Annotated in this window: 54 protein-coding genes, 1 tRNA gene and 1 pseudogene (2 of these 56 cut by a window edge); 29 read left to right on the top strand and 27 right to left on the bottom strand. The window is 60.1% G+C overall.

The genetic code is table 11. The features are described from left to right. The 3 genes in view from ACP7BX_RS10520 to cobA are tightly spaced (at most 26 nt apart) and all read left to right on the top strand, a layout consistent with a single transcriptional unit that may run on beyond the window. Window positions 1–38, top strand: partial view of a nitrate/nitrite transporter gene (locus tag ACP7BX_RS10520; protein WP_016979267.1) — the end only. The gene continues 1,174 nt to the left of window position 1, outside the view; 38 of the gene's 1,212 nt are visible here — the last part of the coding sequence; its start codon lies off the left edge, out of view; its stop codon occupies window positions 36–38. After that, window positions 38–1,708 (top strand): protein kinase domain-containing protein, encoded by a 1,671-nt coding sequence (locus ACP7BX_RS10515; protein ID WP_426126339.1) that lies wholly within the window; start codon window positions 38–40, stop codon window positions 1,706–1,708. The genes ACP7BX_RS10520 and ACP7BX_RS10515 overlap by 1 nt, the downstream gene beginning before the upstream one ends. Before the next feature lie 26 nt (window positions 1,709–1,734). Next, the gene (gene cobA / locus ACP7BX_RS10510) at window positions 1,735–2,478 is read left to right on the top strand and encodes a uroporphyrinogen-III C-methyltransferase (RefSeq protein WP_426126337.1); all 744 of its coding nucleotides are present in this window, start codon (window positions 1,735–1,737) and stop codon (window positions 2,476–2,478) included. A gap of 60 nt (window positions 2,479–2,538) precedes the next feature. Here cobA and ACP7BX_RS10505 read toward each other — a convergent pair whose 3' ends face one another. The 8 genes from ACP7BX_RS10505 to ppsA form a co-directional block, all read right to left on the bottom strand. After that, window positions 2,539–3,519, bottom strand: coding sequence for an OmpA family protein (locus ACP7BX_RS10505; protein ID WP_015885346.1), 981 nt, complete (start codon window positions 3,517–3,519; stop codon window positions 2,539–2,541). Between the two features lie 107 nt (window positions 3,520–3,626). Then, a complete protein-coding gene (gene sigX / locus ACP7BX_RS10500; RefSeq protein WP_003175518.1) occupies window positions 3,627–4,217 on the bottom strand; it encodes an RNA polymerase sigma factor SigX in 591 nt (196 codons plus the stop codon). A gap of 87 nt (window positions 4,218–4,304) precedes the next feature. After that, on the bottom strand, window positions 4,305–5,129 hold the full coding sequence (locus ACP7BX_RS10495) for a mechanosensitive ion channel family protein (RefSeq protein ID WP_003175519.1): 825 nt from the start codon (window positions 5,127–5,129) through the stop codon (window positions 4,305–4,307). 2 nt (window positions 5,130–5,131) lie between these two features. Further along, window positions 5,132–5,377: a hypothetical protein gene (locus ACP7BX_RS10490; protein WP_005790375.1), complete on the bottom strand. Its 246-nt coding sequence runs from the start codon at window positions 5,375–5,377 to the stop codon at window positions 5,132–5,134. Window positions 5,378–5,463: 86 nt separating this feature from the next. Then, on the bottom strand, window positions 5,464–6,459 hold the full coding sequence (locus ACP7BX_RS10485; RefSeq protein ID WP_177113809.1) for a zinc transporter ZntB: 996 nt from the start codon (window positions 6,457–6,459) through the stop codon (window positions 5,464–5,466). A 13-nt stretch (window positions 6,460–6,472) separates the two neighbouring features. After that, window positions 6,473–6,964 (bottom strand): ribonuclease E activity regulator RraA, encoded by a 492-nt coding sequence (gene rraA / locus ACP7BX_RS10480; protein WP_016979262.1) that lies wholly within the window; start codon window positions 6,962–6,964, stop codon window positions 6,473–6,475. Between the two features lie 188 nt (window positions 6,965–7,152). Then, window positions 7,153–8,142, bottom strand: coding sequence for an alpha/beta fold hydrolase (locus ACP7BX_RS10475; RefSeq protein WP_033901207.1), 990 nt, complete (start codon window positions 8,140–8,142; stop codon window positions 7,153–7,155). A 106-nt stretch (window positions 8,143–8,248) separates the two neighbouring features. Continuing rightward, window positions 8,249–10,624 (bottom strand): phosphoenolpyruvate synthase, encoded by a 2,376-nt coding sequence (ppsA, locus tag ACP7BX_RS10470; RefSeq protein ID WP_028617515.1) that lies wholly within the window; start codon window positions 10,622–10,624, stop codon window positions 8,249–8,251. A gap of 178 nt (window positions 10,625–10,802) precedes the next feature. Between ppsA and ppsR the strand changes: the two genes are divergently transcribed. After that, the gene (ppsR, locus tag ACP7BX_RS10465; protein ID WP_003193298.1) at window positions 10,803–11,621 is read left to right on the top strand and encodes a posphoenolpyruvate synthetase regulatory kinase/phosphorylase PpsR; all 819 of its coding nucleotides are present in this window, start codon (window positions 10,803–10,805) and stop codon (window positions 11,619–11,621) included. Between the two features lie 126 nt (window positions 11,622–11,747). On the opposite strand, the gene ACP7BX_RS10460 is transcribed toward ppsR, so the two are convergent. Then, entirely contained in the window at window positions 11,748–13,172 is a 1,425-nt protein-coding gene (locus ACP7BX_RS10460) for a PLP-dependent aminotransferase family protein (RefSeq protein ID WP_033901208.1), read from the bottom strand. Window positions 13,173–13,332: 160 nt separating this feature from the next. On the opposite strand from ACP7BX_RS10460, the gene ACP7BX_RS10455 reads away from it, so the two are divergent. The 5 genes from ACP7BX_RS10455 to ACP7BX_RS10435 are packed head-to-tail and all read left to right on the top strand — an operon-like array spanning window position 13,333 to window position 18,821. Beyond that, window positions 13,333–14,226: a DMT family transporter gene (locus tag ACP7BX_RS10455; RefSeq protein WP_162240124.1), complete on the top strand. Its 894-nt coding sequence runs from the start codon at window positions 13,333–13,335 to the stop codon at window positions 14,224–14,226. 41 nt (window positions 14,227–14,267) lie between these two features. Further along, the gene (gene moeB, locus ACP7BX_RS10450; RefSeq protein WP_426126333.1) at window positions 14,268–16,130 is read left to right on the top strand and encodes a molybdopterin-synthase adenylyltransferase MoeB; all 1,863 of its coding nucleotides are present in this window, start codon (window positions 14,268–14,270) and stop codon (window positions 16,128–16,130) included. A gap of 15 nt (window positions 16,131–16,145) precedes the next feature. Beyond that, complete coding sequence (locus tag ACP7BX_RS10445) at window positions 16,146–17,060, top strand: PLP-dependent cysteine synthase family protein (RefSeq protein WP_038851179.1); 915 nt, start codon at window positions 16,146–16,148, stop codon at window positions 17,058–17,060. A gap of 37 nt (window positions 17,061–17,097) precedes the next feature. Then, a complete protein-coding gene (locus ACP7BX_RS10440) occupies window positions 17,098–18,090 on the top strand; it encodes a serine O-acetyltransferase (protein WP_426126331.1) in 993 nt (330 codons plus the stop codon). 2 nt (window positions 18,091–18,092) lie between these two features. Next, on the top strand, window positions 18,093–18,821 hold the full coding sequence (locus tag ACP7BX_RS10435; RefSeq protein WP_426126329.1) for an alanyl-tRNA editing protein: 729 nt from the start codon (window positions 18,093–18,095) through the stop codon (window positions 18,819–18,821). Between the two features lie 47 nt (window positions 18,822–18,868). On the opposite strand, the gene prpD is transcribed toward ACP7BX_RS10435, so the two are convergent. The 6 genes from prpD to ACP7BX_RS10405 form a co-directional block, all read right to left on the bottom strand. After that, a complete protein-coding gene (prpD, locus tag ACP7BX_RS10430) occupies window positions 18,869–20,353 on the bottom strand; it encodes a 2-methylcitrate dehydratase (protein ID WP_426126327.1) in 1,485 nt (494 codons plus the stop codon). Window positions 20,354–20,428: 75 nt separating this feature from the next. Beyond that, a complete protein-coding gene (gene prpF / locus ACP7BX_RS10425) occupies window positions 20,429–21,619 on the bottom strand; it encodes a 2-methylaconitate cis-trans isomerase PrpF (protein ID WP_426126325.1) in 1,191 nt (396 codons plus the stop codon). Window positions 21,620–21,628: 9 nt separating this feature from the next. Continuing rightward, the gene (gene acnD, locus ACP7BX_RS10420; RefSeq protein ID WP_061449263.1) at window positions 21,629–24,223 is read right to left on the bottom strand and encodes a Fe/S-dependent 2-methylisocitrate dehydratase AcnD; all 2,595 of its coding nucleotides are present in this window, start codon (window positions 24,221–24,223) and stop codon (window positions 21,629–21,631) included. Between the two features lie 207 nt (window positions 24,224–24,430). Then, the gene (prpC, locus tag ACP7BX_RS10415; RefSeq protein ID WP_033901216.1) at window positions 24,431–25,558 is read right to left on the bottom strand and encodes a bifunctional 2-methylcitrate synthase/citrate synthase; all 1,128 of its coding nucleotides are present in this window, start codon (window positions 25,556–25,558) and stop codon (window positions 24,431–24,433) included. 40 nt (window positions 25,559–25,598) lie between these two features. Beyond that, window positions 25,599–26,492 (bottom strand): methylisocitrate lyase, encoded by an 894-nt coding sequence (gene prpB / locus ACP7BX_RS10410; RefSeq protein ID WP_016979248.1) that lies wholly within the window; start codon window positions 26,490–26,492, stop codon window positions 25,599–25,601. Continuing rightward, window positions 26,492–27,202: a GntR family transcriptional regulator gene (locus tag ACP7BX_RS10405; RefSeq protein WP_016979247.1), complete on the bottom strand. Its 711-nt coding sequence runs from the start codon at window positions 27,200–27,202 to the stop codon at window positions 26,492–26,494. The genes prpB and ACP7BX_RS10405 overlap by 1 nt, the downstream gene beginning before the upstream one ends. 272 nt (window positions 27,203–27,474) lie before the next feature. On the opposite strand from ACP7BX_RS10405, the gene ACP7BX_RS10400 reads away from it, so the two are divergent. From ACP7BX_RS10400 to pabB, 4 genes are all read left to right on the top strand, one after another. Continuing rightward, entirely contained in the window at window positions 27,475–28,011 is a 537-nt protein-coding gene (locus tag ACP7BX_RS10400; protein ID WP_016979246.1) for an ATP-dependent zinc protease family protein, read from the top strand. A gap of 5 nt (window positions 28,012–28,016) precedes the next feature. Then, window positions 28,017–29,552, top strand: coding sequence for an inactive transglutaminase family protein (locus ACP7BX_RS10395; protein WP_033901219.1), 1,536 nt, complete (start codon window positions 28,017–28,019; stop codon window positions 29,550–29,552). Further along, window positions 29,552–30,538, top strand: a complete 987-nt coding sequence (locus ACP7BX_RS10390) for an alpha-L-glutamate ligase-like protein (protein ID WP_033901220.1) — start codon at window positions 29,552–29,554, stop codon at window positions 30,536–30,538. Before ACP7BX_RS10395 ends, ACP7BX_RS10390 begins: the two co-directional genes overlap by 1 nt. A 99-nt stretch (window positions 30,539–30,637) precedes the next feature. After that, entirely contained in the window at window positions 30,638–31,981 is a 1,344-nt protein-coding gene (gene pabB / locus ACP7BX_RS10385) for an aminodeoxychorismate synthase component I (protein WP_426126321.1), read from the top strand. Window positions 31,982–32,096: 115 nt separating this feature from the next. Here the strand turns inward: pabB and thrH are convergent, their stop codons facing one another. Further along, window positions 32,097–32,714, bottom strand: a complete 618-nt coding sequence (gene thrH / locus ACP7BX_RS10380) for a bifunctional phosphoserine phosphatase/homoserine phosphotransferase ThrH (RefSeq protein WP_426126319.1) — start codon at window positions 32,712–32,714, stop codon at window positions 32,097–32,099. A 153-nt stretch (window positions 32,715–32,867) separates the two neighbouring features. Between thrH and ACP7BX_RS10375 the strand changes: the two genes are divergently transcribed. From ACP7BX_RS10375 to ACP7BX_RS10365, 3 genes are all read left to right on the top strand, one after another. Further along, the gene (locus ACP7BX_RS10375; protein ID WP_426126317.1) at window positions 32,868–33,602 is read left to right on the top strand and encodes a phosphoadenylyl-sulfate reductase; all 735 of its coding nucleotides are present in this window, start codon (window positions 32,868–32,870) and stop codon (window positions 33,600–33,602) included. A gap of 344 nt (window positions 33,603–33,946) precedes the next feature. After that, window positions 33,947–35,473, top strand: a complete 1,527-nt coding sequence (locus tag ACP7BX_RS10370; RefSeq protein WP_038847340.1) for an NCS1 family nucleobase:cation symporter-1 — start codon at window positions 33,947–33,949, stop codon at window positions 35,471–35,473. 14 nt (window positions 35,474–35,487) lie between these two features. Next, complete coding sequence (locus tag ACP7BX_RS10365; protein ID WP_314529383.1) at window positions 35,488–36,204, top strand: aspartate/glutamate racemase family protein; 717 nt, start codon at window positions 35,488–35,490, stop codon at window positions 36,202–36,204. Here ACP7BX_RS10365 and ACP7BX_RS10360 read toward each other — a convergent pair. Next, window positions 36,185–37,114 (bottom strand): LysR substrate-binding domain-containing protein, encoded by a 930-nt coding sequence (locus tag ACP7BX_RS10360; protein WP_426126314.1) that lies wholly within the window; start codon window positions 37,112–37,114, stop codon window positions 36,185–36,187. The genes ACP7BX_RS10365 and ACP7BX_RS10360 overlap by 20 nt on opposite strands. Before the next feature lie 126 nt (window positions 37,115–37,240). On the opposite strand from ACP7BX_RS10360, the gene ACP7BX_RS10355 reads away from it, so the two are divergent. Continuing rightward, on the top strand, window positions 37,241–37,987 hold the full coding sequence (locus ACP7BX_RS10355; protein WP_033901224.1) for a 3-oxoacyl-ACP reductase family protein: 747 nt from the start codon (window positions 37,241–37,243) through the stop codon (window positions 37,985–37,987). A 90-nt stretch (window positions 37,988–38,077) separates the two neighbouring features. Here ACP7BX_RS10355 and ACP7BX_RS10350 read toward each other — a convergent pair whose 3' ends face one another. Beyond that, window positions 38,078–38,764 carry an HAD-IA family hydrolase gene (locus ACP7BX_RS10350; RefSeq protein WP_038841925.1) on the bottom strand — a complete coding sequence of 229 codons (687 nt, stop codon included), beginning with the start codon at window positions 38,762–38,764 and terminating at the stop codon, window positions 38,078–38,080. Window positions 38,765–38,918: 154 nt separating this feature from the next. Between ACP7BX_RS10350 and ACP7BX_RS10345 the strand changes: the two genes are divergently transcribed. The 5 genes and pseudogenes from ACP7BX_RS10345 to ACP7BX_RS10325 form a co-directional block, all read left to right on the top strand. Then, a complete protein-coding gene (locus ACP7BX_RS10345; RefSeq protein ID WP_033901225.1) occupies window positions 38,919–39,446 on the top strand; it encodes a sigma-70 family RNA polymerase sigma factor in 528 nt (175 codons plus the stop codon). Further along, on the top strand, window positions 39,439–40,380 hold the full coding sequence (locus tag ACP7BX_RS10340) for a FecR family protein (protein ID WP_426126311.1): 942 nt from the start codon (window positions 39,439–39,441) through the stop codon (window positions 40,378–40,380). Before ACP7BX_RS10345 ends, ACP7BX_RS10340 begins: the two co-directional genes overlap by 8 nt. Before the next feature lie 94 nt (window positions 40,381–40,474). Further along, entirely contained in the window at window positions 40,475–43,213 is a 2,739-nt protein-coding gene (locus tag ACP7BX_RS10335) for a TonB-dependent receptor domain-containing protein (protein WP_426126309.1), read from the top strand. A 74-nt stretch (window positions 43,214–43,287) separates the two neighbouring features. After that, the gene (locus ACP7BX_RS10330) at window positions 43,288–44,082 is read left to right on the top strand and encodes an energy transducer TonB family protein (RefSeq protein WP_177113321.1); all 795 of its coding nucleotides are present in this window, start codon (window positions 43,288–43,290) and stop codon (window positions 44,080–44,082) included. A gap of 17 nt (window positions 44,083–44,099) precedes the next feature. Continuing rightward, window positions 44,100–44,192, top strand: a pseudogene (locus ACP7BX_RS10325) (helix-turn-helix domain-containing protein); the annotation flags it as partial. Between the two features lie 25 nt (window positions 44,193–44,217). Here the strand turns inward: ACP7BX_RS10325 and ACP7BX_RS10320 are convergent. Continuing rightward, complete coding sequence (locus ACP7BX_RS10320) at window positions 44,218–45,066, bottom strand: oxidoreductase (protein ID WP_033901228.1); 849 nt, start codon at window positions 45,064–45,066, stop codon at window positions 44,218–44,220. A 184-nt stretch (window positions 45,067–45,250) separates the two neighbouring features. On the opposite strand from ACP7BX_RS10320, the gene ACP7BX_RS10315 reads away from it, so the two are divergent. After that, complete coding sequence (locus tag ACP7BX_RS10315; RefSeq protein ID WP_426126306.1) at window positions 45,251–45,829, top strand: DUF4337 domain-containing protein; 579 nt, start codon at window positions 45,251–45,253, stop codon at window positions 45,827–45,829. Window positions 45,830–45,892: 63 nt separating this feature from the next. On the opposite strand, the gene ACP7BX_RS10310 is transcribed toward ACP7BX_RS10315, so the two are convergent. Continuing rightward, window positions 45,893–46,261, bottom strand: a complete 369-nt coding sequence (locus tag ACP7BX_RS10310) for a hypothetical protein (RefSeq protein WP_426126304.1) — start codon at window positions 46,259–46,261, stop codon at window positions 45,893–45,895. A 149-nt stretch (window positions 46,262–46,410) separates the two neighbouring features. Between ACP7BX_RS10310 and ACP7BX_RS10305 the strand changes: the two genes are divergently transcribed. Next, window positions 46,411–47,070, top strand: coding sequence for a M24 family metallopeptidase (locus tag ACP7BX_RS10305; protein WP_426126302.1), 660 nt, complete (start codon window positions 46,411–46,413; stop codon window positions 47,068–47,070). Window positions 47,071–47,079: 9 nt separating this feature from the next. Next, the gene (locus tag ACP7BX_RS10300; protein WP_269131690.1) at window positions 47,080–47,433 is read left to right on the top strand and encodes a gamma-glutamylcyclotransferase family protein; all 354 of its coding nucleotides are present in this window, start codon (window positions 47,080–47,082) and stop codon (window positions 47,431–47,433) included. A gap of 38 nt (window positions 47,434–47,471) precedes the next feature. On the opposite strand, the gene ACP7BX_RS10295 is transcribed toward ACP7BX_RS10300, so the two are convergent. The 4 genes from ACP7BX_RS10295 to ACP7BX_RS10280 all read right to left on the bottom strand — a co-directional run bounded on the left by ACP7BX_RS10295 (window position 47,472) and on the right by ACP7BX_RS10280 (window position 49,880). Next, entirely contained in the window at window positions 47,472–47,840 is a 369-nt protein-coding gene (locus ACP7BX_RS10295; RefSeq protein ID WP_426126300.1) for a hypothetical protein, read from the bottom strand. After that, window positions 47,841–48,815, bottom strand: a complete 975-nt coding sequence (locus tag ACP7BX_RS10290; RefSeq protein ID WP_426126298.1) for a hypothetical protein — start codon at window positions 48,813–48,815, stop codon at window positions 47,841–47,843. A gap of 165 nt (window positions 48,816–48,980) precedes the next feature. Next, complete coding sequence (locus ACP7BX_RS10285; RefSeq protein WP_061449274.1) at window positions 48,981–49,454, bottom strand: hypothetical protein; 474 nt, start codon at window positions 49,452–49,454, stop codon at window positions 48,981–48,983. 102 nt (window positions 49,455–49,556) lie between these two features. Further along, window positions 49,557–49,880 (bottom strand): DUF2442 domain-containing protein, encoded by a 324-nt coding sequence (locus ACP7BX_RS10280; RefSeq protein WP_061449275.1) that lies wholly within the window; start codon window positions 49,878–49,880, stop codon window positions 49,557–49,559. 208 nt (window positions 49,881–50,088) lie between these two features. On the opposite strand from ACP7BX_RS10280, the gene ACP7BX_RS10275 reads away from it, so the two are divergent. Further along, window positions 50,089–50,358, top strand: coding sequence for a hypothetical protein (locus ACP7BX_RS10275; RefSeq protein WP_061449276.1), 270 nt, complete (start codon window positions 50,089–50,091; stop codon window positions 50,356–50,358). 85 nt (window positions 50,359–50,443) lie between these two features. Here the strand turns inward: ACP7BX_RS10275 and ACP7BX_RS10270 are convergent. Continuing rightward, window positions 50,444–50,533: transfer RNA gene (locus ACP7BX_RS10270), tRNA-Ser, on the bottom strand. A 336-nt stretch (window positions 50,534–50,869) separates the two neighbouring features. Here ACP7BX_RS10270 and ACP7BX_RS10265 point away from each other — a divergent pair. From ACP7BX_RS10265 to ACP7BX_RS10255, 3 genes are all read left to right on the top strand, one after another. Further along, window positions 50,870–51,562, top strand: coding sequence for a crotonase/enoyl-CoA hydratase family protein (locus tag ACP7BX_RS10265; RefSeq protein WP_015885385.1), 693 nt, complete (start codon window positions 50,870–50,872; stop codon window positions 51,560–51,562). Window positions 51,563–51,774: 212 nt separating this feature from the next. Next, complete coding sequence (locus ACP7BX_RS10260) at window positions 51,775–52,497, top strand: 1-acylglycerol-3-phosphate O-acyltransferase (protein WP_426126828.1); 723 nt, start codon at window positions 51,775–51,777, stop codon at window positions 52,495–52,497. Window positions 52,498–52,630: 133 nt separating this feature from the next. Next, window positions 52,631–53,602, top strand: a complete 972-nt coding sequence (locus tag ACP7BX_RS10255; protein WP_016979227.1) for a magnesium and cobalt transport protein CorA — start codon at window positions 52,631–52,633, stop codon at window positions 53,600–53,602. Here ACP7BX_RS10255 and ACP7BX_RS10250 read toward each other — a convergent pair. Then, window positions 53,599–54,324, bottom strand: coding sequence for an amidotransferase (locus ACP7BX_RS10250; RefSeq protein ID WP_177112202.1), 726 nt, complete (start codon window positions 54,322–54,324; stop codon window positions 53,599–53,601). The two genes, ACP7BX_RS10255 and ACP7BX_RS10250, sit on opposite strands and share 4 nt — an antisense overlap. 83 nt (window positions 54,325–54,407) lie before the next feature. Continuing rightward, a protein-coding gene (locus ACP7BX_RS10245; RefSeq protein WP_426126294.1) for a 3-hydroxyacyl-CoA dehydrogenase NAD-binding domain-containing protein crosses the window boundary here: on the bottom strand, window positions 54,408–56,271 show its 3' portion. Its footprint extends 284 nt past the window's final position; the window shows 1,864 of its 2,148 coding nt (coding positions 285–2,148); the start codon falls outside the window, past its right edge; it ends in the stop codon at window positions 54,408–54,410.

Below are 56,271 nucleotides of genomic sequence, written 5' to 3'. Positions count from 1 at the left end.
CCTGGGGCTCGGCGGCCGTGACGGCTGCGCGGGTCTGATGAGCCTGCAACTGAGCATCGCCCAGGCCAGTGCCATCGGCCCACGGGCGGAAAACCAGGACGCGCTACGGGTGGTCACGCCCGTGGCCGAACTGGCGGCGAGCAAGGGCTACCTGTGCGCCATCGCCGACGGCGTGAGCCAGTGCGCCGACGGCGGCCTGGCCGCGCGTTCGACCTTGCAGGCGCTGGCCCTGGATTACTACGCCACGCCGCAAACCTGGGGCGTGGCCCAGGCTCTGGAGCGTTTGCTGCTGGCACAGAATCGCTGGCTGCAAGCCAATGGCGGTGGTCTACCGCTGCTGACCACCCTGAGCGCGCTGGTGTTCCGCGGCCAGCGCTTTACCCTGGCGCATGTCGGCGATTGCCGCGCGTATCGTTGGCTTGACGGCCAATTGCAGCGCATCACCGAGGATCACGTGTGGGAGCAACCGGGCATGCAGCATGTGCTCAAGCGCGCCCTTGGCCTGGATCAACACCTGGTGGTGGATTTTCTCGACGGTCAGTTGCGTGAAGGCGAATGTTTCCTGCTGCTCAGTGATGGTGTGTGGGCCACCCTGGGCGATCAGAGTATCCAGGCAATTCTGCGCGAACAGACGGACATGCAATTGGCCGTCAACACCCTGGTGACTGCCGCGCACCTGGCTGGCAGCCAGGACAATGCCAGCGCGTTGCTTATCCGGATCGACACCCTCGGCGCCGCCACCCTCGGCGACGCGCTGGTGCAGTTGCAGCAATGGCCACTGCCGCCCTTGTTGAAAGCCGGGCAACACTTTGAAGGCTGGCAGGTTGAAAGCGTGTTGGCACAAAGCCGGCAGTCACTGCTTTACCGGGTGCGCGATGCCCAGCAGCAACCCTGGCTGCTGAAAACCCTGCCGCTGAGCCGCGACGATGATCATGATGCCGGCCAGGCCTTGCTGTCGGAGGAATGGTTTCTGCGCCGGGTTGCGGGGCGGGCGTTTCCTGAAGTGCATGCCGGCAACGGGCGCCAGCATTTGTACTACGTGATGCGTGAGTATTCCGGCCAAACCCTGGCAGAACTATTCCAGCAGCAAGGCCCCTTGCCCTTGGCGCAATGGCAGTCGATTGCCGAGCGTTTGCTGCGCGCTGTGGGCATGCTGCATCGACGGCAGATCCTGCATCGTGATATCAAGCCGGAAAACCTGCTGCTGGGAGACGACGGCGAATTGCGGGTGTTGGATTTCGGCCTGGCGTATTGCCCTGGCCTGTCGGAAGACAGCGACCATGCGTTGCCGGGCACACCTAGCTTTATTGCACCTGAAGCCTTCAATGGCGACCGTCCTACGGCCCAACAGGATTTATACAGCGTTGGCGTAACCTTGTATTACCTGCTGACCGGACATTACCCCTACGGCGAAATCGAGGCTTTCCAACGGCCCCGGTTCACTCAACCTGTCAGCGCCAGCCGCTACCGCCCGGACCTGCCGGATTGGCTGCCCCTCAGCCTGGAGCGGGCCGTGGCGGCCCAACCCGCCCATCGCTATGAAACCGCCGAAGAGTGGTTGCGCGTGCTGGAGCAGGCTGACCGCCAGGAACTGAGCATCCGCCCCAAGCCATTACTGGAGCGTGAACCCTTGAAGGTCTGGCGCACCCTGGCGCTGCTCTCGCTGCTGATCAATCTGGTGCTGTTGTACTCACTCTTTCACCGCTGACGTCATCCCTGGACGAGGAACACCTTATGAATGCAAAAGTCTGGCTGGTAGGCGCGGGTCCGGGTGACCCGGAGCTGTTGACCCTCAAGGCGGTACGCGCCCTGCGTGAGGCCGATGTGGTGCTGATCGATGACTTGGTCAACCCGGCCGTGCTGGAACATTGCGTTGAAGCGCGGGTGATTACCGTGGGTAAACGCGGTGGCTGCCGGTCGACCCCGCAGGATTTCATCCACCGCCTGATGCTGCGTTATGCGCGCCAAGGCAAGTGTGTGGTGCGCCTCAAAGGCGGAGACCCGTGCATTTTCGGACGCGGCGGTGAAGAGGCGATGTGGCTGTGTGAACGGGGCGTTGAGGTGGAGTTGGTCAACGGCATTACCGCAGGCCTGGCAGGCGCGACGAATTGCGCGGTGCCACTGACCTTGCGCGGGGTGAGTCGCGGCGTGACGCTGGTCACGGCGCATACCCAGGACGACAGCAGCTTGAATTGGCGGGCCCTGGCAGAAAGCGGGACCACCCTGGTGGTGTACATGGGCGTGGCGAAGCTGGAGGAAATCCGCCAGCAACTGCTGGACGGTGGAATGGCGGCGGATATGCCGGTGGCGATGATCGAGAATGCATCGCTGCCCCTGCAAAGGGAATGTCGCAGCGAGCTGTGGCGTCTGTACGAAGATGCGCAGGCATTTGCCTTGAAGAGCCCGGCTATCCTGGTGATCGGCCGTGTTGCAGCCCCAGGCCAGGTCGCTAGACTCGCCCAAGCCGCCAGCGCCTGAGGCAAATTGCAGGCGAAAAAAAGCCCGGCCTAAGCCGGGCTTTTTTCTACCACTCAGTCATTACTGAGCTTGAGCTTCAACCGACGCTTCTACGCGACGGTTAACAGCACGACCAGCTTCAGTTGCGTTGTCAGCAACTGGGCGGGATTCGCCGTAACCTACTGCGGTGATACGGCTAGGAGCAACGCCGTCTTTAACCAGGACTTGCTTAACAGCGTCAGCACGACGCTGGGACAGCTTCTGGTTGTAAGCGTCTGGACCTACGGAGTCAGTGTGACCAGCAACTTCTACGTTGGTAGCTGGGTACTGAGCCATGAAGTCGGCCAGGTTTTTCACGTCGCCGTAGCTGTTAGGCTTAACAACCGACTTGTCGAAGTCGAACTTAACGTCCAGCTCAACACGTACAACCTGAGCAACTGGAGCTTCTGGCTCTGGAGTTGGCTCTGGAGCTGGTGCTGGGGTAGGAGCTGGAGCAGCTGCGCCAGCGTTACCGCCGAAGTTCACGCCCAGGCCGACCAGTGCGGAGTAGTCCCACTTGCCGTTGTCCAGACCGTAGTCAGCTTCAACACCGGCACGAGCGTACAGGTTGTTGGTGAAGTAGTACTTCACGCCAGTACCAACGGTAGCGAAGGTAGTCTGGTCGCGACCGCTGTGGCCGTCAGCTTGAACGTTGGTACGGCTCTGGTGGCCGAAACCGCCTTCTACGTACGGACGCAGGCTGTCTACGCCAGCTTGACCGAAGTGATACTGGGCAACCAGGCTGCCGGTATCGCCTTTGATCTTCTGGTTACCAGTACCGTCGTTCGAACGGGTGTGGTTGGTTTTGTCGTAGGACAGGTTCAAGGACAGGTCGTCGGTCAGGAAGTAACCGATGCGAGCGCCAGGATTGAAGCCGTCTTCGATGTGCTTGACGCTATCGTTGTACTGCTTCTTGTAGAACAGCTCGCCTTCAACTGCGCCTTGGCCTTGTGCCAGAACGCCGAAAGAAGTAGCGGCAATAAGAGAACCAATGGCCAAGCCCAAGGTGTTTTTCAGTTTCATCCGTTAAATCCCCATCTGGTGATTGTAAAGCAGTCCCACAAACCGGGGGACAACTCGGCGACAAGTCTAACAGAACTTGCCTACACGTAAGAGATATTTGCCACGCACTAAGTTTCAGTCTCGCCCGCAAATTTCTCACGTAATTTATCAAGAGCACGTTTGTAACGCATTTTTGTAGCACTCAAACCCATGTGCATGATGTCAGCGATTTCCTGAAATTCCAGCTCTGCGACAAATCGTAGCACCAGAATTTCCCGGTCAATCGGGTTCACATACACCAACCAGCGATCAAGTCCGCCCTTCTCCTCGGGTGCCGGCGCCTTCTCTTCAGACGCCTCCTCGAGGGGGTCCAGACTCAACGCGTCCATCAAGCGACGCTTTCGCCGTTCCTTACGATACTGCGTGATGCACTCGTTGTACGTGATGCTGTATAGCCATGTCTTGAACTTCGATTTGCCCTCGAAGTTCTTCAGGCCGTACAGCACCTTGAGCATCACTTCCTGACAGACATCATCCGCATCTCTATCGTTCCCTAAATACCTTGAACAAACGTTGAACAGAGTGCGTTGATATCTGCGCATCAATTCTTCGTACGCGCGAGTTACGTGAAACAGCTCCGTGTGCGCGCGCGCGACCAACTCCTCATCAGAGAGCTCACGGGGGTCATAGCGCGTGGACAGCGTTTGGGCTTTATTCAAAACAAGTCGTGCCGACAGTCAGGTCAATGTCCGCTACAGCCCGGTCAGCCGGGTTTGCGGCGGCGTACATTAGCAGGGTTTGCCGGATTAGCGGCTACTGACCTGCTGCTCAAGAAGAATCCGATTGGACAACGACACCAGGTCGCCGTCATCGGTCAGCACCGTCGTCTTGACTGTGCCGATCTCCTCGATTTGCCCTTCGACCTCGCCCACACGCACCTGTTGCCCAACCTGATACAACTCACGCACATAGATTCCCGCAAGAATCTGACCGGCAATTTCCCGGCTTCCCAAGCCCATGGCCAGCGCAACGGCCAGACCAACGGTAATCAAAACGATCACAATCACGTGGTTGAGCAGGTCAGTCTTGACCTCCAACTGGCTGATCGCGACCGAAATACTGATGATAATGACCAAGCCCTGGGCGATCCGCCCCAGGCCCGCAGCATAGTCCAGCCCCACGCCTTCGGCGGCACCGCGCACCAGCCCATTGGCCAGTTGCGCCAGCAAAACGCCTACCAGCAGCACCAGCGCGCCGCCGAAAACCTTCGGCAAATACAGCGCCAGCATGTCGAGCGTAGCTGAAACTCGCTCAAGTCCAAGGGATTGAGCCGCAGAAACCAGGAAAATCAGCAAAACGAACCAATAAACGATCTTGCCGATCAAGGTGGAGATCGGCACTTGCAGCCCGGCGCGACCCAGCAGCTTGGTCAGGCCGGTGCCGGCCATCAGGCGATCGAGGCCCAGTTTTGCGAGCAATTTGGACAACAGGGTGTCGAGCAGCTTGGCCACGACAAAGCCCAGCAGTACCAGCACCAAGGCACCAAACAGGTTGGGAATGAAATTCGCCACCTTGGTCCACAATGCGGTCATCGCGGTGACCAGGCTCTGGGTCCAGAGATCAAGTTCCATATTCAATCAGCCTTATCAGCAGTGCGAGCAAGAGGTTTACGACGGGAAACCGGCGATACGTGGGCCGAACCGTTGTTCAGGGCCATCATCAACGCCGGCAGCCAGCGGCCGAGCAGACCGAACAGGTCACCCGCACCCACCTGGCGGTTGGCAGTTTTCAACACGCGGCCCAGGCAGGCATCGTCGTCGCGGTTGGACGGCGAGGCATTGAGCATGTCACGCAAAGACTGTTCGAACGGATCGTGCATAAAGACCTCTCGCAAGTGATTTAAAAGACGAGGGTAAAATTCTTGGGGTCACATAGGACCCTTCCTACGTTCAGGTCATATTCAGCTCAAACCCAGCGCAATCGTCGAAAAAGCCACCATTGTCCGAGTGCCACCGAGACCATCAACAGGCATGCCACCATGAATCCATAGGGGCTGGCGGAGAACGGAATCCCGCCCACATTGATCCCCAGCAGACCGGTGAGAAAACTCATCGGCAGGAAGATTCCGGTGATGATCCCGAAGCGGTACATGGTGCGGTTCATGCGCACGCTCAAACGTCGGTCTTCGGCCTCCAGCACAAGCCCCACGCGCTCCCGGGTCAATTCGAGTTCTTCCAGGTAGCGGGTCAGGCTGTTGTTCAATTCGTTCCAGTAGTCGGCATCGTCATCGCAGAACCACGGCAATTTGATCCGCGTGAGCTGGGCAAAAATATCCCGCTGTGGGGCGAGGAATCGCTTCAGCCCGGCCGCTCGTCGGCGGATCTGCAGAATGCTGCCGTGTTCCGGGGTATACCGTTCGTCGGTATCGAGTTTTTCTTCTTCGACGTCGACGATTTCAGACAGATCGGAGACCAGATCCTGCACTTTATGGGTCAGGTACTGCGCCATATAAAGGATGAGTTCCGACGCGGTTTTCGGCCCTTTGCCGTCTGCCAACTGCACCAACAGCTCGTCAGTGGCGCGCAAGGGGCGCAGGCGCAAGGAAATCACACGGCTGGCAGCCGCGAAGATGCGCACCGAAACCATGTCTTCCGGCTCCGCACCGGGGTTGAGATTGACCCCGCGCAGGAACAGCAGCAATTCCGAGTCCGGCAGCGGCAACAGGCGCGGACGGGTGTTTTCTTCCAGCAACAGGTCACAGGCAAACTCGCTTAAGCCGCTGGATTTGCGCAGCCAGGTCTGGGTTTGCGGGTGGCTGCGATCCCAATGCAGCCACAGGCTCTCCTGGGGCTGCAGTTGCAAGTCGTCGAGTTCAGTCCGGGCAATCGAACGCGCACCGCCTTTACCGTCCAGCACCAGGGCATGCACCAGGCCCCATTGCGCGTTTTCTTCCTCGAACATCCTTACTCCTGTTTTATTCGGGCATTTTCAGCGGGCTGGGGGAAACGATCACGCCATTGTTATCGGCGTAGATGTATTCACCCGGACGAAAGGTCACACCCGCGAAAGTAACGACCACGTTCAGGTCGCCAATACCGCGCTTGTCAGTCTTCATCGGATGGCTGGCCAAGGCCTGTACACCCAGATCGGTCTGGGCAATGACGTCAACATCACGGATGCATCCGTAGATCACCAGCCCTTCCCAACCGTTTTTTGCCGCTTTCTCGGCGATCATGTCGCCCAGCAGCGCGCGACGCAGGGAGCCGCCACCGTCGACCACCAGCACCTTGCCGGCACCCGGCTGATCGGCTTGATCCTTGACCAGGGAGTTATCTTCGAAGCATTTGACGGTGACGATCTCGCCGCCGAAGGAGTCCCGGCCGCCGAAGTTGCTGAACATCGGTTCGAGCACCTGCACCAGGTCCGGGTAGGCGTCGCACAGATCGGGGGTCACGTAATGGTTCATTGAAAAATTCCTTTCCGTCAAAGAGGTGTCTTTCGAAAGAAGCGCCAGCCAGAGCAGGTGCGAAACATCCCATTCGCCTCGCCGCAACGCAATAGCCACTGCGCGACTGAATATGACCAGAAGCGTTTAACGCGTCATATCTTAGCCGCAACCACACATGAGCGAAACGCCCTTGGCAGAGCGTTGCCTCAAACCGTGGCCAACACCTCGGCCTGCGCGCCTGGCAAGGGTGTGAGCGGATCTTTCAGCCACTGCACCACCAACGGCCACACTTCGGCCTGGGCGGCTTTGCTCACCAGCATTTCCACATGCCCGAAATCCCCGGTAAAGCCTTGCTGACGGCCCAGGCACAGGTACTGACGGTGCTCCGAGCCGATTTGCTCGAACAGCTTGCGGCAGGCCCAGTCGGGGTCTTGATGATCCCCGGCCGCACTGACGGCCAACAGCGGCACATCGACTTCAGCCAGGCCTTTCCACCAATCGTTCTTGCCCTCGCCGAAGCGGCCAAACAGGCCATTCCAGCGCATGGCTTCGATCATCACGCCCGCCGGTTCGTCCTCGGGGCCACGCTTCAGGCGCGAGCCGGATACTTCGCCAAAACGCTTCAACAGCAGGCGGCCGGTCCACTCCACGGGTGGCAGTTTCAACGGCCAATGGGTGCGACTGACCTGACAACCAAACAGCGCCACCGACGCCACGGCCGGCGCACCCAGGTGCTGCCCACCCAGGGCCGCCGCCAAGCTGGTGCCGCCGAGAGAATGGCCGATCCAGTGAGGAATCTGCCCGCTTTGCTCACGCACGAATGCACCGATGGCCGGCAAGTCATAACGCGCATAGTCCGCGACGCGGTTGCGGGCGTAGTCATGATTGCGCTTGGACAGGCCATGGCCACGCATTTCCGGGATCCAGACATCAAACCCCTCGCGCGCCAGATAAGCACCCAGCCCGATGCCTTTTGGCGAATACCAGAAGCGTCGGTTGGAAAAACTGCCATGCAACAAAATAACCGGGATGCCCCGGTTTTCCGGGACATCGGCCAGGCCCAAACGGGTAACCGCCAGCTCGACGGTGCCGTCGGGGCTGTTACCGGGTTTGAGGCGATACACGTCTTCACTCAGGTCGCCACGACGTTCAGCGCTGATCAGGGCGACGGGAAACAGGTTGCTGCTGCTTTGCATAATGCTCTTGCACAAAAAAGGGCGGCGTCCGCGAGGATTCCCGCCCTGTACAGATAAGAATGCCGGTCACCCATGGCGGGTGACCGGCACTTTTGACGTGACGATCTTAGGCGGACGCTTGGCCTTCCGCCAGGAAGAACCAGGTTTCCAGCACGGAATCGGGGTTCAGCGAGACGCTTTCGATGCCCTGTTCCATCAGCCACTTGGCCAGGTCTGGGTGGTCGGAAGGGCCTTGGCCGCAGATACCGATGTACTTGCCGGCCTTGTTGCAGGCCTGGATGGCGTTGGCCAGCAGCTTCTTGACCGCAGGATTTCGCTCGTCGAACAGGTGCGCGATGATCCCGGAGTCACGGTCCAGGCCCAGGGTCAGCTGGGTCAGGTCGTTGGAACCGATGGAGAAACCGTCGAAGAACTCCAGGAATTCTTCGGCCAGGATGGCGTTGGACGGCAATTCGCACATCATGATCACGCGCAGGCCGTTCTCACCACGGGACAGGCCGTTCTCAGCCAGCAAGTCCACCACCTGGCTCGCTTCGCCCAGGGTGCGCACGAACGGCACCATGATCTCGACGTTGGTCAGGCCCATCTCGTTGCGTACGCGCTTGAGGGCGCGGCATTCGAGTTCGAAGCAGTCACGGAACGCTTCGCTGATGTAACGCGAGGCGCCACGGAAGCCCAGCATCGGGTTTTCTTCTTCCGGCTCGTAGAGCTTGCCGCCGATCAGGTTGGCGTATTCGTTGGACTTGAAGTCCGACAGGCGCACGATGACCTTTTTCGGGTAGAACGCCGCCGCCAGGGTACTGATGCCTTCCACCAGCTTCTCGACGTAGAAGCCCACCGGGTCGTTGTAGCCGGCGATGCGCTTGTCGACACTTTCCTTGATGTCCAGCGGCAGGCCGTCGTAGTTCAACAGAGCCTTGGGGTGCACGCCGATCATGCGGTTGATGATGAATTCCAGGCGGGCCAGGCCCACACCGGCGTTCGGCAATTGCGCGAAGTCAAAGGCGCGGTCCGGGTTACCGACGTTCATCATGATCTTGAACGGCAGGTCCGGCATGGCGTCGATGGAGTTCTGCTTGATATCGAAGCCCAGCTCGCCTTCAAAGATGAAACCGGTGTCGCCTTCGGCGCAGGAAACAGTCACGCCTTGGCCGTCTTTCAACAGCTGGGTCGCGTTGCCGCAGCCCACGACCGCAGGAATCCCCAGTTCACGGGCGATGATCGCCGCGTGGCAGGTACGCCCGCCACGGTTGGTGACGATGGCGCTGGCGCGCTTCATCACCGGTTCCCAGTCCGGGTCGGTCATGTCGGAGACCAGTACATCGCCTGGCTGGACTTTGTCCATCTCGGACACGTCCTTGATGATCCGCACCTTGCCGGCGCCGATGCGCTGACCGATGGCACGGCCTTCCACCAGTACGGTGCCGGTTTCTTTGAGCAGGTAGCGTTCCATGACATTGGCCGAGGTGCGGCTTTTCACGGTTTCCGGACGGGCCTGCACGATGTACAGCTTGCCGTCGTCACCGTCCTTGGCCCACTCGATGTCCATCGGGCACTTGTAGTGCTTTTCGATGATCATCGCTTGCTTGGCCAGTTCGCTGACTTCAGCGTCGGTCAGGCAGAAACGCGCGCGTTCGGCCTTGTCGACTTCAACGGTTTTCACCGAGCGACCGGCCTTGGCCTCGTCGCCATAGATCATTTTGATAGCTTTGCTGCCCAGGTTGCGGCGCAGAATGGCCGGGCGGCCGGCTTCAAGGGTGTGCTTGTGTACGTAGAATTCGTCAGGGTTGACCGCGCCTTGTACGACGGTTTCGCCCAGGCCGTAGGCGCCGGTGATAAACACCACGTCACGGAAGCCCGATTCGGTATCGAGGGTGAACATCACGCCGGCAGTGCCGGTTTCCGAACGCACCATGCGCTGCACACCGGCAGACAGGGCCACCAGCTTGTGGTCGAAACCTTGGTGCACACGATAGGAAATGGCGCGATCGTTGAACAGCGAGGCGAACACTTCCTTGGCCGCGCGGATCACGTTTTCCACGCCGCGGATGTTCAGGAAGGTTTCTTGCTGGCCGGCGAAAGAGGCGTCCGGCAAGTCTTCAGCGGTGGCTGAAGAGCGCACGGCAACGGCGACGTCCGGGTTACCGGCCGACAGCGCGGCAAAGGCGGTGCGGATTTCTTCGTTGAGCTTCTCGGGGAACTCGGCTTCCATGATCCATTGGCGGATCTGGGCACCGGTCTTGGCCAGGGCATTGACGTCGTCGACGTCCAGGGCGTCCAGCGCGGCGTGGATCTGAGCGTTGAGGCCGCTCAGTTCGAGGAAATCGCGGTAAGCCTGGGCCGTGGTGGCGAAACCACCGGGCACCGAGACACCAGCGCCTGCAAGATTACTGATCATCTCGCCGAGGGATGCGTTCTTGCCCCCCACGTGCTCTACATCATGGACGCCGAGCTTATCGAGGGAAACTACGTACTCTACCAAGGTGATCTCTCCACTAACTGTGTTGGAAAAGCTCAGGACGCCGGCTGCTCAGTAGGAGCAATCGCCAGCGCTTGTGGCCTGGACCTGGAAAATAAGTGAGAATGCGGCCCACTGCGGGACGGCAAAATCGCGCCTATCATATCCAAGATTCGCCATCAGCTTAAGGCCCAGGGCTCAAATGAAACGATCTGCTTTCTTTATCTCCGACGGCACCGGCATCACAGCCGAAACATTGGGTCAAAGCCTGCTCGCGCAGTTCGAAAACATTACCTTCGCCAAATTCACGCGGCCATACATCGACAGCGTGGATAAAGCGCGGGCCATGGTACAACAAATCAATCTGGCGGCCGAAAAAGACGGTTTTCGTCCGATCATTTTCGACACCATCGTCAATCAAGACATTCGTGAGATTCTCGCAACGTCGAATGGTTTCATGATCGACATTTTCTCGACGTTCCTGGCGCCTCTGGAACAAGAGCTGAGTGAACATTCGTCGTACTCGGTAGGAAAGTCCCATTCCATTGGCCACAACTCCAACTATATGGAGCGCATCGAAGCGGTGAACTTCGCCCTCGACAACGATGACGGCGCCCGCACCCACTACTACGACAAGGCCGACCTGATCCTGGTGGGCGTATCCCGCTGCGGCAAAACGCCCACCTGTCTGTACATGGCCATGCAATTCGGCATCCGCGCGGCCAACTACCCGCTGACCGAGGACGACATGGAGCACCTGACGCTGCCAGCCGCCCTGCGCGCGCATTCGCATAAACTGTTCGGGTTGACCATCGATCCGGATCGGCTGACGGCGATCCGCAATGAACGCAAGCCCAACAGCCGCTATTCCAGCTATGCGCAGTGCGAGTTCGAAGTGCGCGAAGTAGAAAATCTGTTCCGTCGCGAGAATATTGCGCACATCAATTCCACGCATTTTTCGGTGGAAGAGATTTCAGCGAAGATTCTGGTAGAGAAAGGCGTGGAGCGCAGGTTCAAGTAATGGTGGCGCCTGGGCTGGCCTCTTCGCGGGCAAGCCCGCTCCCACAGTTGACCGAGTTCCAACTCTGGAATGCAATCAATGTGGGAGCTGGCTTGCCTGCGAAGAACGATAACGCGGTGGACCTGCCTACAGCTGAAACCTTCCTCCCCCCTGCCCCAGCGCCGTCGCCAACGCATCAAACCCCGCCCGCAACAACTGATCATCCCCCGACGTGTTGCAGATACTCGCCCGAATAAATTGCGGCACCGCCGTTTGCCCCACCGCAAACGCTTCGGCGGTGGCGATCAGGTAATTATTCTGCTTGAGCTCCGCCTCGATTTCCGACGCCCGCCATGGCTCCGGCACTTCGATCCAGAAATGCGGGCTATTGAGATGGGTGCGATATTCCAGACCGGCCAGCAGGTCGCGGACCAAGGCCTTACGCCGGCTGATCTCGTTGATCTGTTGGCGCAACAGGTACTCCGCCGTGCCGTTTTCGATCCACTGGGTAGCAAGCTCCAGGGTGACGGGCGTAGCCATCCAGCAAGTCGAACGCAGCGCCGCCGAAATACGGCTGACCAACGCCGGTGGCGCATGCACATAACCCACACGCAGCCCGGCCGACACGGCTTTGCTCAGGCTGCTGATCAAAATCGTACGCTCGGGGGCGAAATGGCTGAGGGGCGGCGGCCGGTCTTCGACCAGTACGCCGTGGGCTTCGTCCTCAAGAATCAGCAGGTTGTGCTCACGACAGACTTTGACCAAGGCTTCGCGGCGCGCCACCGAAAGCACCGCTGTGGTCGGGTTCTGGATCGTTGGCGTGCAGTACAGCGCTGAAACCCGGTGATTTCGACAGACTTCGTCCAGCGCGCTCGGTAGCACGCCCTCTTCGTCCATCTCCAGGCCGATCAACCGGATACCCAGCATCCGCGCGGCGGTAATCAGGCCCGGATAGGTCAGTTGCTCGGTGACCACCGTATCGCCGGCCCGTAACAGCGCCATCATCGAACACAGCAAGCCGTGCTGGCCGCCATTGACGCAGATGACCTGCTCGGGAATCGGGTGAAAGTCACGCTGCACCAGCCATTGCGCGCCCGCTTCACGGTAACGCGGCAGGCCGGCGTCCGGGGTGTAGGCGCTGATGTCCTGGAGGAATTTGGCGTTGGTCGACAGGGTCTGGAAGCTCTGGGCCAGGAACACGGTTTCCTGACCGGGGATGTGCATATTGCGGCTCATGTCGAAGTACTGGCGCGGTTCTTCGCTGAAGTTGCGAAAACCTTCATCGCGCTGGCGCTCCATCCCACGCTTGCGCACGAACGTGCCGTCACCGACTCGCGCCACCACCAGCCCCAGGCGCTCCAGTTCGCCGTAGGCCCGGCTGATGGTGCCGATCGTCACACCCAGGTTGTCGGAAAGCACCCGATGGGGCGGCAGTTTTCGTCCTGGTTCAATCAAGCCTTCGAGGATGCCCCGTTCCATGACATCGGACAGGCGCTTGTACTTCACGCCCTGACCGTTGGACAACCCTTCACGCATAATTGACACCATGTCAATATTTGTTTTGACAGCCATCTTTCGCCCTAATAGTGTGCTTTTACGGGTTCAATCGCCGAATTTTACAACTCATTACAAGCTCAATATAGAGTTCAATTCCGGCTCAGGGAAGCAATAAACGATGCCAATGTCCGCCGTTCTCGAAAACACCGCCAAGACCAAAACCCAAAAACAGTGGCTGGCCGGGCTGATCACCAGCGTGATGTTCCTGATCGTGTGCCTGAGTTGGGGCACCACGTGGCTGGGGATCAAGATTGCCGTGGAGAGCGTGCCGCCACTGACGTCCGCCGGCCTGCGCTTCCTGATCGCCTTCCCGCTGTTCCTGTGTTTTGCCATGGTGCGCCGCGAGCCGATCCTGTTTCCCCGTGAGAGCCGCTGGTTCTTCGTATTCGTGACCCTGTCCTACTTCAGCGTGCCCTACTACCTGCTCAACTACGGTGAGATGCATGTCTCGTCCGGCCTGACCGCGCTGCTGTTCAGCTGCATGCCGGTGTTCATCCTGATTTTCTCCGCGCTGTTCCTGCGTGAGCGCATCTACTTTTCCCAGGTGGTTGGCATCGGCATCGGTTTCGGCAGCCTCTACATGATCATCAAGAGCCAGGGCCTGCACCTGGACCACGCGGAGTTCTTCGGCGTGCTGGCGATCCTCACCGCCGCGGTCATGCATGCCCTGTGCTATGTGATTACCAAGCAGAAAGGCAGCGCCATCAGTGTGATCACCTACAACACCCTGCCCATCGGCATCGCCGGGCTGATGCTGTTCGTCGCCGGGCTGTGGTTTGAAACGCCGACTTTCGAGGCCATCACCCTGCGCTCCTGGGGCGCGCTGTTCTACCTGGGCCTGGTGGCTTCGGTGGGCGGATTCATCGTGTACTTCATGCTGCTCAAGCGCTTGAGCCCGATCATCCTGTCGTTCGTGTTCATCATCTTTCCGGTGTTCGCGGTGATCATCGGCGCCTGGTACGAAGGCGTGTCGATTTCCCGCGACCTGATGCTGTACTCGGCCATCCTGCTGGCCGGTTTTGCGATTACCAAGTTGCCGGTTGAAAAACTCCTGGCCAAGAAAAATTGACCCTTGCCCTGCCCCATCAACTTCAGCCACGCGAGAGAAACATGGACGTCCTCCGCCCCACAGCCCTGGAACAGATCTACGCCCACGCCAGCCGCAGCTACCCCGAGGAATGCTGTGGTTTTGTCTTCGCCGACGGCAGCGTGTACCTGGGCAGCAATATCCAGAATGAACTGCACCACAAGAACCCCGAGATGTACCCGCGCAGCGCGGCCAACGGCTACACCTTCTCGGTGGCCGACACCCTGCTGATGAACAAGGCGTTTCGCAGCGACAACCCGGTGGTGGTGATCTACCACTCTCATCCGGATGTGGGTGCCTATTTCAGCGATGAAGACCAGGACAAGGCGCTGTTCATGGGCGAGCCGATCTACCCCGTCAGCTACCTGGTGGTCGACGTTCGCCAGGGCCAGCCCCATGGTTCCAAGCTGTTTGCCTGGGATGGCAAGCATTTCGCCCTTCAACCCTTCAACGACCTGCACACGGAGTTGTCCATGAACGCTGTCTCTTTCCCCGACATTCTGGTTCGCGTGGCCAAGCTGCCGGAATCGACCCTCGAGGGCACCGGATCGACATTGCGCGAAGTCATTGAAAACCTCTGCAGCAGTCACCCCCAGTTACGCCCGCACCTGTTTCACGAGAAGAACAACCAGCTCAAGGAGCACTTCCTGTTTACCGCCGAGGAAGAGCTGGTTGGCGCGGATGACCCACTGCCCGAGAAAGCCAGAATCGAGGTGCTGCTGGCCACGTCCGGCGGCATGGACGTCGACGCGCTGAGCAACGAAGAAGTACAACGCTACGTGCGCCACATCACCCTGCCGGGCGTGGGTCGCGAAGGTCAGTTGAACCTCAAGAAAGCCAAGGTGCTGATCATCGGCACGGGTGGCCTGGGCTCGCCGATCAGCCTGTATCTGGCCGCTGCCGGGGTCGGCACCCTGGGGCTGGTGGACTTCGATGTGGTCGAAAGCAGCAACCTGCAACGCCAGATCGTCCACGGCAACAGTACGTTGGGCATGCCCAAAGTCGAATCTGCCAAGCAGCGCCTGCAAGACCTCAACCGCCATATCCAGATCAATGCCCACGACACAGCGCTGAACGCCGACAACGCCCTGGAACTGGTGGGCGCCTACGACCTGGTGATCGACGGCACCGACAATTTCGACACCCGCTACCTGGTCAACGACGCTTGCGTGCAACTGGGCAAGCCGTTGGTGTACGGCGCGATCTACCGCTTCGACGGGCAGATCAGCGTGCTCAACTACAAAGGCGGGCCGTGCTACCGCTGCCTGTTCCCCAGCGCGCCACCCGCAGAACTGGCGCCCAATTGCAGCGCCGGTGGCGTGATCGGCGTACTGCCCGGTGTGGTCGGGATGATCCAGGCCACCGAGGCGATCAAACTATTGATCGGCATTGGTGAACCGTTATCCGGCCGTCTGATGCGCTTCGATGCGCTGGCGATGAAGTTCAGCGAAATCCGCTTCAAGCGCCGCGCCGACTGCCCGTGCTGCTCCGAAGCGCGGCACAGTGAAACCCAGGCCCCCGCAGTTTGCGCCGATGCCGTGCCGAGCCAACCCTCGCTGGCCGAAGAGCGCTACATCAAGCCGCAGGTACTCAAGCAAGTGCTCGAACACCCCAGCAGCGCAGACGTGTTGCTGGATGTGCGCGACGCCAGCGAACTGGAAGTGTGCAAATTGCCGGGCGTGGTGCATATCCCCCTGGCCGAACTGGACGGCCACCTCGACCGCCTCAGCCGGGACAACACCCACTACCTGATCTGCTACGCCGGCACCCGCGCGGAGCAAGCCGCCAGTACCTTGCTGGCCGCCGGTTTCGCCAACACCAAAGTCCTGCAGGGTGGCATGAAGCATTGGGTTCGCGACGTCGAACCCGATATGCCGTTGTATTGAGCCGGGGGCTGAATGATGTTGCATAACTCCATCCTCGACGTGATCGGCCAAACGCCGATCGTGCGCCTGGCGCAGTTTTCCGAAGACCTCGGTATCGAGGTCTACGCCAAGCTCGAATCCCTCAACCCCGGCGGCAGCCACAAGGCACGCATCGCCCTGGGCATGATCCTCGACGCCGAGCGCCGGGGCGTGCTGATCCGTGATTCCGGGCAAACCATCATCGAACCCAGCGGCGGCAACACCGGCATCGGCCTGGTGATGGCGGGCAATGTGCTGGGCTACAAAGTGGTGCTGGTGATCCCCGACAACTACAGCCCCGAAAAACAGAAGCTGCTGCGTTTATATGGGGCCAAGGTGGTGCTGTCGGACAGCCGCCTGGGCAACAATTCCCACGGCGAAAAGTGCATGGAACTGCAGTTGGAAAACCCCAGCTACGTGATGCTCAACCAGCAGCGCAACGGCGCCAACCCGCAGACCCATCGCGACACCACCGCACCGGAAATCCTGCGTGCCTTCGGTGAGCAACGCGCCGACTACTTTGTCAGCGGCATCGGCACCGGGGGGCATATCACCGGCATCGGTGAAACCCTCAAAGCCGCTTGGCCGCAGCTGCGCGTCATGGGCGTGGAGCCGGAAGAATGCGACCTGCTGAAAAACCAGCACGCACCGCATCACATCCAGGGCCTGTCGATCGGCCTGATCCCGAGCATTCTCAACCTGGACGTGATCGACGGCATGCTCAAGGTCTCGCGCCAGGACTGCATCGACATGATGAAACGCATCATGCGCACCGACGCTATCAGCCTGGGCCTGTCGTCCGCTGCCAACATGGTGGCCATCGCCAAGCTCGCCCCTGAACTACCGCCCGAAACGGTGGTGCTGACCATGGTCTACGACAATGCCGACAGCTACCTGCCCAGTTTCGAATAAACGGGTTTCCAGCCAACCAGAATACGGGGGTGCCTCCATGGGCGGTTTTATCGACATGCAACAGTTGCACGATGAGTTGCTCACCCACCTCGTCAAGACCCTCACGCCCGCCCAGCTGAAACAGCTGGAACCGCACCTGGCCACGCTGATCCAGAATGCGGCGCAAGCGGTGGCCGAGGACCTGATCGCCTACGCCTACCGTGATCCGGCCTCACGTGGGCGCGGCGAGTTGATCCTGGAATCCTACGCTTCGTTCAAGGCGGTGCTGTATTACCGCCTGGCGCACCTGGTATGGCATTTCCCGGACCAGACCAACGGCGTGTTTTCGCGCATTGCCCTCAAGCTGAGCAACCAGGGCAAGGTGCTTTCCGGTGCAGAGATTCACCCCGCCGCACGCATCGGCCGACGCTTCGTGCTGGACCACGGCTACGGCACGGTGATCGGCGAAACCTGCGAAATCGGCAACGACTGCTACATCCTCTGCGGCGTGACCTTGGGCGCCCGTGGCATCGCCAACAACCCCGAGGGCAAGCGCCATCCACGCCTGGGCAATAACGTCGAGGTCGGCTCCGGGGCCCGCGTGCTGGGCTATGTGCTGATTGGCGATAACGTGTTTATCAGCCCGTCCTGCGTAATCACCCAGGACGTTCCCGCCGGCACCAAGGTCAAGGTGGTGAACCAGATCCAGCTTCAAAAAAACGATGAATCGGACCACAGCAACTACCTCGGCGCCTTTGCCCTGGATGAGCGATTGCACGTGGTAGGTGAGATCAACGCCAGCCATAAGGTGACCGTGCTGGACGCCGATTTCCATCCCTTGCCAGGGCTGATGCTGGAGCCCACGGTCAAGGAGCGCCACCACCTGCAATTTCGCTTGCATCGCGTCGAGTCGGGCAGCCATTTGCCACGCTTGCCGCTTAACCTGAAAGTCTGCGGCCCGGAATTTGAAATCACCCTGCTCTCGCCCCCTGGCTTGAGTGCAATGGTGCGTTCCCTGCTGCAAGCCAGCCCACTGATCGTCGGAGGTTGAACATGTCCGTGCACACCATGGAAACCCTGGCGCTGTTCGACAGCGCGCCCTACCAGAACGCCTTCAGCGCCCGGGTGATTGCCGTCAGCGAACACGGCATTGCCCTGGAGCACACCTTGTTCTACCCCACGGGCGGCGGACAGCCAGGCGACACGGGACACCTCACACTCGCGGACGGTACGCGGGTCGACGTGACCGGCACGGTGCGCGACCCGGTGCTTCGCTCGATCATCTGGCATCAGGTGGAACACTGCCCCGCGCAGCTGACGGCCGGGGTACAGGTGGATGCCGGCCTCGACTGGGAGCGGCGCTACCAGCACATGAAAATGCACACCTGCCTGCACCTGCTGTGTTCGATCATCGATGCACCGGTGACCGGATGCAGCATCAGTGCGGACAAGGGCCGGCTGGATTTTGACCTGCCTGAAATGACCCTCGACAAAGACAGCATCACCCGCGACCTCAATGCGCTGATCGAACAGGCTCACCCGGTGAAAACCCTGTCGATGCCGGCTACCGAATATTCGACTCTGCTACAGATCACCCGAACACAGGCAGTGGCCCCGCCGGTGATTCAGGGATCGGTGAGGGTGATTGAAATCGCAGGGATCGATATCCAGCCGTGCGGGGGCACCCATGTGATCAACACCGAAGAAATCGGCCGGGTGTTTTGCGAGAAGATCGAGAAGAAGAGCAAGCATAACCGCAGGGTGATCCTGCGATTCGAGTGAAGGCGATCCAATGTGGGAGCCAGCTCCCACATTGACCGCGTCGTCTGCTAGATCACGAACAGATCCACAAACCGGTTGACCGGTGTGGCTTCAAGCCGTGCCTGGTCCTTGCACAGCGCAAAAATCTTGGCACTGCGCTGCCCGGTAAACCGTGTGGCCAGGTTGGCCTTGAACTTGTCTTCCAGCAACGGAATGCCCTCCACACGGCGCCGGCGATGGCCAATCGGGTACTCCACCGCCACCTGCTCGGTGCTGCTGCCATCCTTGAAGAACACCTGCACCGCATTGGCGATGGAGCGTTTGTCAGCCTCCAGGTATTCGCGGCTGTAGCGTGGGTCTTCGACGATGACCATTTTGTCGCGCAACTGATCGATGATCGGGTGGGCGGCGTGGAATTCATCTTCGTACTGCTCGGCCACCAGATTGCCGAATGCCAACGGCACGGCGGTCATGTATTGCAGGCAATGGTCGCGGTCGGCGGCGTTGGCCAATTGGCCGACTTTGGAAATGATGCGGATCGCTGATTCATGGGTAGTGATCACAATGCGCTCGATTTCCTGCAGGCGGTCTTTCACCAGCGGATGCAAGATCACCGCGGCTTCACAGGCCGTTTGCGCATGGAACTCGGCCGGAAAGCTGATCTTGAACAGCACGTTTTCCATCACGTAGGTGCCGTAGGACTGGGACAGGCTGAACGCGCGTTTGTCCTCCGGCTTGAGCGCCAGGTCCTTGTTGGTGTGGCTGAACAGCACGTCGTAGAAACCCCACTGCGGCGCGCTCAAGACACCTGGAATGCCCATCTCGCCACGCAAGGCGATGTCCGCCAGGCGCACGCCGCGACTCGATGCGTCCCCCGCCGCCCAGGATTTGCGCGAACCGGCATTCGGTGCATGCCGGTAAGTGCGCAACGCCTGCCCATCGACAAACGCATGGGACAGCGCCGCCAGCAACTGCTCACGGTTGGCACCCATCAGCTTGGCGGTGACCGCCGTGGAGGCGACTTTGACCAGCAGCACATGGTCGAGCCCTACCCGGTTGAAGGAGTTTTCCAGGGCAATCACGCCCTGGATTTCGTGGGCCATGATCATCGCTTCCAACACCGCGCGCACGGTCAACGGCGCATCGCCATTGGCCACGCGTTTCTGCGAAAGGTGATCGGCCACGGCGAGGATGCCGCCGAGATTGTCCGAGGGGTGGCCCCATTCGGCAGCAAGCCAGGTGTCGTTATAGTCCAGCCAACGCACGATGCAACCGATGTCCCACGCGGCCTTGACCGGGTCCAAACGAAACGACGTGCCCGGCACCCGCGCGCCAAACGGCACCACCGTGCCCTCGACAATCGGCCCCAGGTGCTTGGTGCACTCGGGAAAGCGCAGGGCCAGCAGGCCACAGCCCAAGGTGTCCATCAGGCAGTTGCGGGCGGTGTCCAAAGCATCCCGGGAGTCGATCCGGTAGTTGAGGACATAGTCAGCAATATCCTGCAGGACCTGATCGTAGTCCGGGCGGTTGTTCTGGTCGACGTTGGCGCTCATGGCAGTACTCCAAAAAGGGGTTGGGGTCAGTCCTCGGGCTCACGGTTGTCGGGGGCAGATCTTGACTGTCTGCCTTTAAAAGGAATCACCTGGCACGCGCACGAAACCCTCCATCAGCACCCGTGCACTGCGGCTCATGATGGCTTTTTTCACCACCCATTCGCCGTCGACCTGGCTGGCTTCAGCGCCGACGCGCAAGGTGCCGGACGGATGTCCGAACCGCACCGCATTGCGCTCCACGCCACCCGCCGCCAGGTTGACCAAGGTCCCGGAAATCGCCGCCGCCGTGCCAATCGCCACCGCGGCGGTGCCCATCATCGCGTGGTGCAACTTGCCCATGGACAGTGCGCGCACCAGCAGGTCCACATCACCGGCCTTGATCGCCTTGCCACTCGACGCCACGTAGTCCAAAGGCTTGGCCACAAACGCCACCTTCGGCGTGTGCTGGCGCTGGGCGGCTTCGTCCAGGTGCTTGATCAGGCCCATGCGCAACGCGCCATAGGCCCGTACGGTTTCAAACATGGCCAGGGCCTTGGGGTCGCTGTTGATCGCGCCTTGCAGCTCGGTGCCGGTGTAGCCGAGGTCTTCGGCGTTGATGAAGATGGTCGGGATGCCGGCGTTGATCAGCGTGGCCTTGAAGGTGCCGACGCCGGGCACTTCCAGGTCGTCGACCAGGTTGCCGGTGGGGAACATCGAACCACCGCCGCCCTCTTCTTCTGCCGCCGGGTCCATGAATTCCAACTGCACTTCGGCGGCCGGGAAGGTCACGCCGTCCAGTTCGAAATCACCGGTTTCCTGTACTGCGCCATCGGTGATGGGCACGTGGGCAATGATGGTCTTGCCGATATTGGCCTGCCACACCCGCACCACGGCCACACCGTTGTGGGGAACGCGAGCCGGGTCGACCAGGCCGGCACTGATGGCAAACGAACCGACCGCCGCCGACAGGTTGCCGCAGTTGCCACTCCAATCCACGAACGGCTTGTCGATGGAAACCTGGCCAAACAGGTAGTCCACGTCATGCTCGGCGCGGTTACTTTTGGCCAGGATCACCGTCTTGCTGGTGCTGGAAGTGGCGCCGCCCATGCCGTCGATCTGTTTGTCGTAGGGGTCGGGACTGCCGATCACCCGTAACAGCAAGGCGTCGCGCGCAGCGCCCGGCACCTGCGCCGACTGGGGCAGGTCCTTGAGGCTGAAAAACACGCCTTTGCTGGTGCCGCCACGCATGTAGGTGGCGGGGATCTTGATTTGCGCTACGTGTGCCATGTTTACCTCTCAGGCCGTCGCCGCCGATTCCAGGAAGTCCTGGGCGAAACGTTGCAACACGCCGCCCGCCTCGTAGATCGACACTTCTTCGGCGGTGTCCAGGCGGCAGGTCACCGGCACTTCGACACGCTCGCCATTCTTGCGGTTGATCACCAGCGTCAACTGCGCACGCGGGGTGCGCGCACCGACCACGTCATAGGTTTCGCTGCCGTCGATCTTCAGGGTGTTGCGGTCGGTGCCCGGCAGGAACTCCAGGGGCAACACGCCCATGCCCACCAGGTTGGTGCGATGGATGCGCTCGAACCCTTCGGCGGCAATCGCCTCCACCCCGGCCAGGCGCACGCCCTTGGCCGCCCAGTCGCGGGATGAGCCCTGGCCGTAGTCGGCGCCGGCAATGATGATCAGCGGCTGCTTGCGTTCCATGTAGGTCTCGATGGCTTCCCACATCCGCGTGACCTGGCCTTCCGGCTCGATCCGCGCCAGGGAACCCTGCTTGACCTTGCCGTTTTCAACCACCATTTCGTTGAACAGTTTCGGGTTGGCAAAGGTCGCGCGCTGCGCCGTTAAGTGGTCGCCACGGTGAGTCGCGTAGGAGTTGAAGTCGACCTCCGGCAGGCCCATTTTCGCCAGGTATTCGCCGGCGGCGCTGTCGAGCATGATCGCGTTGGACGGCGACAGGTGGTCGGTGGTGATGTTGTCCGGCAGCACCGCCAGCGGGCGCATGCCCTTGAGCGGCCGCGCCCCGGCCAGCGCGCCTTCCCAGTAAGGCGGGCGGCGGATATAGGTGCTTTGTGGGCGCCAGTCATACAGCGGTGCGACTTTCGGGCCGGTGTCTTCGTGGATGGCGAACATCGGGATATACACCGCGCGGAACTGCTCCGGCTTGACCGAGGCCTTGACCACCGCGTCGATCTCTTCGTCGCTCGGCCAGATGTCCTGCAGGCGGATTTCCTTGCCGTTGGCGTCCAGGCCAAGCACGTCTTTTTCGATGTCGAAACGGATGGTGCCGGCAATCGCGTAGGCCACTACCAGCGGCGGCGACGCCAGGAAGGCTTGCTTGGCGTACGGGTGGATACGCCCATCGAAGTTGCGGTTGCCCGACAGCACGGCGGTGGCGTACAGGTCGCGGTCGATGATTTCCTGCTGGATCACCGGGTCGAGCGCCCCGGACATGCCGTTGCAAGTGGTGCAGGCAAATGCAACCACGCCAAAGCCGAGTTTTTCCAGCTCATGGCCCAGGCCCGCTTCCTCCAGGTACATGGCCACGGTTTTCGAGCCGGGCGCCAGGGAGGATTTGACCCAAGGTTTACGCGTCAGCCCCAGTTGGTTGGCGTTGCGTGCGAGCAGGCCTGCGGCAATCACGTTGCGTGGGTTACTGGTGTTGGTGCAACTGGTGATGGCCGCGATGATCACCGCGCCGTCGGGCATTTGCCCCGGCACTTCGTCCCACTGGCCGGAGATGCCCTTGGACGCCAGGTCGCTGGTGGCAACGCGGGCATGCGGGTTGCTCGGGCCGGCCATGTTGCGCACGACGCTGGACAGGTCGAAGGTGAGGCCGCGCTCGTATCGCGCGCCTTTCAGGTCATCTGCCCACAGGCCGGTGTGGCGGGCGTATTGCTCAACCAGGGTGACTTGTTCGTCTTCACGGCCAGTGAGTTTCAGGTAAGCGATAGTTTGCTGGTCGATATAGAACATCGCCGCCGTGGCGCCGTATTCCGGGGCCATGTTGGAGATGGTCGCGCGGTCGCCGAGGGTCAGTGCCGAAGCGCCTTCGCCGAAGAACTCCAGCCAGGCGCCGACCACTTTCTGTTTACGCAGGAACTCGGTCAGCGCCAGCACCATGTCGGTGGCAGTGATGCCCGGCAGCAGCTTGCCGGTGAGTTCCACGCCAACGCTTTCCGGCAGGCGCATCCAGGAGGCGCGGCCGAGCATTACGCTCTCGGCTTCCAGGCCGCCGACGCCAATGGCGATCACGCCCAGGGCGTCCACGTGCGGCGTGTGGCTGTCGGTGCCGACACAGGTGTCCGGGAACGCCACGCCGTCACGCACCTGGATCACCGGGGACATTTTCTCCAGGTTGATCTGGTGCATGATGCCGTTGCCCGGCGGGATCACATCGACGTTCTTGAAAGCCTTTTTGGTCCACTCGATAAAGTGGAAGCGGTCTTCATTGCGACGGTCTTCGATGGCACGGTTTTTCTCGAACGCGTCCGGGTCGAAGCCACCGGCTTCGACGGCCAGGGAGTGGTCGACGATCAGTTGGGTCGGCACCACCGGGTTCACCTGGGCCGGGTCGCCGCCTTGCTGGGCGATGGCATCACGCAGGCCGGCGAGGTCGACCAGCGCGGTCTGGCCGAGAATGTCATGGCACACCACGCGCGCCGGGAACCACGGGAAATCGAGGTCGCGCTTGCGTTCGATCAACTGGCTGAGGGACGCGTTGAGGGTGGCCGGGTCGCAGCGACGCACCAGGTTTTCCGCGAGCACGCGGGAGGTGTAAGGCAAGGTGGCGTAGGCGCCGGGGGTGATTGCTTCGACGGCCGCGCGGGCGTCGAAGTAGTCCAGGCGGCTGCCGGGGAGCGGTTTGCGAAATTCAGTGTTCATCGTCAGGACTCGGTCACGGTGGTTAGGCGGCACGAACCTGCGGCATTGGTCTGGATGAACACGGTCCCTGTGGGAGCTGGGCTTGCCCGCGATAGCGATGTAACTGTCGACACCTGTGTTGAATGTCAGCCAGTCATCGCGGGCAAGCCCGGCTCCCACATTGACCCGGTTTCAACCATGAAAACCGGTGCCTCAGGTGCACACCATTCAGCGACGTTCGATTGGCACGAACTTGCGCTGCTCTACGCCGGTGTATTCGGCGCTTGGACGGATGATGCGGTTGTTGGCGCGCTGCTCAAATACATGCGCGGCCCAGCCAGTCAGGCGCGAGCACACGAAGATCGGCGTGAACAGCTTGGTCGGGATGCCCATGAAGTGGTACGCCGAGGCATGGTAGAAGTCAGCGTTGGGGAACAGTTTCTTCTGCTCCCACATCGTCTTGTCGATGGCTTCGGAGACCGGGAACAGCACCGTGTCGCCTACTTCGTCAGCGAGTTTTTTCGACCAGCCCTTGATCACTTCATTACGCGGGTCGCTGTCTTTGTAGATCGCGTGGCCGAAGCCCATGATCTTGTCTTTGCGCGCCAGCATGCCGAGGGTGCCTTCGACCGCTTCTTCAGCGGACGAGAAGCGCTCGATCATCTCCATCGCTGCTTCGTTGGCACCGCCATGCAACGGGCCGCGCAGCGAACCGATGGCGGCGGTGACGCAGGAATACAGGTCGGACAGGGTCGAAGCACACACCCGCGCCGTGAAGGTCGAGGCGTTGAATTCGTGTTCCGCGTAGAGGATCAACGAAACGTTCATGACCTTGACGTGCAACTCGCTCGGCTTCTTGCCATGCAGCAAATGCAGGAAGTGGCCGCCAATGGAGGGTTCATCGGTCACGCAATCGATGCGCTTGCCGTCGTGGCTGAAGCGATACCAGTAGCACATGATCGCCGGGAAGGCGGCCAGCAGGCGGTCGGTGACGTCGCGTTGCACGCTGAAGTCTTGCTCGGGCTCGATATTGCCCAGGAACGAACAACCGGTGCGCATCACGTCCATCGGGTGGGCGTCGGCGGGGATGCGTTCCAGCACTTCTTTCAGCGCTTGCGGCAGGTCGCGCAGCTTGCTCAGCTTGGCGCTGTAGGCAGCCAGTTCGGTCTTGGTCGGCAATTCGCCGTACAGCAGCAGGTAGGCGACTTCTTCAAACTGTGCATCGGCGGCCAGTTCGCGCACGTCATAGCCACGATAGGTCAGGCCGGCGCCCGCTTGGCCCACGGTGGACAATGCGGTCTGCCCGGCCACCTGGCCACGCAGGCCGGCACCACTCAGTACTTTTGCTTCAGCCATGTCGGTTCTCCAATCTTGAATTTATTAGGGAGGCTGTTCTTTACTTCTTGGCTGCGAACAGCGCGTCGAGCTTCTGCTCGAAGGTGTGGTAGTCGATGCGATCGTAGAGCTCCATGCGGGTTTGCATGGTGTCGATCACGTTCTGTTGGGTGCCGTCGCGACGGATCGCGGTGTAGACGTTTTCGGCGGCCTTGTTCATGGCGCGGAAGGCCGAGAGCGGGTACAGCACGATGGAAACATCGGCCGATTTCAATTGTTCGGTGGTGTACAGCGGCGTGGCGCCGAACTCAGTGATGTTGGCCAGGATCGGGGCCTTCACACGGGAGGCGAACAGCTTGTACATCTCAAGTTCGGTGATGGCTTCCGGGAACACCATGTCGGCGCCGGCTTCGATGCAGGCGGCGGCACGTTCCAGGGCGGACTCCAGACCTTCCACCGCCAGGGCATCGGTGCGCGCCATGATCACGAAGCTGTCATCGGTGCGCGCATCCACGGCGGCCTTGATGCGGTCGACCATTTCCTGCTGGGACACGATTTCCTTGTTCGGACGGTGACCGCAGCGCTTGGCGCCGACCTGGTCTTCGATATGGATCGCCGCCGCGCCGAACTTGATCATCGACTTGACCGTGCGCGCCACGTTGAACGCCGAGGAGCCGAAACCGGTGTCCACATCCACCAGCAGCGGCAGGTCGCAGACATCAGTGATGCGGCGCACGTCAGTCAACACGTCATCCAGTCCAGTAATCCCCAGGTCCGGCACGCCGAGGGAACCGGCAGCCACACCGCCGCCCGACAGGTAGATCGCCTTGAAACCGGCGCGCTTGGCCAGCAGCGCGTGGTTGGCATTGATCGCACCGACCACCTGCAAAGGCTGCTCGCTGGCGACCGCGTCACGGAAACGCTGGCCGGGAGTCGTCTTATTATTGGAACTCATCATTCACCTCGTGATTGGGCAGTGCCGTCGGGGAAGTGACGGGCAATGTTGCGTTTGGATGCGCCGATATGCCGGCGCATCAACAGTTCGGCCAGTTCACCGTCGCGATCGGCAATCGCGTCAAGGATGCGGTGGTGCTCGGCAAAGGCCTGGCGTGGACGATTGGGGGTGGCAGAGAACTGGATGCGGTACATGCGCACCAGCTGGTACAGCTCGCCGCAGAGCATTTGGGTCAGGGTGCGGTTGCCGGCGCCTTGAATGATCCGGTAATGAAAATCGAAGTCGCCCTCCTGCTGGTAATAACCCAGGCCGGCCTGGAAGGCTTCGTCGCGTTCATGGGTGTGCAACACCTGGCGCAGCTCTTCGATTTCCGCGTCGGTCATGCGCTCGGCGGCCAGGCGACAGGCCATGCCTTCGAGGGACTCACGGATTTCATAGAGCTCGATCAGCTCGGCATGGCTCAACGAGACCACCCGCGCACCGACATGCGGCACGCGCACCAGCAGGCGCTGGCCTTCCAGCCGATGAATCGCCTCGCGCAGTGGGCCACGGCTGATGCCATAGGTGCGCGCCAGTTCCGGCTCGGAGATCTTGCTGCCGGGGGCGATCTCGCCCTTGACGATGGCGGCCTGGATACGCCGGAAGACGTTCTCGGACATGGTCTGGGAATCGTCTTGCGCCACCACTGGGGATTCCAGCTGATCCAGCATATTGTCGACACCTTTAAAAGCAATGCCGCAAAAACTAGCCAATCAGCCCTGGATAGTCAAAGAATAAATCCATATTGTCGACAATCGTCTAATAACCGCTGCTGCACCCTTGCAGGGCATGGCCGCCTGCCAGCGCTGGCGCCAAAAAAGCATCATGTTAGAATGCCCGGCACTTTTGCCTGACATCGCGAGATGAAACGGCGCACGAGGGAGCTTGCGCAGTAATGCCAGTCGCCTTGAATTGAACATCGCACTGCACCGCCTCGGGATTTATGAGACTCAAGCCCTTCCTTCTATTGATTTGCCTGTTATCCGCACCGGGCCTTGGCGTCGCCGCCGAGAAGACCGTGTACGGCCTCAACGAATACGCCCAATTGGCCGGTATCGACCTGGAAGTCGCCGCCAAACTGGACACCGGTGCCAAGACCGCCTCCCTCAGTGCCCGTGATATCAAGCGCTTCAAGCGCAACGGCGAATCCTGGGTGCGCTTCTACCTGGCCATCGACACCGCCCATTCCCACCCCATCGAACGCCCCCTGGCCCGCGTCAGCAAGATCAAACGCCGCGCCGGTGACTACGACCCCGATGAGGACAAGAACTACACCGCCCGTCCGGTGATTGCCCTGGATATCTGCATGGGCACCGCTTTACGCAGCATCGAAGTGAACTTGACTGACCGTAGCGCATTCCAATACCCGCTGCTGATCGGCTCCGAAGCGCTGAAACGCTTTGATGCGCTGGTCGACCCCAGTCTTAAATACGCAGCAGGCAAACCCGCCTGCGCCGCCGACGCTCATACCGCCGAGTAAACCGAATGCGCTCTCTGACCCTGCACCTGAAAATCCTGATCGCCATCCTGGTGGTGCTGGGTATTTCGGTCACCGCCTACCAGATCTTTGTGCTGGGGATCCCCGTCACCGAGGACGCCACCGACGACTTGTGGAACATCGACGCCAAGGTCGAGTTCGTCGCCAACCCGAAAGACCCGGTGAAGATCCAGATGTTCGTGCCGCCCCTGAGCCGCGACTTCGTCAGCCTCAACGAGAGCTTTATCTCGAACAACTACGGCGTGAGCGTCAACCGCACCGACGGCAACCGCAAGGTGACCTGGTCGGCACGCCGTGCCAAGGGTAACCAGACCCTGTATTACCGCCTGGTCCTCACCAAGCGTTACAGCGGCGAAAAGGTCAAGGTCAAGGGCCCGACCTTCCGCGACAGCATTGCCGTGGAAGGCCCGGAGAAAATCGCCGCCGAAGCCTTGCTGGCGCCGATCCGCCAGCACTCGGCCGACGTCGAGACCTTTATCAGCGAAGCCATCAAGCGCACCAACAACCTCAATGACGACAATGTGAAGCTGCTGCTGGCGGGCGATCCGTCCACGCCGCACAAGGCCAAGATCGTCGAGTTGCTGCTGTCCATCGCCCATGTGCCGGTGGAGAAGGTCCACACCATCCGCCTGGTGGCCGACCAGCCGCAAACCCCGGAACTGTGGCTGCGCAGTTTCAACGGCAATGACTGGTTGTACTTCAACCCGGAAACCGGCGAACAAGGTTTGCCCACCGACCGCCTGTTGTGGTGGACCGGTGATGAAAACCTGATCACCGTCGACGGCGGCAAGAAGGCCATGGTGACCTTCAGCCTGAACAACAGCGAGATGAACGCGATCCGCCTGGCCAAGCTGACGGACGAGAACACCGACGCCAACTTCCTCGAATACTCGCTGTACGGCCTGCCGCTGCAAACCCAGCAGACGTTCATGATCATGGTGATGATCCCGATTGGCGTACTGGTGATCCTGATCCTGCGCAACCTGATCGGCCTGCAGACCCTGGGCACGTTCACGCCGGTGCTGATCGCCCTGGCGTTCCGCGAGACGCAACTGGGCTTCGGGATTGTGCTGTTCACGATCATCACGGCGCTGGGGCTGTCCCTCAGGTCGTACCTGGAACACTTGAAATTGCAGATGCTGCCGAGGCTGTCGGTGGTGCTGACCTTCGTGGTGGTGCTGATCGCGGCGATCAGCCTGTTCAGCCATAAGCTGGGGCTGGAGCGTGGGTTGTCGGTGGCGCTGTTCCCGATGGTGATCTTGACCATGACCATCGAACGCCTGTCGATCACTTGGGAAGAGCGCGGCGCCAACCATGCGCTGAAAGTGGCGATTGGTACGCTGTTCGCCGCATCGCTGGCCCACATCATCATGAGCGTGCCGGAGCTGATCTACTTCGTGTTCACCTTCCCGGCGATCCTGCTGATCCTGGTGGGCTTCATGCTGGCCATGGGTCGTTATCGCGGCTACCGCCTGACCGAGCTGGTGCGTTTCAAGGCTTTCCTCAAGAAGGCTGACCAGTAATGTTCGGCTTCTGGAAGACCTGGAAAGCCCTGGAAGCGCGGGGGATCATGGGCATCAACCGGCGTAATGCCGACTACGTGCTCAAGTACAACAAGCGCAGCCTGTACCCGATCGTGGATGACAAGATCATCACCAAGGAGCGCGCCCTGGCCGCCGGTATTCATGTGCCGGAGATGTACGGGGTGATTTCCACCGAGAAGGAAATCGACAAGCTCGACGACATCATCGGCGGGCGCAGCGATTTCGTGATCAAACCGGCCCAGGGCGCCGGCGGTGACGGCATCCTGGTGGTGGCGGACCGCTTTGAAGGACGCTATCGCACGGTGTCCGGCAAGATCATCAGCCATGAAGAGATCGAGCATCAGATTTCCAGCATCCTCACCGGCCTGTATTCCCTGGGCGGCCACCGCGACCGTGCGTTGATCGAATACCGCGTAGTGCCTGACCAGATCTTCAAGAGCATCAGCTATGAAGGCGTGCCGGACATTCGCATCATCGTGTTGATGGGCTATCCGGTCATGGCCATGCTGCGCTTGCCGACCCGACAGTCGGGCGGCAAGGCCAACCTGCACCAGGGCGCCATCGGCGTGGGCGTGGACCTGGCGACCGGCCTGACCCTGCGTGGCACCTGGCTGAACAACATCATCACCAAACACCCTGACACCACCAACGCGGTGGACGGCGTGCAACTGCCCAATTGGGACGGCTTCATGAAGCTCGCGGCCGGTTGCTACGAGCTGTGCGGGCTGGGTTACATCGGCGTGGACATGGTGCTGGACCAGGAGAAAGGCCCGCTGATTCTTGAGTTGAATGCGCGGCCGGGGCTGAATATCCAGATTGCCAACGACTGCGGCTTGACCCTGCGTACGCATGCGGTGGAAGCGCGACTGGAAGCACTGAAAGCCGCTGGCGTGACGGAAACGCCGGAGGAGCGGGTGAAGTTTGTGCAGGAAATGTTTGGGCATATTCCGCCCGTCGAAGGTTAACGCGACTTTTCATCGCCCTATCCCCGACATCCCCTCTAGGAGCAAATCCTACAGGGGACTACAATCCCCTCCCCCGCGCCAATGGCTGATCCACCCCGCATGTCGACCTGCTCTGTATACCCACTGCCTTACCAGGCCAACCCCGCTGCGTATTTTGCGGCGATCCGCCATGCGCCTGGCGCGGTGCTGCTGGACAGCGGCCGACCGGCAGCCGAGCGCGGGCGTTATGACCTGCTGAGTGCCTGGCCACAAGCGACATTGACGGTATCGCCCGACGAAAGCGGTGTTGATTTCCTGCAACGCTTGCGGGAAAACCTTACGCAGTTGGGCAAGGCGGATCTGCCTGCTGGCTATGCGCTGCCGTTCGCGGGCGGGCTGATCGGTTACCTGAGCTATGACTTTGGTCGCCATCTTGAGCACATGCCGCACCTTGCCGCAGACGATTTGCACCTGCCAGACGCGCGGTTCGGGTTATATGCCTGGGCATTGATCAGTGACCATCAGGCGCAGACCAGCCAACTTGTATTTCATCCGGCCCTGGCCGAGAGCGAACAGCAGCGCTTGATCACTCTGTTCGGCCAGCCGGTAGCCAGCAACGCGGCGACCTTCAAGCTTGACGGCCCCATGGCTGCGGACCTCACCGCCGAGGCCTATCGCCAGGCCATCGTGCGCATCCAGGACTACATCCAGGCCGGCGACTGCTACCAGGTCAACTTTGCCCAGCGCTTCCGCGCGTCGTGTGCGGGCGATCCCTGGGTTGCCTACTGCGCCCTGCGCGAAGCCTGCCCGACGCCATTCTCCGGGTTCCAGAGCCTGCCGGACGATGGCGCGGTGCTGAGCCTGTCGCCCGAGCGCTTCGTGCATATCAGCGAGCGCCGCGTCGAAACCCGGCCGATCAAAGGCACCCGCCCCCGCGGCCTGACACCCGAAGAAGACGCCGCCAACGCCGCCGAACTGCTGGCCAGCCCCAAGGACCGCGCCGAGAACCTGATGATCGTCGACCTGCTGCGCAACGACCTCGGCCGCACGTGCCGCACCGGCTCGGTGAGCGTGCCGGAGCTGTTCAGCCTGGAAAGCTACCCCAACGTGCACCACCTGGTGAGCAGCGTCATCGGCGAACTGGCCGATGGCAAAGACGCCCTCGACCTGATCGCCGGCAGCTTCCCCGGCGGTTCCATCACGGGCGCACCGAAGATCCGCGCGATGCAGATCATCGACGAACTGGAGCCGACGCGACGCGGGTTGTACTGCGGGTCGCTGGTGTATCTGGACGTGCGGGGCGAGATGGACAGCTCCATCGCCATTCGCAGTCTGTTGGTCAAGGATGGGCAGGTGTGCTGCTGGGGCGGCGGCGGGATTGTGGCGGATTCACAGTGGGAGGCGGAGTATCAGGAATCGCTGACGAAGGTGCGGGTGTTGTTACAAACACTGGAGGGGTTGTAGCGCCTGGGCCGACCCCATCGCGGGCAAGCCCGGCTCCCACAATTGATCGGGTTCACACCGCCCAAAGGTGGGAGCTGGCTTGCCTGCGAAGAGGCCATCCGCCGCACTGAAAAGCTTACAGGCTCAACGCCCGATTCGACGCCTTGATGAACTCTTTCTTCAAGTCCTCAAAGGTATGCACCGCCGGGAACTGCGGGAACTCGCGAATCACATTCTCCGGCGCATGGAACAGAATCCCACGGTCGGCTTCGCCCAACATGGTGGTGTCGTTGTAGGAATCGCCGGCGGCGATCACCCGGTAGTAGAGGGTCTTGAAGGCCAATACCGACTGGCGCTTCGGATCTTTCTGGCGCAGTTGGTAACTGACCACGCGATCGGTTTCGTCGGTGATCAAGCGGTGGCACAGCAAGGTCGGGAAACCCAGTTGGCGCATGAGCGGCTGGGAGAATTCATAGAAGGTGTCGGACAGGATCACCACCTGGAAGCGCTCGCGCAGCCAGTTGACGAACTCGATGGCGCCGTCCAGCGGCTTGAGGGTCGCGATGACTGCCTGGATGTCGGCGAGCTTGAGCCCGTGTTCGTCGAGGATGCGCAGGCGCTGCTTCATCAGCACGTTGTAGTCGGGAATGTCCCGGGTGGTGGCCCGCAGGGATTCAATACCGGTTTTTTCGGCGAAGGCGATCCAGATTTCCGGAACCAGCACCCCTTCCAGGTCGAGACAGGCAATTTCCACAAGACACTCCCATTGTTGATGTTGTCGGTTGAGCGAGCAAAAGGACTGCCGAACTCTAGCGATTCAAGCTCGCCGCCGCAACGCAGAGCGGATTTTGATACCATCGCTCCCCTATAGAGCGCTCAGCGCCACTGACCTGTAGGAACCGTCCTGATGAACCAAGCCTTCGACGTCGCTGAACTCGCCGCGACTTACGCCAACAAATCTGCCCAGGATATTCTCAAGCTGGCGTTCAGCCAGTTCGGTGATGACCTGTGGATTTCCTTCAGCGGCGCCGAGGACGTGGTGCTGGTGGACATGGCCTGGAAGCTGAACAAGAGCGTCAAGGTGTTCAGCCTCGACACCGGCCGCCTGCACCCGGAGACCTACCGGTTCATCGAGCAGGTGCGCGAGTTCTACAAGATCGACATCGAGCTGATCTCGCCAGACCAGAGCAAGCTGGAACCCTTCGTCAAAGAAAAAGGCCTGTTCAGCTTCTACAAGGACGGCCATGGCGAATGCTGTGGTGTACGCAAGATCGAGCCGCTGCGCCGCAAGCTCTCCGGCGTCAGCGCCTGGGCCACCGGCCAGCGCCGTGACCAGAGCCCCGGCACCCGCAGCCAGGTGGCGGCGCTGGAAATCGACACAGCCTTTTCCACCCCGGAACGCACCCTGTACAAGTTCAACCCGCTGGCGCAGATGACCAGTGAGGAAGTCTGGGGTTACATCCGCATGCTGGAGCTGCCGTACAACAGCCTGCATGAGCGCGGCTTTATCAGCATCGGCTGCGAGCCCTGCACCCGCCCCGTGCTGCCGAACCAGCACGAACGCGAAGGCCGCTGGTGGTGGGAAGAAGCCACGCAGAAGGAATGCGGGCTACACGCAGGGAATATCATCAGCAAGGCGTGACCCTCGATCTGTACACAAGAATGTCACCATTAGTGCCATTCTTGTGTGCACTTATAAAATTCCGCACCGAAAAGTTACATTCTCCCCCGCCTCACTCCCCTCGCTGTTTTGCACACTCTTCATCCAACAAAATAAATAGCTGTTCAAACGGTCAATTTATATCGCTTTTAATTCAGCCAGTTATTTCCTACACCTATAAAAACGAAATTACCTACAGCTTTCATAGATCTAAAACTGGCACGCAAGTGGCTTAAGGTGAAATGCGCTTTGTATACAATAAATACAAAACCTACATACACTTTGCCATCTGCGGCTTGGCTGCCGATGCGCTGGAGCCTGCCGGAATGCGTACAAGCCTCTCGAATAACATCGCACTGGATCTGCCCTCCTCCCTGAAGCCCGAAGCCATCGAGCCCGGTCCGTTGGTGCTCAGCCCACGGCTGCACAACAAGGACCTGGCGCCCACCAAGGTCGAAGGCCGGCGCTGGGGGCGCTACAGCATCTTTGCGCTGTGGACCAATGACGTGCACAACATCGCCAACTACTCCTTCGCCATTGGCTTGTATGCCTTGGGCCTGGGCGGCTGGCAGATTCTGCTGTCCTTAGGGATTGGCGCGGCGCTGGTGTACTTCTTCATGAACCTGTCGGGCTACATGGGCCAGAAGACCGGTGTGCCTTTCCCGGTGATCAGCCGTATCAGCTTCGGCATTCATGGCGCGCAGATTCCGGCGTTAATCCGAGCGGTGATTGCGATTGCCTGGTTCGGTATCCAGACCTACCTGGCTTCGGTAGTTTTTCGCGTGCTTTTGACGGCCATTCATCCGGGTTTTGCCGACTACGACCACAACTCGATTCTCGGCCTGTCGTCCCTCGGCTGGGCCTGTTTTGTGGCGATCTGGCTGGTGCAATTGGTGATCCTGGCCTACGGCATGGAGATGGTGCGGCGCTACGAAGGCTTCGCCGGGCCGGTGATTCTGCTGACGGTGGCGTCGTTGGCCGGGTGGATGTATTTCCAGACCGGCGGCAACATCGCCTGGTCGATCCGCGAACCGCTCAGCGGCGGCGAGATGTGGCGCAATATCTTTGCCGGTGGCGCGCTGTGGCTGGCGATCTACGGCACGCTGATCCTCAACTTCTGCGACTTCGCCCGCTCTTCGCCGTGCCGCAAGACCATCCAGGTCGGCAACTTCTGGGGCCTGCCGGTGAATATCCTGGTGTTTGCCGCGATCACCGTACTGCTGTGCGGTGGGCAATTCCAGCTCAACGGTCGGGTGATCGAAAGCCCCACTGAAATCATCGCGGCTATCCCGAATACCTTCTTCTTGGTGCTGGGCTGCCTGGCGTTTCTGATCGTCACCGTGGCCGTGAACATCATGGCCAACTTCGTCGCACCGGCCTTTGTGCTGAGCAACCTGGCGCCCAAGTACCTGAATTTCCGCCGTGCTGGTTTGATCAGCGCCACCGTGGCGGTGCTGATCCTGCCGTGGAACCTCTACAACAGCCCGTTGGTGATCGTGTATTTCCTTTCCGGCCTGGGCGCCCTGCTGGGGCCGTTGTACGGAGTGATCATGGTCGATTACTGGTTGATCCGTAAAAGCCGGGTGGACGTGTTGCAGCTGTATAGCGAAGACCCGAACGGCGTTTATTACTACAGCCGTGGGGTCAATCTGCGCGCAGTGGCGGCGTTTATTCCCGCAGCCGTGATTGCCATTCTCCTGGCGCTGCTGCCCGGTTTTGCCAGCGTGTCACCGTTTTCCTGGATGTTTGGCGCCGGTATTGCAGGGGTGCTGTACCTGCTGATCGCCAAGCGCCAGCCGTTCTACGCCGATGTCAGCGGCGAAAGCATTGCCGTCGATAACGTCAGTCATTAATCAAAGGACATTCCATGCGTATCCTCGTGGTCAACGTCAACACCACCGAATCCATCACTGAAACCATCGCCCAGCAGGCACGCGCCGTGGCTGCGCCCGGCACTGAGATTGTCGGGCTCACGCCCTACTTCGGCGCGGAGTCGGTGGAGGGCAACTTTGAAAGCTACCTGGCGGCCATCGCGGTGATGGACCGGGTGATGGCCTACGACCAGCCGTTCGACGCGGTGATCCAGGCCGGCTACGGCGAGCACGGCCGTGAAGGCTTGCAGGAACTGCTCAACGTGCCGGTGGTGGACATCACCGAAGCCGCCGCCAGCACCGCAATGTTCCTGGGCCACGCCTACTCGGTGGTGACCACCCTGGACCGCACCGTGCCGTTGATCGAAGACCGCCTGAAACTGGCCGGCCTGTACCAGCGTTGCGCCTCGGTGCGGGCCAGTGGCATGGCGGTGCTGGAGTTGGAAGCGAACCCGCTGGCGGCGATGGAAGCCATCGTGCGCCAGGCCGAACTGGCCATCAGCGACGACAAGGCCGAGGTGATCTGCCTGGGTTGCGGCGGCATGGCCGGGCTGGATGAGCAGATCCGCCAACGCACCGGCGTGCCGGTGGTGGACGGTGTGACCGCCGCCGTGACCATCGCCGAATCGCTGGTGCGGTTGGGGTTGTCGACGTCGAAGATCAGGACTTATGCGACGCCGAGGGCGAAAAAAGTCATCGGTTGGCCGCGCTGAAACGTTGGTTCAACTGCTGCTCGGCAAACTGCTCGATGATGAACTCCACAAACGCGCGGGTCTTGCCGGGCAACAGTTTGTGTTCGGCGTAGTAAATGGAGATGTTGCCGTCGTCGACGTACCAGTCGGGCAGCACCCGCACCAACTTACCGCTCGCCAACCACGGCACGGCAAACGGCATGCTCACCAGGGCAATACCCAGCGCTTGTTCGGCGGCGATACAGGCCGCCTGTGAATCGCTCATGGTCATGCGTGCCTTGAGATTCAACGGGCCATGTTCACTATTGCGCCCGGTGAGTTGCCAGGAACGCACACGACCGGTTTGCGGCGAGCGGATCAGGATGCCATCACTGGACTCCAGGTCTTCGGGCTGCGTGACCGTTGCACGCGCAGCCAGGTAATCAGGTGACGCCACCAACACCCGATGGGCAGGTGCAAGCTTACGTGCCACCACCCCTTGGGGCAGTTCAAAACCGCCACCCAGTGCTGCGTCGAACCCTTGGCCAATCAGGTCCACCTGGCGGTTGTCAAAATGCCAATCGGGGCTGATATCGGGGAACCGTTTCAGAAACTCACCCAGCAGCGGCACGATGTACAAACACCCGACCACCGTGCCCATACTCACTTTCAGGGTTCCAACAGGCCGCCCTTCGGCGCTGGCCAGGTTGGCCACCGCATTCTGGATGGTGGTGAGACTGCCGCTGACCTCTTCCAGAAACAGTTTCCCGGCTTCAGTCAGGGTGAGACGCCGAGTGCTACGCTGGAACAACCTGACCCCCAGGCGCGCCTCCAGCTTGGCGACACTTTTACCGACGGCGGCCGGGGTCAGGCTCAGGTGCCGCGCCGCTTCAGCAAAGCTGCCACCTTCGGCGCTGCGTACAAAGCATTCGATACTGCCAAAGCTTTCCATATCGACCCACTCTAAACTTTTGGTTTACACAGACTATAGCAATCACGGTCTACCGGGAGGGGCTGGCGAGGTCGATACTCGGTTCCAACAACAAGGCATCCCGCCTTGAACAGCTAGGAGATCGACATGACCACACAGAACCTCAGCGGCAAAGTCGCCTTGATTCAAGGCGGTTCTCGCGGCATCGGCGCCGCCATCGTCAAGCGCCTCGCGGCGCAGGGCGCAGCGGTTGCCTTCACCTATGTCAGCTCGGCCGCCAAGGCTGAAGAATTGCAGAACAGCGTGATCAGCGAAGGCGGCAAAGCCCTGGCGATCCACGCCGACAGCGCCGATGCCGGTGCGATCCGCAACGCGGTCAACGCCACGGTCGAAGCCTTTGGCCGCCTGGACATCCTGGTGAACAACGCCGGTGTACTGGCCATCGCGCCGCTGGAAGACTTCAAGCTGGAAGATTTTGACCAGACCCTGGCGATCAACGTACGCAGCGTGTTTATCGCCACCCAGGAAGCGGCCAAGCATATGGGTGAAGGGGGTCGGGTGATCAACATCGGCAGCACCAACGCCGAGCGCATGCCGTTTGGCGGTGGTGGCCCGTATGCCATGAGCAAGGCGGCGCTGGTGGGGCTGACCAAGGGCCTGGCGCGGGACCTGGGGCCTCGGGGTATTACGATCAACAACGTGCAGCCTGGGCCGGTGGATACCGACATGAACCCGGCAAACAGTGATTTTGCCGAGAGTTTGATTGGGTTGATGGCGGTGGGTCGGTATGGGCATGTCGAGGAAATTGCCAGCTTTGTGGCTTACCTCGCAGGGCCGGAAGCGGGCTACATCACTGGTGCAAGCTTGACAATTGATGGTGGCTTCAGCGCTTAACCCAGTGTGTGAGCTGGCTTGCCTGCGATAGCGATCTGAAGATCACCATCGCAGGCAAGCCAGCTCCCACATTTTTTTTACCCCGTTTGTTCAGCGCAGGGGCGGCAGGCCATAGGCCGCCAAATCGAAGTCCGCGAGCTTGCGGATGATCTGGTCGGCATGGTGGTACTTGCTGTCGGCCATGGCTTCGTCCGGCACGGCGATGGCGGTCATGTGTGCAGCCTTGGCGGCGGTGACGCCAAACGGTGAGTCTTCGAACACCAGGCAATCCTCGGGCGCAACGCCCAGGCGGCGAGCGGCGGTGAGGAAGATGTCCGGCGCGGGTTTCGCGGCACCGACTTCCGGGTCGTCAGCGGTGACGATGGTGTCGAACAGGCCAAACCATTCGCGGTGCAGGGTGGTCTTGTGACCAAACGAATTGCGCGACGAACTGGTGCCCACGGCAATCGGGATATTGTGCGCCTTCAAGTGCCGCACCAAGGCTTCAGCGCCGGGCATGCCCAGGGCTTTTGGGAAGCGTTCGCTCATCAGCGGTTCACGGATGGTCAGGAATTCGGCGGGCGTGATCGGCAGGTCCAACGCCTTCACCACGTAGTCAGCCAGATCCTGGGCACCGCGCCCAATGATGTGCTGCTTGATGCCCCAATCGTAGGTGCGGCCATAGCGTTCGGCGATGATCTGCGTGACTTCGGTGTAGATACCTTCAGTGTCCAGCAACAACCCGTCCATATCGAAAATCACAGCCTTGATCGGGACAGCAGTACGTGGTGCATTCATCACAACAGATCCTTGGGGGGAAGGACTAAAAGGATTCAGCACAATAGCGGTCCACCTTGCCTGCAAGCAACCGTCGCGACTCGCTATTGATAATTACTCTCAATTAAATTAACGTCGCGGCGCTCCAGGCTCTGATCTCTTTTCGAGTTTCGCTGTGACCGACAACGCCGCCAGGCTGCAACTCTACCTCGACCATCGCCCCGCCCTGATCAACTACGCCAAGGTTGTGGTGGGCGACCACGCACGCGCCGAAGACGTGGTGCAAGATGCATTCCTGCGCTTTTGCGGCAGCACGGATGACCCGGTCGAACAGCCGCTGGCCTACCTCTACCGGGTCGTGCGCAACCTGGCGCTGGACGCCGTACGCCGCCAGGCCACCGAGAAACGCCAGCAGAAAACGCCTGCACAATGGATGCGTCCTGGCCAGGAGTTGTCGCCGGAACAACGGGTGGTGCACAGTGACGATGCCAGCCGTATCGCCGCGACCCTGGCCAGCCTGCCGGAACAAATGCGCATCGCCGTAGAGATGCATCGCCTCGGCGGCTTCACGTTGCAGCAAACCGCCGATCATCTCAATATTTCGCTTTCCACCGCCCATCGCCTGGTCAAGGACGCCATCGTTCACCTGGCTTCGAGCGTCGCCATCCAGGGCGCGCACAGTAAGGAACGTCCCTATGCATGATGCCCACCCGCCCAGGAATGTCTCGGCACGCAGCCTCGAAGACGCCGGCCAGTGGTTGCTGGACCTGCAAGCCCACCCCGAACGTTTCGAGGAATTCGACCGTTGGCTGCACAGTGACGAGGCGCATTTCGAGGCCTGGGCTCAGGTCAATCGCGCCATGGATGCGCTCGATCAGCAGGCGCCCACCACTCATGAACACTGGCCGCGCCCAACGCGCGCTCGCCTGCCGTGGTTGGCCGCTGCGTGTATCAGCGTATTGGCGGTCGGCGCGGCGCTGGTGTTCAACCCCGCTTGGCGCGCGGACTACAGCACCGCCACCGCCGAAACGCGAGAGGTCGTCCTGAGCGACGGCAGCCGCCTGACGCTGGCACCGCAAAGCTCGGTGAACGTGACCGTTGACGGTGCGCAGCGCCAGGTCACGTTGATTCAAGGAGAGGTGTTTTTTGATGTCGTCCATGACGCGCAAAAACCCTTCGAAGTGCGCAGCGACGATGACATGGTGCGCGTATTGGGCACCGCTTTCGACGTAGCCCGCAGCCACAACGGCCTGGCCGTGGAAGTGCGCGACGGCAGCGTGGGCGTGAACAAGCAGTATCGACTCAGCGCCGGACAACGGCTGTGGATCGACCGACAACAAGGCACGGCAACGCAGTCGTCGGTGGCGCCCACAGAAGTGGCGGGCTGGATCAATGGCACGCAATTCTTCGAGAACGTCAGCGTCGCCCAGGTCGTCGAGCAACTGGAGCGCTACCAGCGGGGCTGGATTGTGATCAACGACCCGGCCCTGGCCAGCAAGCGCGTCACCGGCCTCTACGACGTACGCGATACCCGGCGTGCGCTACAGGCGTTGGTCGCGCCGATTGGCGGCGAGGTTCGCGAGTACTCGCCGCTGCTCATGGTCATCAGCCACAAAAAATCGAATGTAGAAAAATAAATACATTGCCCTGAAAAAAACCGCGCAGGTGTTCGTCTTTGTAGCTCCCAGTATTGCGAATGAATCGTAATACCAAACACTAAGGCGACGAAACATGGGTCACCGATCACCTGCACCATTGGCACTGGCCATCCTCTGTGCTGCTATCCACAGCACGATTTTCCAGCCGTCCCAGGCATTGGCCGCAGAGGCTACCGGCACGCCGAGTGATCAGGCGACACGGTTCTTCGATATTCCTGCCCAACCGCTCACCACCGCTTTGAGCGCCTTCGCTCGACAGGCCAACCTGCAACTGGGCCTGGAAGCCGGGCTGGTGGATGGTATGCAAGCCCCCGCCTTGCGCGGCAACTTCACCCAGGAGCAAGCCCTGCAACGCTTGCTCGGCAACGCACCGGTAAACTGGACAATCGACGGCCAACGCAGCCTTATTCTCAGTCGTCGTGATGCCGCCAATGCGGGCGTCAATGACTTTGAAGATGCGGAACTGCTTGGCCCTGTGACCATCAAGGGCGGCGAAACCAGCCGCCTGACCGGTGCTGCCGCGCAGGTCTACACCAAAGCCGGTTCCAGCGTGTTTATCTCCGGCGAGACCATCAACCGCTTCCGTGGCTCCTCCCCCGCCGACATCCTCAAGGGCGTGCCCGGCGTACAGACCGGCGATGCGCGCAATGGCGGCGCGTTGGACGTGAACATCCGCGGTATCCAAGGCCAGAGCCGGGTGCCGGTGACCATCGACGGCAGCCAACAAGCCATCGATGCCTACCGTGGCTACAGCGGCATGCAACAGCGCAGCTATATCGACCCTGACCTGATCAGTGAAATCAGCGTAGACAAGGGCCCCAGCCTTGGCGCCGACGCGGCGGGCGCCATTGGCGGCATGGTCAAAATGAAAACCCTGCAACCCAAGGACATCCTCAAGGACGGCGAAACCTACGGCGTGCGCCTCAAGGGTGACCTGTCGAGCAACAGCGTAGATGCGCCCGGCACCTACAAGGCCACGCCGCACCATGGCAGCAACGGCCTGGACGGTTCCCCGGCCCACTCCGGCAGCGTGGCATTCGCCAGCAGCAGCGAGACGGTGGATTTCGTCGCGGCCTATTCCCAGCGCCAGAGCGGCAACTACTACGCTGGTAAAAAGGGCTTCAAGAAGTACCAAGTGTTTCAGCAGGTGCGCAAATACGACCCCAAGACCCGGAAGTACATCTACGTCACCCAGGAGGCCAACAGCGCAGCCAAGTTCTTCAAGCCCGACAGCGAAGTCTTCAACACCTCGACCGACACCGAGTCGGTGCTGCTCAAAGCCATCATCAAGCCAGCGACGGACCAGAAACTGGAGCTGACCTACCGCTACACCGATGGCCATTACGGCGAAGTGATGCCGTCGCAGGTCATCCGCAATACCAGCGGCAGCGTGCCGCAATGGGACCCGGGCAGCATGCGCATCAACGCCTACACCGCGCGCTACACCTACAAGCCCGAAGACAATCCGTTGGTGGATTTGAGCGCAAACGTCTGGGCCACCAAAGCCCAGAGCGAAGCCTTCAATGGCCTGGTCACGGTCACGCCGCTCTACGGCCATGAAGACGATGCCGACCCGCTCGGCGATACCTACAAGGACGCCCTGCGCAACCGCACCAAAGACAAGCGCTGGGGCGTGGACCTGAGCAACACCTCGCGTTTCGACACCCGCGCAGGCAAGTTCGCCTGGACCTACGGCGGTTCCTACCAGACCGAAGACCTGGGCCCCGATGACAACTCGCCGGTGCTGCTGTCGGACCTGCAAAAGAACCGCTTCATCCGCAGCGGCGAACGTGAGGAAAGCAGCCTGGTGACATCGCTTGAATGGTCACCGATCAAGCGACTGACCTTGACCGCAGGCGGTCGTTACAGCGAGTTCAGCAGCAAGGACCACAACCGCAAGGCCAGCCCGGCCACGTTCGGCCCGGACCGCAAACCGACCAGCTACACCTTCGCGCCGCCCATTGAACGGCAGGACCAGGCGTTCGCACCGTCCTTCGGCGCAAAGCTTAACCTGACCGACAACAGCTTCGTCTACCTCAACTACAACGAAGGTGTGCGCATGCCGAGCCTGTTCGAGTCGACCCTGGGCCTGTTCACGGCCGCCGTGCCGACCGATGGCATCAAGCCCGAGCGCAGCAAGAATTGGGAATTCGGCGCCAGTACGTTGCAAAACAGCGTACTGATTGACGGCGATACCGCCGCGGCCAAACTCGCGTACTTCAACAACGAGATCGAAAACTACATCACCCGAGACTACACCGACATCTTTGCCGGCAACCTGCAGAACGTCGACAGTTTCACGGTCAAGGGCATCGAGTTGCAAACCAGCTACGACATGGGCCGGGTGTTCACTGACATCTCCGCCACCTACTACCTGAATGCCAAGACCTGCGCGCCGGACATCGCGAAGAAACTGCGCGAAGAAGACAACCCCTCCACCCCCAATTGCGTGGACGGCGGCTTCCCCGGTTCCTATACCAACACTCAGAACCCGCCCAAGTATTCAGTGAACACCACGTTGGGCAGCCGCTGGTTCGACAACCGCCTCGTTCTCGGCGGACGCATGGTCTACAACAGCGCGCCCACCGCCAAACTGGACAAGTCCTGGAACAACGGCATCACCACGAACCAGATGTACTACCGCAAGTCAGCGATCTACGACCTGTTTGCCAGTTTCGAAATCGTCAAAGGCACCCAGCTGGATTTCTCGGTACAGAACCTCACCAACGTCTATTACCTGGACCCGCTGGCCCAAAGCTTCATGCCCGCGCCGGGGCGAACGTTGCGTACGGGGCTGACCGTCAAGTTCTGACCTGACCGTTGTATTGAATTGCGGGATGCCCTTGTTCGGCATCCCGTTTTACGTTGATCCCTATTGATGCCCCCATGATTGCCAAGACTGCTCCCGACTACCTCAACCCGCCACGCAAAGCCTTGTGGAGCGTTGCCACGCTGATCACCCTGAGCGTCTACGCCGGCCTTATCGCCTGGTGGTTGCATACGCCCAGCGTAACGGTGGCCGAAGCTGCTCCAGCGGCGATGATGATCGAATTGGCGGCCGCCCCAGTCGCCCAAGCGGTGGAAGAAGACCTGCAAGTGGCACCGGACAAAGTGGTACAGAAACAGCTGAATACGCCGTCGGAAAAACCGCCAAGGGAAGTACCCAGGAAGGTGGTGGCGGCAACCCGGCCGAGTGTCGCAAAAACCGCAACATCGCCGCTCAAGGACACCGCCCAGGGCACCTATTCGTCCGCGCCGGAACACGCCGCCGAGTTCGAGACGGCACCGAAAAAGCAGGATGAACAACCGGCACCTTCAGCCACCACGGCACCGCCCAAGCTGGATACACACCCGGCCGACACCACCGCCGCAAATCAATCCTCAAGAGGCTCCGCCGACCCCGCACAAAAGGTGCAATGGGAAGCCGAGCTGCTGGCCCACCTGGAACGCTACAAACGCTACCCGCAAAACGCCCGCGATCGAGGCGACCGGGGCGTGGCGTATCTGCGCTTTGAAATCGACAGCAACGGCAAGGTACTCAGCGCCAGCATCGTACGCTCCGCCGGTTTTACCGAACTGGACACAGCAACGCTGGACATGATCAACCGCGCCTCCCCGGTGCCACGCCCGCCGGAGGGCAGCAAGACGCGGTTTACCGTGCCGGTGGTGTTTGCGAAGTGAGGGGGTTCATAACACGCAACCGCCTGGTAGATGGCGCGACGCCTATCCGCGCCTGGCACGAACACCTGAACCTGACACAGGAAGAAGTTGCCAGGGCGTTTGGCATCAACACCAGTCAATTGGAGCTATAGAGCGCTACTCTGGAAAATCCGCCCCTTCAGTCACTGAAGCCCACGCATTAAAGTCCTTGCTCAAGGCTTCCACCTTGGTCCGCGCATTGGCCAGCGCTGCCTTGCCCAGCAGCAAACGCAGTGGCGGTTGGTCGGCCTCCACGGCATTGACGATGGCAATCGCCGCACGCATCGGGTCACCCGCTTGTTTGCCGTCGATGCTGCGCAACAACGCCGTGCGCGCGCCAGCGGTGGCGTGGTAATCAGCAATCGCGTGAGGCGCTTCGTTGGCGGAACGCCCAGCCCAGTCGGTGCGGAAACCGCTCGGTTCCACCAACAGCACCTTGATGCCCAGCGGCGCGACCTCCTGGGACAACGACTCGGAAATCGCTTCCACCGCAAACTTGCTGGCGTTGTAGAAGCTCAGTGTCGGGTAGGCCATGATCCCGCCCACAGACGACACATTCACCACGGTACCGGAACGCCGCGCACGCATGCCCGGCAGCGCGGCGCGGGTGACATCGCTGAGGCCCCAGACGTTGATCTCGAACATGCGGCGCACTTCGTCCAGCTCGCTCTCTTCGAACGAACCGAAGTAACCGATGCCAGCATTGTTGACCAGCACATCGATATGCCCGAAGTGATCTTCGGCAGCTTTCACCGCCTCACGAACCTGGGCCGGGTCGGTCACGTCCAACGCCAGCACCAGGGCGTGGTCGGCGTAGTCGGCAACGATGTCCTGCACCTGTTGCGGATCGCGGGCGGTGACGACGGTGGGGTAGCCGAGGCTGAGGGTGTGCAACGCCAGGTAGCGACCGAAACCCGTGGAGCAGCCAGTGATAAACCAGACAGGTTTTGCATTGGATGAAGTCATGAAAGCCAATCCTCTGAATGAACGAACCACCCCAGTATCAGCGCCGCCTCATTCTCCCAGTAGAGGCCGAATCTGCATGCCCCTTCGAGCCAAACTTCACAATGCCCGCAAGCGTTACGTACAGGCTTGAGACAGCTTCACTGGTGAAGAATCAGATTCCCACAATCCCTTCACAGACGCCCCCATGTCCGAAGCCTTCGAAGTCCCCAGCCCCCACGAAAAACACATCGAACACACCACCGAACACGCCCACGGCCGTGGCGACAATTTCGCCAGCCGCATTGCCGTGATGACCGCCCTCATGGCCACCCTCGGCGCCATGCTCAGCTACCAGGCCGGCTCCACCGAAAGCGAAGCGGCGATGGACAAGAACAACGCCGCCATCTTCAAGACCGAAGCCGCCAACCAGTGGAATTACTACCAGGCCAAATCCAGCCGGCAAAACCTCGCGGAACTGGCCACGCACATTCCCGGTGTGGACGCGGTGCATTACAAGGAAGAAATCGAGCGCTACAAGAGCCAGAAGGAGGACGTGCGCAAACAGGCCGAGAAGCTTGAAGCCACGTCAAAGCAATGGGATGAAAAATCAGAGCAGGCGCTGCACCAGCATCATCGCTGGGCCCAGGCGATGACCGCGATCCAGATCGCGATTTCGTTGGCGGCGATTACCTTGCTGACGCGGCGGGAGTGGTTGAAGCGGATGTCGTACACCGCAGGTGGCGCCGCAGTCTTACTGGGGAGCCTTGCCTGGCTACATATCTGACCACGTACCTGTGGCGAGGGAGCTTGCTCCCTCGCCACAGTCTATGCACTACGCAACATCGAATCAGGCTCGATTCGCCGCACGGCTATGATGGAAGTACAGATACGCCAGCCCAATAGGCGCAATGAAAACCGCCATGGCCCAGCAGATCGCCATGGTGAACACCTTGACGGTCAACATCAGAATGGCATTCACAAAGAACACGTTGTTGCCAAAAATGTAATCCATGATGCTTTCGTAAACGAAGCGCGCGTAGGGATAAAGCAGGCTGTTGACCACGCAATAGAGCAGCGCGCCCAGTGTGAACACACCGGTTTTCGAATGGGTCAGCGCGGTATAGATCAGCACGGGAAAAATCAGCCCGAACAGGAAGTTGCGGATGTAGTACTGGGCAGAAAGCCCGCCGAATGTCTTGCGAAGTACCGGGTGCATTTAGATCCCTCTGAATGGCTGTATCGGAAAGGCGGCGACCTTAACAAAGCGTGGAAAGCTTCTCCAGCGTTTCCATAAGCCCTTTGCCATTACACCGCTATATAGTAAAAGGAATAGCGATAAACCCACTTCAAACCGAGGAAAAGCCGGTGTCCGCACAACCCAAAGAAGCCGTGGGCGCCGCCTACAGCATCGACTCCATGCGCTACGCCCAGGCCATGACCTGGCAAGCCATCGAACAACTCGCCCAACGTATCCGCCCCGGCATGCGCGAATCCGAAGCCCGCGACCTGGGCAAGCAAGTCCTCGCCGATCTCGACATGCAGCGCATCTGGCACCCACTGCTGGTGCGCTTTGGCGCCAACACCCTCAAGACCTTCAAACAACGCTCCGACGGCGACCCGGTGCTGGGCGACAACGACATCTTCTTCATCGACATGGGCGCCGTCTGGCAAGGCCACGAAGGCGATGCCGGCGCCACCTTCGCCACCGGCAACGACCCAGACATGCTCGCCTGCGCCAGCGCCGCCAAAGAGCTGTTCGACCGCGTACAAGCCCGCTGGAAAAACGACCAAGTCGTGGGTCTCGAGCTTTACCGCTACGCCGAAGCACAAGCCCAGGCCATGGGCTGGCACCTCAACCTCGACATCAAGGGCCACCGCGTCAGCGACTTCCCCCACGCCATCCACCGCGGCGGCGACCTGGGGGATTTCGAGCACTACCCGAATGCCGGGCTGTGGATCCTCGAAATCCAGATCGCCCATCCGAGCAAACCCTACGGCGCTTTCTACGAAGACCTCCTCGCTTAAGGAACTGCAATGAACCGCTCCACCGAACACCCCGTACTGTTGTTTTCCTACGGCACGCTGCAAGACAAATCCGTACAACTGGCCAACTTCGGCCGCGAACTGACCGGCCAGCAGGATGCGATGCTGGGTTACTCGCAGAGCTGGGTAGAGATCACTGACCCGGACGTGCTGGCGAGCAGTGGCAAGACGCATCATCCGATTGTGGCGCCGAGTACGCAGGCAGACGCCAGGGTTGAGGGGATGGTGTTTCAGATTACGGAGCAGGAATTAGCGGCGGCGGATGCGTATGAAGTGGCGGATTACAAGCGGGTGGAGGTGGGGTTGGCTTCGGGGTTGAGGGCTTGGGTGTATGTGCGGGCTTGAGGCGATTGACGGAATGGGCGACAGAACGTCGCCCTTGTCTAAAGCAATTCAGGATCTAAAAAAAGCCAGCTGATAACCATGCCGATACTCGATATGAGCGCAACTGTTGTCGGAAAGACCATCCAGAACTTGAGATGCGTTGGGATTTTTTGAACGTCCTCAACCCGTACCAAACGTCTCCACTGCAGTACTTTGGGAATTAGAATGATGATAGCCATGGCAACGACGCGTGAGGCCCGTCCTTCGAATGGAGCGAAACGAAGGGTTTTCTTGTGCCCGATGACATAGTCGGTGTGCTCCACATAGCTTTCCGCAGCGTCGAGTTTTTTGAACATGGCGAAGAATGTTAGCGGGATACTGAGTAGCATAAGAACTGATGAGAAGAGACCGAGATGTAAAAGGGCCATTTATTCTTTCCAGGTTTTATAGATAAATGTACCGCCGACTTCGCCCATAACACTCCCGGCTGAACCTAAAGCTAAGGCGCCCGCAGCGCCGCCTACAATTGCACAGGCCAAGGCCCCGGCCCCCGCGGTAGGTATGCCGAAAACAATCGCACAAGCGCCTATGCCGAGAGTGGCACCTGTTGAACCACCTGCGTATGCACCACCAGCGCCGAGCAGGAGCTTGCCCCCTTCAACATATTGCGCTCGTGTGCACTCCTGCTCCCGCTCTATGGTGCACGCCTCTGTAATCTCCAGCGCCGCCGCCCCAACATCCAGTGCAATACCAATATAGGTACCCTTCTTCAAAATCTGTGAAGCCTTGGCGACTCGTTTGACCCTCTCCTCATACCCACGAATTTCTCCGTGGTGCCAGTAACTCTTGCTGGAAATACCCAGCATCTTTTTTATCGATGTTTCGTTTTTCAAACCCGAGCCTAAGCGCGCCATCCCCGAGAGCTGTGTTTCCAACCGTGCAAAAAGCGCTCTGCGTTTAATTAAAAACTCCCCCCGCGCCCCCATGCTGCCCTTCCTCATGTACTTCTTATGCAACTGCTCGACTTCCATGAGGGTCTGCTCGATTTGCGCCAGATGCTTGCTCCATGCGCTGCTGGCACTGCCGATGCCGAGAGAAGCATGGGACATGATGGCCTGCAACTGATCGTAGTTTTTGATCAAAAAACCATCAATGGCGGAATGCGCCAGCAAGTCATGGTTTATGTTTTGCGCCGAGCGCATCAACTGCGCTTCTTCGGCGGTACACGACGCCGTGCGACTATCCCCCATGATCACTAGCTGCCCCGGCAATACCACGGTGTTACGGATGTGATGGTTGAGGATGTCAAACTTTGTTTGAGTATGAAGATTGAGAGAAAGACTGAGCTTGAGCAGTGGGTAAGGCTGTGGCCGCTCATTGATAAATGCATAGGGTCCCTGCATCGCGTGACACTTCCCAGTGAGTGAGGTGCACGACTATAGGAAGGCGTTACAGGTGAGGTAAGACGCGTACTGGGGTGTTTTTAGCGTTTGGGAAATGGACTACTTTAATCAGAGGGCATGCCTACATTTACAAGCTCCATTCAACCAACATTCCCGCCACCCGATTTATGTTGCCTGCCAGATGCGTGCATCAGTTGCACACAGTGCTAGCTTTGGCAGTCGAGGTACTTTCACTTCGCCAAACACTGCCTGATTGAGCTTGATTTTCTCCGTTGCCGTAGGGCTCCACCCACGACCCCGAGTCGCAAATATACCTCTCGCATCAATTACCCCAGCGACCATCTTGTCGCCGAACAGAGAGTCCCTCATTTCTAACGTTTCTCGAAGATAACGCTCCGAATCGGCCACACCATTGCTGTCAAAGCGAAGTACGTAGTAGTTTTCCATGGAGATACTAACGGGCTTGCGGTCCTGCAACTCAACGATAAATTGCGCAAACCTGACCGTGCATCTTGCGAAACGAGGAACGGCAACACCCTTACCCACTGCAACTCCTATCATCGCCGATGCCACCGTTTCTGGCACCGAGTACAGCTGTCCTGAAGGGTCGTAGCAGTAAACACGCAGCGAAAGCCCCATCAACTTTTCCTCCTGCAATAAAGTGAAGATGTCTTAAAGTTGGCTCCTACGAGCGATCACACTTGAATTTCCTGCAACGTGAAATGACATATCGATTGATTGCTAGTCAGCCTGTTTCATCGCTAGGCGATGCAGCGTGGCAGCAGGAAGCTCTAGCTCCCGAGTCCAGTTCACATCTACCCCCCACTTCCCGACCTTAACTCGACCGAACAGCACCAAATCCCGTAGTGGTTCAAGAGCCAGAAAAGTATTTATATGATCGATAAGATCAACAGTAAACCGCTTACCGTCATCCCACTCGATCTCAAGAGCATGCTTGCCAGGAATGGGCTTCACCTTTGAGATGCGATGCTTGCTAGTAATGGAACAGCACCTTTTGTCGGAACTCGCGCCAGCCACAATCGCATTTTCAGCAACTAAAATCATGGGCACGAAGATCGAGGGAATGATTTAGGGCAACGTCCTACAAGCAATCCGGAATGAGCGCCCTCCCATTTCAAAATGCCCGAGACTACAGTCGCCCCGTTGCCCACATGGCGACCGGGTTTGGCGACTCGATGACAGTCAAGACGGAACGCGAACGACGTAATTTTCAAACGTCGTTGTTTCCTACAATTGTCCAATGGAGTCACACATGAACCAATTCATGGCCCTCACCAGCAACGACAGCGCGACCCCTGCTCTTTTTGTCGACACAACCGTCCCACTGGAAATCCTCCTCGACGCCGCGAACTATCGACTCCGTGCCGTGACGCAGGTGCTTGAGAACCTTGCGCTTCGCAGTGAAATCAGTAGTGATGCGGTTGTACTCAGCGACTTTGCCTTGCTGTGCTCGATCCCGCTGCGCGATGGGTGTGATTTGCTGGATGTCATAGGGCGACGCATGGATATGCCAAGCGCGTGATTCGATAAAGGTGAGATTTTCGAACCCCAGAAACTACAAAACCCCTGGTTTCTCTCGAAACCAGGGGTTTTGTTTACATCGAATGTGGCGGTGAAGGAGAGATTCGAACTCTCGATACAATTTCTTGTATACACACTTTCCAGGCGTGCTCCTTAAGCCACTCGGACACTTCACCGTATCTCGTCAAACCAGTTCAGTCTGTCGAGGCGCGCTAATGTAGTCGAAAGCCTTTCTGATGGCAAAGGTTTTTTTCAGAATTTTCATGCGGTTAGCCGGTTATGCCGATCCGCGCCCGGCAAGGGGCGGTGATTGTGCCATTCTCAGGCATCGGCGGGATGGGTCTGGGGCGGCGATTGCGCCCTGCCCCAGGCTTTCCCAACGCCTGTCTTCGGGAAAAGTCTGACTGGGTAGTCAGTCACGGCGCTTTACCGGGGCGGGCGTGGTGGGTAACGTCTGCGCATGCACTGCTATTAACAAGCCTTCTATAACAAATCCTACAAGGAACCGCGTCATGAGTGAGTTGATTGCCTACCACCTCGAAGACGGTATCGCGACCCTGACCTTGAGCAACGGCAAGGTGAATGCCATTTCTCCGGCGGTGGTCAGTGCCTTTAATGAAGCGCTGGATCAGGCCGAGAAGGACCGGGCGGTGGTGGTGATCACCGGCACGCCGGGGATTTTGTCGGGGGGTTATGATTTGAAGGTGATGACCGCCGGCCCTAAAGAGGCGATCGGCCTGGTGACGTCCGGTTCGACCTTGGCGCGTCGTCTGTTGTCGCACCCGTTCCCGGTGATTGTGGCGTGCCCTGGGCATGCGGTGGCCAAGGGTGCGTTCCTGCTGTTGTCGGCGGATTATCGGATTGGTGTGGAAGGCCCGTTCAGCATCGGCCTGAACGAGGTGGCAATTGGCATGACCATGCACCACGCTGGGATCGAGCTGGCGCGGGATCGTCTGCGTAAGTCGGCGTTCCATCGTTCGGTGATCAATGCCGAGATGTTTGACCCGCAAGGCGCATTGCAAGCCGGCTTCCTCGACAAGGTGGTAGCACCGGAGGAATTGCATGCGGCGGCGCTGGAGGCGGCGCGTCAGTTGAAGAAGCTGAACATGAATGCCCACAAGCACACCAAGTTGAAGGTGCGTAAAGAGCTGCTGGAAGCCCTGGACGATGCAATCATTCAGGACCAGGGACATATCCTGAGCTAAGCCCTACGCCTGATACACCAGAGCCCGACCTTGAGTCGGGCTTTTTCTTACAAATAAATCCGAATCATCCTTAGCCGCTCTAGCCTGCCCGTGCCGGTAGATATCGAAACATGCGCTTAAACATCGGCTATCTCCTACCTCTACAGGGGTAATTGCCGAATACAGTGCACATCCGTACACTGCGCCACCTTTTGTCCGGATAGGCCGTGTCGATGCTTTTTTTGCTGCGTATGTTGTTGATGGGCCTGCACTTTATGCTCGCCGGTATACTGGGCGTGCTGGTCGGTCTGTGTCGGCCATTCAATCCGGACAACAGTCGCCTGTGTGCTCGCCTCTACGCGCTCCCGGCCATGTGGATTCTGCGGCTGAACGTGAACACCGATGTGGACTCGCTGCGCAACAAGCCTGGCACCTGCGTGATCATCGCCAATCACCAGTCCAACTATGACCTGTTTGTGTTCGGCAACGTGGTGCCTTACCGCACCGTGTGTATCGCCAAGAAAAGCCTGAAATGGGTGCCGCTGTTCGGCCAGTTGTTCTGGCTGGCGGGCAACGTGCTGATCGACCGAGGCAATGCGCACAAGGCGCGCCGCGCGATGCTCACCACGACGCACACTTTGCAGCACGAAGACACGTCGATCTGGGTGTTCCCCGAAGGCACGCGCAATCTGGGCAAGGGTTTGCTGCCGTTCAAGAAAGGCGCGTTCCATATGGCGATTGCGGCCGGTGTGCCGATTGTGCAGGTGTGCGTCAGCAATTACGTCACTCACATGCAGCTCAATCGCTGGAACAGTGGGGATGTGCTCATACGGTCGTTGCCGCCGATTCCTACCACTGGGATGACTGCGGATGACATCCCGGCGTTGATGCAGGCGTGTCATGCGCAGATGGATGAATGCATCGCGCAGATGGACCGCGAGTTGCGGGCTGTCTGAAGATTGTCGGGGGGCGCTTCGCACCCCAGCGCGAGCAAGCTCGCTCACCACAAAAAAGCTTGCCGCTACGACGGAACGCCATTCAGGCTAAGCTGCCCAACACCTGTCCTCCCAATAAGAAGCGATCAGCACCATGGGTAGAGTTGTTGCGGCCGCCGTTTATAGCGCCGGTAAGAAAGTCACGGATATCACCCTCGATGAAGGCGCGGCCTGGGCCGCCAAACCCGACCACTTTGTGTGGATCGGCCTGGAAGAGCCCGACGCCCAGGAACTGGCCAACCTGCAACGCCAGTTCAACCTGCATGAATTGGCCATCGAAGACGCCCTGGAAAAACACAGCCGCCCCAAGCTGGAAACCTTCGGCGATGCGCTGTTTATCGTCACCTATTCACCGGTGCGCGAGAACGGCAAGCTGGAGTTTATCGAGACGCATATCTTCGCCGGCAATGGCTACATCATCACTGCACGCAACGGTCACTCAGCGTCCTACGGCTTTGTGCGCCAGCGCTGTGAGGCGCGGCCACTGTTGCTGGAGCATGGGGAAGATTTCGTACTCTATGCGCTGCTGGATTTCGTCACCGAGAACTACCAGCCGGTGAGCGAAGCGATCCATGCCGAGATCGATGAGTTGGAGCGTAATGTGCTGTGCAGTTCGTTGAGCGAGCGGGATATCCAGAAGATTCACGGCCTGCGTCGCGACGTGTTGCGGCTCAAGCGTTATGTGGCGCCGATGGTGGAGATCAGCCAGGAGCTGCAGAAGCTCAGCTTTCCGTTTATCGACAAGAACATGCGCCCGTACTTTCGTGATGTGCAGATCCACGTGACGCGGCAGATGGAAGACCTGACCACCCTGCGCGATATCGCCAGCCAGACCATCGAAATCGGTGTGCTGCTGGAGGCATCGCGCCAGAGCGTGGTGCAGCGCAAGTTCGCCGCATGGGCGGCGATCCTCGCGTTCCCCACCGCAGTGGCGGGGATTTACGGGATGAACTTCCAGAACATGCCCGAGCTGCAATGGCACTACGGCTATTTTGCGGTGCTCGGGTTTATTGCGGTGGGTTGCACCAGCCTGTGGGCCAGTTTCAAGCGTTCGGGCTGGCTTTAAACCTGGGCCTCGGGCTTGTGCGCGACGAAACGCATCATCCATTCCGCCACGGTGGCACCGTGGTGGTCGCGCTCAAGGCTGGCCACGCCGTTTGTGTAGACCTTTTCGCCCAACGTCGTCTGAAGAATCTCCAGCAACTCGCGGGAATAGTCGCTGACAAATTCCGGGTGCCCCTGGAAACACAGGACCTGGTCGCCGATGTGGTACGCGGCGAACGGGCAAAAGGCGCTGGAGGCGATGACCGTGGCATTCTCCGGCAGTGTGGTGACCTGGTCCTGGTGGCTGATCAGTAGCGTCAGTTCTTCCACTTCGGGGCTCATCCACGGCGTCTTGGCATCGAGCTTGTAGTCGTGGATGCCCATGCCCCAGCCCTGGCCGGCGCGTTCGGTCTTGCCGCCGAGCAACAGCGCCAGCAGTTGGTGACCGAAGCAGATGCCGAGCAGCTTGTCGCCGCGTTCGTAACGTTCGAGCAGGTAGGTCTTGAGGGTCTGGATCCACGGGTCGGTGCCAAAGGAGTCGGCCTTGCTGCCGGTCACCAGGTAGGCATCGAATACTTCATCGTCCGGCGGGTATTCGCCGTTCACCACGTTGTACACGACAAACTCGGCGGGAATCGGCTGCTTGGCGAACAGGCGCTTGAACATCTGCCCGTACCCTTGGTATTGATCGATCAAGCCTGGACGCAGGATATCGGTTTCCAGGATACAGACGCGTAGCGACATAAAAAATACCTGACACGGTGATGGGAATATTGCACACCCCAGAGCCTGCCTTGAAATACCCCTTCAAGGCAAGCCCCCTTTAATCACCTGAACGTGTCACCTTGCGCCGCTTTTTCGAGCAGTAACGCCGGTGGCGCGAAGCGTTCGCCATATTGCTCGGCCAGGTAGCGGGCGCGGGCAATGAAGTCGTTCAGCCCATATTGGTTGATGAACTGCAACGCGCCGCCGCTCCAGGCCGCAAAACCAATGCCGAAGATCGACCCCACGTTCGCGTCCGCCGTGGACATCAACACGCCCTCCTCCACACAACGCACGGTCTCGATGGCCTGGATGAACAGCAGGCGGTCGCGCACATCCTGGGGCGAGATACGTTGGTCGGGCCGTTCAAAGCGGCTTTTCAGCTCTGGCCACAGGTATTTCTGCCCGCCATTGGGATATTCATAAAAACCGCCCCCCGCCGCCTTGCCCACGCGCTTGTATTCGTTGACCAACAGATCGATGACTGCTGTCGCCGGATGCGTCGGCACAACCTTGCCTTCCGCCTGCAGATCCTTGGCCGTCTGCTGTCGGATATGGCTCATCAGGCTGAGGGACACTTCATCCGACACCGCCAACGGCCCCACCGGCATGCCGGCTTTGCGCGCCTCGGTCTCGATCATCGGCGCGGCCACGCCCTCACCCAGCATGGCGATGCCTTCGTTGGTAAAGGTGCCAAACACTCGCGAAGTGAAGAAGCCACGGCTGTCGTTGACCACAATCGGGGTTTTCTTGATTTGCAGGACGAAATCGAAACCTCGGGCCAGGGTTGCGTCGCTGGTATGCGCGCCCTTGATGATTTCGACCAGGGGCATCTTGTCCACCGGGCTGAAGAAGTGCAGGCCGATGAACTTGGCTTGATCCGGCACCGCCGTGGCCAGGCCGCTGATGGGCAAGGTGGAAGTGTTGGAGGCAATCACGGCGTCGGCGCCGACCACGTTTTGCGCAGCGGCGGAGACCTTGGCCTTGAGTGCGCGGTCTTCGAACACCGCTTCGATGATCAGATCGCAACCGGCCAGGTCGTCATCGCTGGCCGTAGGAAGAATCCGCGCCAAGGTGGTTTCCCGCTGTTCAGCGGTCAGTTGCCCACGGCTGACTTTCTTGTCCAGCAACGCCGCCGAATGCGCCTTGCCCTTCTCCGCAGCCGCCAGGTTGATGTCTTTGAGCACCACTTCAATTCCCGCGCTGGCGCTGACGTAAGCGATGCCTGCGCCCATCATGCCTGCACCGAGCACGCCGACCTTGCGCGTGACATAGGGTGCGAAACCTTGCGGCCGCGAACGGCCTGCGTTGATCTCATTGAGCTGGAACCAGAAGGTGCCGATCATGTTCTTCGCCACCTGCCCCGTCACCAGTTCGGTGAAATAACGGGTTTCGATCAGGTGCGCGGTGTCAAAATCCACTTGGGCGCCTTCGACGGCGGCGCAGAGGATTTTCTCCGGCGCGGGGAAACAGCCCTGGGTCTTACTGCGCAAAATCGAAGGCGCAATCGCCAGCATCTGCGCAACTTTTGGACTCGACGGTGTACCGCCGGGGATCTGGTAGCCCTTGTTATCCCACGGTTGCTTGGCGTCCGGATTGGCCAGGATCCAGGCACGGGACTTGGTCAGCAGCTCATCGCGATCCGCCGCCAGCTCATTCACCAGCCCGGCTTGCAGCGCCTGTTGCGGCCGTACTTTCTTGCCTTCCAGCAGATACGGCAAAGCCTTTTCCAGCCCGAGCATGCGCACCATACGCACCACCCCGCCACCGCCCGGCAGCAGGCCCAAGGTGACTTCCGGCAGGCCAAGCTGCACCGATTTCTCGTCCAGCGCCACGCGGTAATGACACGCCAGGCAAATCTCCCAGCCGCCCCCCAGCGCCGCACCATTGATCGCGGCGACCACGGGTTTGCCGAGGGTTTCCAGGCGA

The organism is Pseudomonas sp. DWP3-1-3b3 (assembly GCF_049896305.1).
GTDB lineage: Bacteria > Pseudomonadota > Gammaproteobacteria > Pseudomonadales > Pseudomonadaceae > Aquipseudomonas > Aquipseudomonas azotoformans_A.
This window is presented reverse-complemented; position numbering and strand designations above follow the sequence as displayed.

Excerpts from the sequence above, each read along its gene's own strand:
- ACP7BX_RS10515 (WP_426126339.1), top strand. The coding sequence starts at position 38 with ATGAGCCTGCAACTGAGCATCGCCCAGGCCAGTGCCATCGGCCCACGG.
- cobA (WP_426126337.1), top strand. The coding sequence starts at position 1,735 with ATGAATGCAAAAGTCTGGCTGGTAGGCGCGGGTCCGGGTGACCCGGAG.
- ACP7BX_RS10505 (WP_015885346.1), bottom strand. The coding sequence starts at position 3,519 with ATGAAACTGAAAAACACCTTGGGCTTGGCCATTGGTTCTCTTATTGCC.
- ACP7BX_RS10495 (WP_003175519.1), bottom strand. The coding sequence starts at position 5,129 with ATGGAACTTGATCTCTGGACCCAGAGCCTGGTCACCGCGATGACCGCA.
- ACP7BX_RS10490 (WP_005790375.1), bottom strand. The coding sequence starts at position 5,377 with ATGCACGATCCGTTCGAACAGTCTTTGCGTGACATGCTCAATGCCTCG.
- ACP7BX_RS10485 (WP_177113809.1), bottom strand. The coding sequence starts at position 6,459 with ATGTTCGAGGAAGAAAACGCGCAATGGGGCCTGGTGCATGCCCTGGTG.
- rraA (WP_016979262.1), bottom strand. The coding sequence starts at position 6,964 with ATGAACCATTACGTGACCCCCGATCTGTGCGACGCCTACCCGGACCTG.
- ACP7BX_RS10475 (WP_033901207.1), bottom strand. The coding sequence starts at position 8,142 with ATGCAAAGCAGCAGCAACCTGTTTCCCGTCGCCCTGATCAGCGCTGAA.
- ppsR (WP_003193298.1), top strand. The coding sequence starts at position 10,803 with ATGAAACGATCTGCTTTCTTTATCTCCGACGGCACCGGCATCACAGCC.
- ACP7BX_RS10460 (WP_033901208.1), bottom strand. The coding sequence starts at position 13,172 with ATGGCTGTCAAAACAAATATTGACATGGTGTCAATTATGCGTGAAGGG.
- moeB (WP_426126333.1), top strand. The coding sequence starts at position 14,268 with ATGGACGTCCTCCGCCCCACAGCCCTGGAACAGATCTACGCCCACGCC.
- ACP7BX_RS10445 (WP_038851179.1), top strand. The coding sequence starts at position 16,146 with ATGTTGCATAACTCCATCCTCGACGTGATCGGCCAAACGCCGATCGTG.
- ACP7BX_RS10440 (WP_426126331.1), top strand. The coding sequence starts at position 17,098 with ATGGGCGGTTTTATCGACATGCAACAGTTGCACGATGAGTTGCTCACC.
- ACP7BX_RS10435 (WP_426126329.1), top strand. The coding sequence starts at position 18,093 with ATGTCCGTGCACACCATGGAAACCCTGGCGCTGTTCGACAGCGCGCCC.
- prpD (WP_426126327.1), bottom strand. The coding sequence starts at position 20,353 with ATGAGCGCCAACGTCGACCAGAACAACCGCCCGGACTACGATCAGGTC.
- prpF (WP_426126325.1), bottom strand. The coding sequence starts at position 21,619 with ATGGCACACGTAGCGCAAATCAAGATCCCCGCCACCTACATGCGTGGC.
- acnD (WP_061449263.1), bottom strand. The coding sequence starts at position 24,223 with ATGAACACTGAATTTCGCAAACCGCTCCCCGGCAGCCGCCTGGACTAC.
- prpC (WP_033901216.1), bottom strand. The coding sequence starts at position 25,558 with ATGGCTGAAGCAAAAGTACTGAGTGGTGCCGGCCTGCGTGGCCAGGTG.
- prpB (WP_016979248.1), bottom strand. The coding sequence starts at position 26,492 with ATGAGTTCCAATAATAAGACGACTCCCGGCCAGCGTTTCCGTGACGCG.
- ACP7BX_RS10405 (WP_016979247.1), bottom strand. The coding sequence starts at position 27,202 with ATGCTGGATCAGCTGGAATCCCCAGTGGTGGCGCAAGACGATTCCCAG.
- ACP7BX_RS10400 (WP_016979246.1), top strand. The coding sequence starts at position 27,475 with ATGAGACTCAAGCCCTTCCTTCTATTGATTTGCCTGTTATCCGCACCG.
- ACP7BX_RS10395 (WP_033901219.1), top strand. The coding sequence starts at position 28,017 with ATGCGCTCTCTGACCCTGCACCTGAAAATCCTGATCGCCATCCTGGTG.
- ACP7BX_RS10390 (WP_033901220.1), top strand. The coding sequence starts at position 29,552 with ATGTTCGGCTTCTGGAAGACCTGGAAAGCCCTGGAAGCGCGGGGGATC.
- pabB (WP_426126321.1), top strand. The coding sequence starts at position 30,638 with ATGTCGACCTGCTCTGTATACCCACTGCCTTACCAGGCCAACCCCGCT.
- ACP7BX_RS10375 (WP_426126317.1), top strand. The coding sequence starts at position 32,868 with ATGAACCAAGCCTTCGACGTCGCTGAACTCGCCGCGACTTACGCCAAC.
- ACP7BX_RS10370 (WP_038847340.1), top strand. The coding sequence starts at position 33,947 with ATGCGTACAAGCCTCTCGAATAACATCGCACTGGATCTGCCCTCCTCC.
- ACP7BX_RS10365 (WP_314529383.1), top strand. The coding sequence starts at position 35,488 with ATGCGTATCCTCGTGGTCAACGTCAACACCACCGAATCCATCACTGAA.
- ACP7BX_RS10360 (WP_426126314.1), bottom strand. The coding sequence starts at position 37,114 with ATGGAAAGCTTTGGCAGTATCGAATGCTTTGTACGCAGCGCCGAAGGT.
- ACP7BX_RS10355 (WP_033901224.1), top strand. The coding sequence starts at position 37,241 with ATGACCACACAGAACCTCAGCGGCAAAGTCGCCTTGATTCAAGGCGGT.
- ACP7BX_RS10350 (WP_038841925.1), bottom strand. The coding sequence starts at position 38,764 with ATGAATGCACCACGTACTGCTGTCCCGATCAAGGCTGTGATTTTCGAT.
- ACP7BX_RS10340 (WP_426126311.1), top strand. The coding sequence starts at position 39,439 with ATGCATGATGCCCACCCGCCCAGGAATGTCTCGGCACGCAGCCTCGAA.
- ACP7BX_RS10335 (WP_426126309.1), top strand. The coding sequence starts at position 40,475 with ATGGGTCACCGATCACCTGCACCATTGGCACTGGCCATCCTCTGTGCT.
- ACP7BX_RS10330 (WP_177113321.1), top strand. The coding sequence starts at position 43,288 with ATGATTGCCAAGACTGCTCCCGACTACCTCAACCCGCCACGCAAAGCC.
- ACP7BX_RS10320 (WP_033901228.1), bottom strand. The coding sequence starts at position 45,066 with ATGACTTCATCCAATGCAAAACCTGTCTGGTTTATCACTGGCTGCTCC.
- ACP7BX_RS10315 (WP_426126306.1), top strand. The coding sequence starts at position 45,251 with ATGTCCGAAGCCTTCGAAGTCCCCAGCCCCCACGAAAAACACATCGAA.
- ACP7BX_RS10310 (WP_426126304.1), bottom strand. The coding sequence starts at position 46,261 with ATGCACCCGGTACTTCGCAAGACATTCGGCGGGCTTTCTGCCCAGTAC.
- ACP7BX_RS10300 (WP_269131690.1), top strand. The coding sequence starts at position 47,080 with ATGAACCGCTCCACCGAACACCCCGTACTGTTGTTTTCCTACGGCACG.
- ACP7BX_RS10295 (WP_426126300.1), bottom strand. The coding sequence starts at position 47,840 with ATGGCCCTTTTACATCTCGGTCTCTTCTCATCAGTTCTTATGCTACTC.
- ACP7BX_RS10290 (WP_426126298.1), bottom strand. The coding sequence starts at position 48,815 with ATGCAGGGACCCTATGCATTTATCAATGAGCGGCCACAGCCTTACCCA.
- ACP7BX_RS10285 (WP_061449274.1), bottom strand. The coding sequence starts at position 49,454 with ATGGGGCTTTCGCTGCGTGTTTACTGCTACGACCCTTCAGGACAGCTG.
- ACP7BX_RS10280 (WP_061449275.1), bottom strand. The coding sequence starts at position 49,880 with ATGATTTTAGTTGCTGAAAATGCGATTGTGGCTGGCGCGAGTTCCGAC.
- ACP7BX_RS10275 (WP_061449276.1), top strand. The coding sequence starts at position 50,089 with ATGAACCAATTCATGGCCCTCACCAGCAACGACAGCGCGACCCCTGCT.
- ACP7BX_RS10265 (WP_015885385.1), top strand. The coding sequence starts at position 50,870 with ATGAGTGAGTTGATTGCCTACCACCTCGAAGACGGTATCGCGACCCTG.
- ACP7BX_RS10260 (WP_426126828.1), top strand. The coding sequence starts at position 51,775 with ATGCTTTTTTTGCTGCGTATGTTGTTGATGGGCCTGCACTTTATGCTC.
- ACP7BX_RS10255 (WP_016979227.1), top strand. The coding sequence starts at position 52,631 with ATGGGTAGAGTTGTTGCGGCCGCCGTTTATAGCGCCGGTAAGAAAGTC.
- ACP7BX_RS10250 (WP_177112202.1), bottom strand. The coding sequence starts at position 54,324 with ATGTCGCTACGCGTCTGTATCCTGGAAACCGATATCCTGCGTCCAGGC.